The organism is Actinomadura madurae, assembly GCF_047130825.1.
Lineage (GTDB): Bacteria > Actinomycetota > Actinomycetes > Streptosporangiales > Streptosporangiaceae > Spirillospora > Spirillospora madurae.
In genome coordinates this window covers 8,203,346-8,259,327 of sequence record NZ_CP083237.1, presented here as the reverse complement: position 1 = coordinate 8,259,327, position 55,982 = coordinate 8,203,346, and the positions used below count along the sequence as shown (strand labels likewise).

The 55,982-nt window shown below is 68.7% G+C and carries 53 protein-coding genes, 1 tRNA gene and 6 pseudogenes (2 of these 60 running past the window's edge); 10 read left to right on the top strand and 50 right to left on the bottom strand.

The window, feature by feature from the left end:
- The 5 genes from atpB to K8Z49_RS38365 all read right to left on the bottom strand — a co-directional run.
- Positions 1-696, bottom strand: the 5' portion of a protein-coding gene (atpB, locus tag K8Z49_RS38385; protein ID WP_021596455.1) for a F0F1 ATP synthase subunit A. The gene continues 99 nt to the left of window position 1, outside the view; only the first 696 of its 795 coding nucleotides appear in the window; its start codon is at positions 694-696; its stop codon lies off the left edge, out of view.
- Positions 697-757: 61 nt separating this feature from the next.
- Positions 758-982: an AtpZ/AtpI family protein gene (locus K8Z49_RS38380; protein WP_021596456.1), complete on the bottom strand. Its 225-nt coding sequence runs from the start codon at positions 980-982 to the stop codon at positions 758-760.
- 84 nt (positions 983-1,066) lie between these two features.
- On the bottom strand, positions 1,067-1,483 hold the full coding sequence (locus tag K8Z49_RS38375) for a hypothetical protein (protein WP_021596457.1): 417 nt from the start codon (positions 1,481-1,483) through the stop codon (positions 1,067-1,069).
- A gap of 196 nt (positions 1,484-1,679) precedes the next feature.
- Entirely contained in the window at positions 1,680-2,840 is a 1,161-nt protein-coding gene (locus K8Z49_RS38370) for an MraY family glycosyltransferase (protein WP_021596458.1), read from the bottom strand.
- Between the two features lie 495 nt (positions 2,841-3,335).
- Positions 3,336-4,382 carry a DUF2207 domain-containing protein gene (locus K8Z49_RS38365; protein ID WP_412516489.1) on the bottom strand — a complete coding sequence of 349 codons (1,047 nt, stop codon included), beginning with the start codon at positions 4,380-4,382 and terminating at the stop codon, positions 3,336-3,338.
- Between the two features lie 238 nt (positions 4,383-4,620).
- Between K8Z49_RS38365 and K8Z49_RS38360 the strand changes: the two genes are divergently transcribed.
- The gene (locus K8Z49_RS38360; protein WP_021598591.1) at positions 4,621-5,052 is read left to right on the top strand and encodes a hypothetical protein; all 432 of its coding nucleotides are present in this window, start codon (positions 4,621-4,623) and stop codon (positions 5,050-5,052) included.
- Between the two features lie 517 nt (positions 5,053-5,569).
- Here the strand turns inward: K8Z49_RS38360 and K8Z49_RS38355 are convergent.
- The 13 genes and pseudogenes from K8Z49_RS38355 to K8Z49_RS38295 all read right to left on the bottom strand — a co-directional run.
- Positions 5,570-6,337 (bottom strand): annotated as a pseudogene (locus K8Z49_RS38355) (L-threonylcarbamoyladenylate synthase); the annotation flags it as partial.
- 82 nt (positions 6,338-6,419) lie between these two features.
- Complete coding sequence (prmC, locus tag K8Z49_RS38350; protein ID WP_075024644.1) at positions 6,420-7,280, bottom strand: peptide chain release factor N(5)-glutamine methyltransferase; 861 nt, start codon at positions 7,278-7,280, stop codon at positions 6,420-6,422.
- A gap of 214 nt (positions 7,281-7,494) precedes the next feature.
- Positions 7,495-8,559 (bottom strand): peptide chain release factor 1, encoded by a 1,065-nt coding sequence (prfA, locus tag K8Z49_RS38345; RefSeq protein ID WP_111832064.1) that lies wholly within the window; start codon positions 8,557-8,559, stop codon positions 7,495-7,497.
- Positions 8,560-8,714: 155 nt separating this feature from the next.
- Positions 8,715-8,933 carry a 50S ribosomal protein L31 gene (gene rpmE / locus K8Z49_RS38340; RefSeq protein ID WP_021598595.1) on the bottom strand — a complete coding sequence of 73 codons (219 nt, stop codon included), beginning with the start codon at positions 8,931-8,933 and terminating at the stop codon, positions 8,715-8,717.
- A 189-nt stretch (positions 8,934-9,122) separates the two neighbouring features.
- The gene (locus K8Z49_RS38335; protein WP_021598596.1) at positions 9,123-9,776 is read right to left on the bottom strand and encodes a response regulator transcription factor; all 654 of its coding nucleotides are present in this window, start codon (positions 9,774-9,776) and stop codon (positions 9,123-9,125) included.
- A gap of 31 nt (positions 9,777-9,807) precedes the next feature.
- Complete coding sequence (locus K8Z49_RS38330; RefSeq protein ID WP_021598597.1) at positions 9,808-11,190, bottom strand: sensor histidine kinase; 1,383 nt, start codon at positions 11,188-11,190, stop codon at positions 9,808-9,810.
- A 271-nt stretch (positions 11,191-11,461) separates the two neighbouring features.
- Positions 11,462-13,510 carry a transcription termination factor Rho gene (gene rho / locus K8Z49_RS38325; protein WP_412516488.1) on the bottom strand — a complete coding sequence of 683 codons (2,049 nt, stop codon included), beginning with the start codon at positions 13,508-13,510 and terminating at the stop codon, positions 11,462-11,464.
- Between the two features lie 472 nt (positions 13,511-13,982).
- Positions 13,983-14,885, bottom strand: a complete 903-nt coding sequence (gene thrB, locus K8Z49_RS38320; RefSeq protein ID WP_244938716.1) for a homoserine kinase — start codon at positions 14,883-14,885, stop codon at positions 13,983-13,985.
- Positions 14,886-14,907: 22 nt separating this feature from the next.
- On the bottom strand, positions 14,908-15,975 hold the full coding sequence (gene thrC / locus K8Z49_RS38315) for a threonine synthase (protein WP_021592918.1): 1,068 nt from the start codon (positions 15,973-15,975) through the stop codon (positions 14,908-14,910).
- 38 nt (positions 15,976-16,013) lie between these two features.
- Positions 16,014-17,327 carry a homoserine dehydrogenase gene (locus tag K8Z49_RS38310; RefSeq protein WP_021592919.1) on the bottom strand — a complete coding sequence of 438 codons (1,314 nt, stop codon included), beginning with the start codon at positions 17,325-17,327 and terminating at the stop codon, positions 16,014-16,016.
- Positions 17,324-18,715, bottom strand: a complete 1,392-nt coding sequence (gene lysA, locus K8Z49_RS38305; RefSeq protein WP_024935200.1) for a diaminopimelate decarboxylase — start codon at positions 18,713-18,715, stop codon at positions 17,324-17,326. Before lysA ends, K8Z49_RS38310 begins: the two co-directional genes overlap by 4 nt.
- Positions 18,712-19,389 (bottom strand): DALR anticodon-binding domain-containing protein, encoded by a 678-nt coding sequence (locus K8Z49_RS38300; protein ID WP_111832066.1) that lies wholly within the window; start codon positions 19,387-19,389, stop codon positions 18,712-18,714. Before K8Z49_RS38300 ends, lysA begins: the two co-directional genes overlap by 4 nt.
- A 36-nt stretch (positions 19,390-19,425) precedes the next feature.
- On the bottom strand, positions 19,426-19,788 hold the full coding sequence (locus K8Z49_RS38295; protein WP_024935199.1) for a response regulator transcription factor: 363 nt from the start codon (positions 19,786-19,788) through the stop codon (positions 19,426-19,428).
- A 115-nt stretch (positions 19,789-19,903) separates the two neighbouring features.
- On the opposite strand from K8Z49_RS38295, the gene K8Z49_RS38290 reads away from it, so the two are divergent.
- A tRNA-Arg gene (locus K8Z49_RS38290) sits at positions 19,904-19,975 on the top strand.
- A gap of 132 nt (positions 19,976-20,107) precedes the next feature.
- On the opposite strand, the gene K8Z49_RS38285 is transcribed toward K8Z49_RS38290, so the two are convergent.
- From K8Z49_RS38285 to K8Z49_RS38205, 17 genes are all read right to left on the bottom strand, one after another.
- The gene (locus K8Z49_RS38285; protein WP_412516487.1) at positions 20,108-21,475 is read right to left on the bottom strand and encodes a tyrosine-type recombinase/integrase; all 1,368 of its coding nucleotides are present in this window, start codon (positions 21,473-21,475) and stop codon (positions 20,108-20,110) included.
- Entirely contained in the window at positions 21,472-21,666 is a 195-nt protein-coding gene (locus tag K8Z49_RS38280; RefSeq protein ID WP_412516486.1) for a helix-turn-helix transcriptional regulator, read from the bottom strand. Before K8Z49_RS38280 ends, K8Z49_RS38285 begins: the two co-directional genes overlap by 4 nt.
- Positions 21,667-21,868: 202 nt before the next feature.
- On the bottom strand, positions 21,869-23,047 hold the full coding sequence (locus tag K8Z49_RS38275; RefSeq protein ID WP_412516485.1) for a DUF3631 domain-containing protein: 1,179 nt from the start codon (positions 23,045-23,047) through the stop codon (positions 21,869-21,871).
- Positions 23,044-23,994 carry a bifunctional DNA primase/polymerase gene (locus K8Z49_RS38270; RefSeq protein WP_412516484.1) on the bottom strand — a complete coding sequence of 317 codons (951 nt, stop codon included), beginning with the start codon at positions 23,992-23,994 and terminating at the stop codon, positions 23,044-23,046. Before K8Z49_RS38270 ends, K8Z49_RS38275 begins: the two co-directional genes overlap by 4 nt.
- Positions 23,982-24,227, bottom strand: coding sequence for a hypothetical protein (locus K8Z49_RS38265; protein WP_412516483.1), 246 nt, complete (start codon positions 24,225-24,227; stop codon positions 23,982-23,984). The genes K8Z49_RS38270 and K8Z49_RS38265 overlap by 13 nt, the downstream gene beginning before the upstream one ends.
- A gap of 35 nt (positions 24,228-24,262) precedes the next feature.
- Complete coding sequence (locus K8Z49_RS38260) at positions 24,263-25,252, bottom strand: DNA cytosine methyltransferase (protein ID WP_412516482.1); 990 nt, start codon at positions 25,250-25,252, stop codon at positions 24,263-24,265.
- Complete coding sequence (locus tag K8Z49_RS38255; RefSeq protein WP_412516481.1) at positions 25,249-25,602, bottom strand: hypothetical protein; 354 nt, start codon at positions 25,600-25,602, stop codon at positions 25,249-25,251. Before K8Z49_RS38255 ends, K8Z49_RS38260 begins: the two co-directional genes overlap by 4 nt.
- A 148-nt stretch (positions 25,603-25,750) precedes the next feature.
- On the bottom strand, positions 25,751-26,020 hold the full coding sequence (locus tag K8Z49_RS38250; RefSeq protein ID WP_412516480.1) for a hypothetical protein: 270 nt from the start codon (positions 26,018-26,020) through the stop codon (positions 25,751-25,753).
- Positions 26,021-26,162: 142 nt separating this feature from the next.
- The gene (locus K8Z49_RS38245; RefSeq protein ID WP_412516479.1) at positions 26,163-28,418 is read right to left on the bottom strand and encodes a cell division protein FtsK; all 2,256 of its coding nucleotides are present in this window, start codon (positions 28,416-28,418) and stop codon (positions 26,163-26,165) included.
- Positions 28,415-29,707: a DUF2637 domain-containing protein gene (locus tag K8Z49_RS38240; protein WP_412516478.1), complete on the bottom strand. Its 1,293-nt coding sequence runs from the start codon at positions 29,705-29,707 to the stop codon at positions 28,415-28,417. The genes K8Z49_RS38245 and K8Z49_RS38240 overlap by 4 nt, the downstream gene beginning before the upstream one ends.
- The gene (locus tag K8Z49_RS38235; protein ID WP_412516477.1) at positions 29,704-29,961 is read right to left on the bottom strand and encodes a hypothetical protein; all 258 of its coding nucleotides are present in this window, start codon (positions 29,959-29,961) and stop codon (positions 29,704-29,706) included. The genes K8Z49_RS38240 and K8Z49_RS38235 overlap by 4 nt, the downstream gene beginning before the upstream one ends.
- Positions 29,958-30,371: an RRQRL motif-containing zinc-binding protein gene (locus K8Z49_RS38230; RefSeq protein ID WP_412516476.1), complete on the bottom strand. Its 414-nt coding sequence runs from the start codon at positions 30,369-30,371 to the stop codon at positions 29,958-29,960. The genes K8Z49_RS38235 and K8Z49_RS38230 overlap by 4 nt, the downstream gene beginning before the upstream one ends.
- Positions 30,368-30,631 carry a hypothetical protein gene (locus K8Z49_RS38225; protein WP_412516475.1) on the bottom strand — a complete coding sequence of 88 codons (264 nt, stop codon included), beginning with the start codon at positions 30,629-30,631 and terminating at the stop codon, positions 30,368-30,370. Before K8Z49_RS38225 ends, K8Z49_RS38230 begins: the two co-directional genes overlap by 4 nt.
- A complete protein-coding gene (locus K8Z49_RS38220) occupies positions 30,628-31,098 on the bottom strand; it encodes a transcriptional regulator (RefSeq protein WP_412516474.1) in 471 nt (156 codons plus the stop codon). Before K8Z49_RS38220 ends, K8Z49_RS38225 begins: the two co-directional genes overlap by 4 nt.
- Position 31,099: 1 nt before the next feature.
- Entirely contained in the window at positions 31,100-31,765 is a 666-nt protein-coding gene (locus tag K8Z49_RS38215; RefSeq protein ID WP_412516473.1) for an NUDIX domain-containing protein, read from the bottom strand.
- The gene (locus K8Z49_RS38210; protein ID WP_412516472.1) at positions 31,765-32,199 is read right to left on the bottom strand and encodes a WhiB family transcriptional regulator; all 435 of its coding nucleotides are present in this window, start codon (positions 32,197-32,199) and stop codon (positions 31,765-31,767) included. Before K8Z49_RS38210 ends, K8Z49_RS38215 begins: the two co-directional genes overlap by 1 nt.
- A gap of 6 nt (positions 32,200-32,205) precedes the next feature.
- Positions 32,206-32,352: a hypothetical protein gene (locus tag K8Z49_RS38205; RefSeq protein ID WP_021593495.1), complete on the bottom strand. Its 147-nt coding sequence runs from the start codon at positions 32,350-32,352 to the stop codon at positions 32,206-32,208.
- 164 nt (positions 32,353-32,516) lie between these two features.
- Between K8Z49_RS38205 and K8Z49_RS38200 the strand changes: the two genes are divergently transcribed.
- Positions 32,517-33,182 (top strand): GntR family transcriptional regulator, encoded by a 666-nt coding sequence (locus K8Z49_RS38200; RefSeq protein ID WP_412516471.1) that lies wholly within the window; start codon positions 32,517-32,519, stop codon positions 33,180-33,182.
- A 57-nt stretch (positions 33,183-33,239) separates the two neighbouring features.
- On the opposite strand, the gene K8Z49_RS38195 is transcribed toward K8Z49_RS38200, so the two are convergent.
- Positions 33,240-34,073 carry a hypothetical protein gene (locus K8Z49_RS38195; RefSeq protein ID WP_412516470.1) on the bottom strand — a complete coding sequence of 278 codons (834 nt, stop codon included), beginning with the start codon at positions 34,071-34,073 and terminating at the stop codon, positions 33,240-33,242.
- A 286-nt stretch (positions 34,074-34,359) separates the two neighbouring features.
- On the opposite strand from K8Z49_RS38195, the gene K8Z49_RS38190 reads away from it, so the two are divergent.
- Positions 34,360-36,342 carry an ATP-binding protein gene (locus K8Z49_RS38190; RefSeq protein ID WP_412516469.1) on the top strand — a complete coding sequence of 661 codons (1,983 nt, stop codon included), beginning with the start codon at positions 34,360-34,362 and terminating at the stop codon, positions 36,340-36,342.
- 63 nt (positions 36,343-36,405) lie between these two features.
- Here the strand turns inward: K8Z49_RS38190 and K8Z49_RS38185 are convergent, their stop codons facing one another.
- From K8Z49_RS38185 to K8Z49_RS38140, 10 genes and pseudogenes are all read right to left on the bottom strand, one after another.
- Positions 36,406-37,911, bottom strand: coding sequence for a DUF3883 domain-containing protein (locus tag K8Z49_RS38185; protein WP_412516468.1), 1,506 nt, complete (start codon positions 37,909-37,911; stop codon positions 36,406-36,408).
- A gap of 63 nt (positions 37,912-37,974) precedes the next feature.
- A complete protein-coding gene (locus K8Z49_RS38180; RefSeq protein WP_412521346.1) occupies positions 37,975-38,820 on the bottom strand; it encodes a hypothetical protein in 846 nt (281 codons plus the stop codon).
- Positions 38,821-38,951: 131 nt separating this feature from the next.
- Positions 38,952-39,122, bottom strand: a pseudogene (locus K8Z49_RS38175) (recombinase family protein); the annotation flags it as partial.
- Positions 39,123-39,574: 452 nt separating this feature from the next.
- A pseudogene (locus K8Z49_RS38170) lies at positions 39,575-40,030 on the bottom strand (hypothetical protein); the annotation flags it as partial.
- Positions 40,031-40,232: 202 nt separating this feature from the next.
- A complete protein-coding gene (locus K8Z49_RS38165) occupies positions 40,233-41,165 on the bottom strand; it encodes a DNA methyltransferase (RefSeq protein ID WP_412521255.1) in 933 nt (310 codons plus the stop codon).
- A 15-nt stretch (positions 41,166-41,180) separates the two neighbouring features.
- Positions 41,181-42,419, bottom strand: a pseudogene (locus K8Z49_RS38160) (IS3 family transposase).
- A 531-nt stretch (positions 42,420-42,950) separates the two neighbouring features.
- Positions 42,951-44,534: a cytochrome P450 family protein gene (locus tag K8Z49_RS38155; RefSeq protein WP_412516467.1), complete on the bottom strand. Its 1,584-nt coding sequence runs from the start codon at positions 44,532-44,534 to the stop codon at positions 42,951-42,953.
- 96 nt (positions 44,535-44,630) lie between these two features.
- Positions 44,631-45,845 (bottom strand): FAD-dependent oxidoreductase, encoded by a 1,215-nt coding sequence (locus K8Z49_RS38150; protein WP_412516466.1) that lies wholly within the window; start codon positions 45,843-45,845, stop codon positions 44,631-44,633.
- A gap of 29 nt (positions 45,846-45,874) precedes the next feature.
- Positions 45,875-46,753 carry an FAD-dependent monooxygenase gene (locus K8Z49_RS38145; protein WP_412516465.1) on the bottom strand — a complete coding sequence of 293 codons (879 nt, stop codon included), beginning with the start codon at positions 46,751-46,753 and terminating at the stop codon, positions 45,875-45,877.
- A gap of 119 nt (positions 46,754-46,872) precedes the next feature.
- Positions 46,873-47,421, bottom strand: a pseudogene (locus tag K8Z49_RS38140) (FAD-dependent monooxygenase); the annotation flags it as partial.
- Between the two features lie 153 nt (positions 47,422-47,574).
- Here K8Z49_RS38140 and K8Z49_RS38135 point away from each other — a divergent pair.
- From K8Z49_RS38135 to K8Z49_RS38125, 3 genes are all read left to right on the top strand, one after another.
- The gene (locus tag K8Z49_RS38135; RefSeq protein ID WP_412516464.1) at positions 47,575-48,216 is read left to right on the top strand and encodes a TetR family transcriptional regulator; all 642 of its coding nucleotides are present in this window, start codon (positions 47,575-47,577) and stop codon (positions 48,214-48,216) included.
- A gap of 342 nt (positions 48,217-48,558) precedes the next feature.
- Positions 48,559-49,254 carry a hypothetical protein gene (locus K8Z49_RS38130; protein ID WP_412516463.1) on the top strand — a complete coding sequence of 232 codons (696 nt, stop codon included), beginning with the start codon at positions 48,559-48,561 and terminating at the stop codon, positions 49,252-49,254.
- 1,122 nt (positions 49,255-50,376) lie between these two features.
- Positions 50,377-50,766 (top strand): ABC transporter C-terminal domain-containing protein, encoded by a 390-nt coding sequence (locus K8Z49_RS38125; RefSeq protein WP_412516462.1) that lies wholly within the window; start codon positions 50,377-50,379, stop codon positions 50,764-50,766.
- Between the two features lie 9 nt (positions 50,767-50,775).
- Here the strand turns inward: K8Z49_RS38125 and K8Z49_RS38120 are convergent, their stop codons facing one another.
- The 3 genes from K8Z49_RS38120 to K8Z49_RS38110 are packed head-to-tail and all read right to left on the bottom strand — an operon-like array spanning position 50,776 to position 52,546.
- A complete protein-coding gene (locus K8Z49_RS38120; RefSeq protein WP_412516461.1) occupies positions 50,776-51,363 on the bottom strand; it encodes a hypothetical protein in 588 nt (195 codons plus the stop codon).
- 39 nt (positions 51,364-51,402) lie between these two features.
- Positions 51,403-51,897, bottom strand: coding sequence for a hypothetical protein (locus K8Z49_RS38115; protein ID WP_412516460.1), 495 nt, complete (start codon positions 51,895-51,897; stop codon positions 51,403-51,405).
- Between the two features lie 31 nt (positions 51,898-51,928).
- Entirely contained in the window at positions 51,929-52,546 is a 618-nt protein-coding gene (locus tag K8Z49_RS38110; protein ID WP_412516459.1) for a TetR/AcrR family transcriptional regulator, read from the bottom strand.
- Between the two features lie 414 nt (positions 52,547-52,960).
- On the opposite strand from K8Z49_RS38110, the gene K8Z49_RS38105 reads away from it, so the two are divergent.
- The 3 genes and pseudogenes from K8Z49_RS38105 to K8Z49_RS38095 all read left to right on the top strand — a co-directional run bounded on the left by K8Z49_RS38105 (position 52,961) and on the right by K8Z49_RS38095 (position 54,593).
- Positions 52,961-53,107 (top strand): hypothetical protein, encoded by a 147-nt coding sequence (locus K8Z49_RS38105; protein ID WP_412516458.1) that lies wholly within the window; start codon positions 52,961-52,963, stop codon positions 53,105-53,107.
- A gap of 157 nt (positions 53,108-53,264) precedes the next feature.
- Positions 53,265-54,037, top strand: a pseudogene (locus tag K8Z49_RS38100) (transposase family protein).
- 10 nt (positions 54,038-54,047) lie between these two features.
- Complete coding sequence (locus K8Z49_RS38095; protein WP_412516457.1) at positions 54,048-54,593, top strand: hypothetical protein; 546 nt, start codon at positions 54,048-54,050, stop codon at positions 54,591-54,593.
- Between the two features lie 533 nt (positions 54,594-55,126).
- On the opposite strand, the gene K8Z49_RS38090 is transcribed toward K8Z49_RS38095, so the two are convergent.
- A protein-coding gene (locus tag K8Z49_RS38090; protein WP_412516456.1) for a metalloregulator ArsR/SmtB family transcription factor crosses the window boundary here: on the bottom strand, positions 55,127-55,982 show its 3' portion. 278 nt of this gene lie beyond the right edge of the window; the window shows 856 of its 1,134 coding nt (coding positions 279-1,134); the start codon falls outside the window, past its right edge — the gene reads right to left on this strand; it ends in the stop codon at positions 55,127-55,129.

The window sequence follows — 55,982 nt, the reverse complement described above, 5'->3', positions numbered from 1 at the left end:
GACGATGGTGACGAGCACGCCCACGATGCCCACGCCGAAGCCGGCGAGGGTCGGCTTCTCGAACAGGAACCAGAACCCGACGAGGCTGAAGAACGCCAGGATCGTGTGGCCCGCGAACATGTTGGCGAAGAGCCGGACCGCGTGGGTGAAGGGCGCGAGGATGAAGGTCGAGAGGTACTCGATGGGCACGAGCAGGAAGTAGACCGGCAGCGGCAGGCCCTTGGGGATCATGTTCGTGAAGTACTTCACCGGGCCCTGCTTGCGCAGGCCCAGGTACACCTTGACGACGTAGACGAACAGCGCCAGGACCACCGGGAACGCGATGTGCGACGCGATCGGGAACTGGATGACCGGGATGACCGCGAAGATGTTCCAGAACCAGATCAGGAAGAACAGCGACATCAGCATCGGCATCCACCGGTCGGTGTTCTTGCCGAGGAAGGGGCGGGCGATCTCGTCCCGGACGAACATGTAGCCGATCTCGCCGATGTTCTGCATGCCGCGCGGCACGAGCTTCGGGTTGGCGAACGCCATCCAGAACAGGCCGCAGACGAGCAGGGCACCCACGACGGCGAAGAGGACGGGCTTGGTGAGCCACTCGGGGCCGCCGGCGAACAGGGGCGGGAAGTCGAACAGCTCCGGGCCGGGGGCTTTGAACTCTTCTCCCCCGGAGGCGAGGACCGTCTGCGCGTTCACGCGGCGTTCCCTTCATCAATGTGGTGACGTTTCACGAAGGCTTCCTCGGCGGCGGGGCCGCTCAGGAGGAGTGGCGCCCGTACTTCACGTAGACCAGGTACACGGCGAGCCCGGCACCGATGACCAGGCCGATCGGGATCAGCCAGGTCTGGTGCGTCCATTCGGACAGCAGCCACCCGATGCCGCCCCAGATGATCATCCCGGAGAGAAGGTAGCTGGGCACGGACCAGGCGACGTCGGCGAATTCCCGCTGGCCGTCCTCCGGCCGACGTTTCTGCTCGCTCATCGCGCTCCGGACGATAGCAGGCCACCCATGCGGTGGTCATATTGGAGTAGTCCCTGGGGATCCGTACCGTCCGCGGAGCCGTCATCACGGACTCCGGTCCAGCACGTTCTCGGGCTCGTCAATGTAGGGCCTGCGCTGCATGACCACGCGGAACTCCGCCGCGATCCACACCAGCGCGAGGCCGATGACCGTCCAGCCGAAGACCTTGGTGTTCCAGATCGTGACCCGGTCCATGGAGGTGACCAGCACCATCACCGCGAGGATCTTCACCATGTAGCTCGCGAGCGCGGCCAGCATCATCGTCTGCGCGGAGTACTTGGCGGCCCAGGAGACCACCAGCGCGCTCACCGAGAAGAAGGCGATCACCACGACGGAGGCCAGCGCCGCCGCCAGGGCGCCCTTGGCGCCGGCGGCCGGCAGGCCGATCAAAACGGCGCCCACCCCGGCCACCGAGGTCGGGATCGCGGCGCCGCGGAACATCCGGGCGTCGGAGGTTTGCATGAGGGCTCCGGCTGGTCACGGTAAGTGTTCGTTCCTTGTTCGTGAAAGGTATCACAAGCGTCCGGATTGTCCACAATTACCCTAGAGGTAATGCCCTGTCGGGTCTGCCGGACTCGCTGGGGCACGCTCGCACCACGGACTTTAACCCAGGTCAGGCAGTGCGCGGGCGCTATCGGACGGCGGGGCCGTGATCGGGTCAGACGCGCGCCGGCGGGCGTTCGGCGGGCTGCTCGCCGGAGCCGGGGCCGGCCGTCCGGGCCGACCTGCGGCGGCCGGGGATGCGCAGCATCAGCAGGACGCCGGCGATCGCCACCGCCAGCGTGACGCCGAGGGTGATCCACGCGGCGTCGAACAGGGCGAGCCCGACCAGCCCGGAGGCCAGCAGCCCGACCCAGAAGTACATGATCAGCACGGCGCGGCGGGTGGAGTGGCCGAGCTCCAGCAGCCGGTGGTGCAGGTGCTGCTTGTCCGGGGAGAACGGCGACCGGCCCTGGTTGGTGCGCCGCCACACCGCGAGCAGCATGTCGATGAACGGGACCGCGGCCACCGCCGGGATCAGCAGGATCGGGACGAAGAACGGGAACAGCCCGTTGGCGAGGATGGCCGGGTCGAACTGGCCGGTCAGCATGATCGTGGACGCGCTGAGCAGCAGGCCGATCAGCATCGAGCCGGTGTCGCCCATGAAGATCTTGGCGGGGCTGAAGTTGTGCGGCAGGAAGCCCAGGCACATCCCGAACAGGATCGCGGCGATGAGCGTCGCGCCGGTCAGCGTGGTCAGCCCGATCGTCCGCGACAGCAGGTAGGCGTAGGAGAACAGCGCCAGCGCGGCGATCCCGACGACGCCCGCGGCCAGCCCGTCCAGCCCGTCGATGAAGTTCACCGCGTTGATCGTGGCGACCACGACGAGGACGGTGAGCGGCACCCCGTAGGCCGGCGGCAGCGACAGCGACTCGCCCGTCGGCAGCGGGATCACGTAGATCTGGATCCCCTGCATGATGAAGATCCCGGCCGCCGCGACCTGCCCGGCGAACTTGGTGAGCGCGTCCACCTCCCAGCGGTCGTCGGCGATGCCGATCAGCACGATCAGCCCGCCCGACAGCAGCAGCGCCCTCGCGACGCTGATCCCGCCGTCGTCGAGGACCTTGCGCATCTCCGGCAGCCCGGTCGCGACCGTCAGCGCCGCCACCATCCCGCCGAACATGGCGAGCCCGCCCAGCCGGGGCGTCGGGATGACGTGCACGTCGCGGTCGCGCGGGACGGCCTGCGCGCCGAACCAGATGGCGAACCGGCGTACCGACGGGGTGAGCAGGTAGGCGACGAGGGCGGCGACCAGGATCGTGAGCAGGTACTCCCGCACTCCCCTGCGCCTCCCTTCGCCGATCATCGGCCCCGTGCCCGCGCCGCGCGGGGGCCTCCCTCGCCGGGGCGGGCCGCACCGCGCCCTCACCTTGGTAGACGGTCCGCCGGGACGATCTGTTCACCTTCGCGACCGACCAACTCTAAACCTCCCGGCGGCCGCGCGCCCCGAATTCCGCCCGCCCGCCCCCGGTTCAGACAACCCGGCCCTGGTTCAGACAACCCGGCCCTGGCTCAGACAGCCCGGCCCTGGCTCAGACAGCCCGGCCCTGGCTCAGACAACCCGGCCCTGGCTCAGACAACCCGGCCCTGGCTCAGACAACCCGGCCCTGGCTCAGACAACCCGGCCCTGGCTCAGACAGCCCGGCCCTGGCTCAGACAGCCCGGCCTCGGTTCAAGCAACCCGGCCGTGGGTTCAGACAGCCTGGCCGTGGGTTCAGAGAGCCCGGCCGTGGGTTCAGGTAGCCCGCCGTGGTTCAGACGGTCCAGCCTCGGTTCAGACTGCCCGGCCTCGGTTTCGGTAGGCCACCGCCGTTCCGACGATCACGAGCGCGATCCCGGCGACGCAGCGGTCGCCCAGCGAGAACGCCCACGGGCCGCGGGCCGCGATGTCGTCCCCGGCGTCCGCGACGACGAGCAGCAGCCCCGCGGCGGCCATGGCGGTCCCGGCCCGCGCGCGCGGCACAGGGCGGCGGGCGACCAGCGGCACGGCGGCGAGCGCGAGGGCCAGCACCGCGGTGCCGGGCCAGTGGCCCGTCCAGCGCGGCGGCACGTACCGCGGCGGCTGGACGGCGATCGCGTGCTCGGGCAGCCGGACCCGGATCTTCATGCCCTCGTGCGGGGCGAGGTGGTTCTGGATGAAGTCGACGGCGTACGGGCCGTCGCGGTCGCGCAGGCACCGCGTCGTCGCGCCGTGCCTCCCCGCCCGGCAGCTCGCGTACCGCAGCGGCACCGGCGCCACCACCCGGACCGCCGCGTTCCCGATGGGCACGTCCCAGCTCCGCCCGATCGCGTCCCAGACCAGCTCGACGCGGCCGGCGCGCCGGGTGAACGCCCGCCCCACCTCGTACTCGATCACGTAGGCCTGGCGGCCGCGGACCTCCCGGTGCCGGTCGCCGACGCTGATCTGCACGTCGTGCAGGAACCGCGTCGTCCGCACCCGGGCCGGGGCGCCGGTGGAGGAACTGCTGCTGACGTTCCGCACCTCGTAGAGCCGGTCGCCGATGCGGAACGGCACGTGCCGGACGATGCCGTGCTCGCCGGTCCGGTCGAAGTCGTAGGTGATCGTCTCGCGGACGTACAGCACGCCGTCGGCGCCGATGGTGAGCACGACGTCGTAGGCCGGGATGCTCTCGCCGCGGTAGATGAGCTCGCCCGGCCGCCCCGCTCCGGGGACGTCAGCTCCGGGGAAGTCAGCTCCTGGGGCGCCGGGGGCGGGCTCGGCGGGACCGGCGGCACGGGCGGGCAGCCCGAGCACGGCGGTCAGCAGCAGCACGCCCGCGGCGATCGCGGACCCCCGGACACGGCCACGCACGTCAGGCATGCTGTCACCGTTGCCGCGATCGTGTCGGCCTAACAAGGCCGATGTCCCCGCCGCGCCACACCTGCGGCCCCCGCGCGAACGCCTTCCGGACCATTAGACGCGCCCAGCGGCACCCCGGTTCACAGAACCATCGTTTTAGTCCGTCCCTGGTCAGCCGGAATAACCAATTGATCGTGAACGTCCGGAGACTGCTAAGTTATCGCTCGCTAACCCCCCGAATCTGAGCCTGGAGGGACCTATGCGGCGAATCGCTGCAGTCGCCCTGACCGCCGGCACCCTGATGGCCGGCATGGCCGCCGTGAGCGCCCCCGCCGAAGCCGCCGCCACCGGCAACTGGAAGCCGTACGACTCCTACGGCGGCATCTACACCTGGGGCAAGTACTCCCGCAGCGGTGGCAGCACCGCCGTGACGGGCTACCTGCGCGACACCAAGAAGAACGGCTGGACCGCCTGCGTGCGGTTCCTGTTCACCGAGGGCAGCAAGAAGTACTACTCACGCTTCAAGATCGTCGGCGTGACCTCGGGCGGCACCAAGTACAACTTCGACGGCAAGGCCACCGTCAAGATCAGCGTGAAGTCGAGCTACGGCAGCCACATGTGGGTGCAGGAGTGCGGCCGCAACAAGAAGACCGGCAAGTACTACTACGGCAAGGGCCGCAAGATCTTCTGATCGCGCCCCCGACGGCCTGACGCGAACAGGCCCCGCCCGGCCCGGCGGGGCCTTACTGCTTTTCCGGGTCGGGCTCCTCTGTGGCGGCCTGCTCGGGGGTTCTCTGCTCAGGGGTGCTCTGCGCGGGGGTGCTCTGCGCGGGGGTGCTCTGCGCGGGGGTGCTCTGCTCGGCGGCGGCCTGCTCGGGGTCGGCCTGCTCGGGGTCGGCCTGCTCAGCGGCGGCCTGCTCGCGGGTGCTCTGCTCGGCGGCGGTCTGCTCGGGAGCGCTCTGCTCGGCGGGCGTCTGCCCGGAGGTGCTCGGCTCGGGGGCGGTCTGCTTGGAGGCGGTCTGCTCGGCGGCGGCCTGCTCAGGGGTGCTCTGCGCGGGAGCGGCCTGCTCGGCGGGCGTCTGCTCCACGGGCGTCTGCTCGGGGGGATTGGAGAGCGACTGCGCGGGGGGCTTGGAGAGCGACGGGCCCGTGGCGGAGGACGTTTCGTCCGCTTCTCCGGTCCGCTCAGCGCCCGTTGCAGGGGCCTCAGCCGCACCATCGGGCGCCTGCGCGGGCTCCCTCTTGCTCAGGGAAGGCCCGCCTTCCCGCGGGGCGGACGAGACATCTACGGGCTCTCCGGCTTCGTCCCGGACGTCCTGTTCGGCGGGCTCGTCCGGCTCGGTCTTCTCGTCCTGTTCGTCCTCGTCGGTGAGCAGGACGCCGACCACGGAACGGATCTTGTCCGCGGGGATCGCGCCGACCCGCAGCAGCCGCGGCACCGGCCCGGTCAGATCGATGATCGTCGAGGGGTCGGCGTGCCCGGACGTGCCACCGTCCAGGTAGACCGAGACGGAGTCGCCGAGCATCTTCTCCGCCTCGTCCGCCGTCCTGGCGGCGGGCTGCCCGCTGAGGTTCGCGCTGCTCACCGCGAGCGGGCCGGTCTCCTTGAGCAGCTCGACCGCGAGCTCGTGCATCGGCATCCGGACGGCCACCGTGCCCTTGGTCTCGCCGAGGTCCCACATCAGGTTCGTGTTCGCCCGGCACACCAGCGTCAGCGCGCCGGGCCAGAACTCATCGATGAGGTCCTGCCCGTAGGTGCCGAGATCCTCCACCAGCGCCGCCGCGGCCCGCACGGACCCGACCAGCACCGGCGGCGGCATCTCCCGCCCGCGGCCCTTGGCGTCCAGCAGCGCCGTCACGGCGGGCGGCACGAACGCGTCCGCACCGACCCCGTACACCGTGTCGGTCGGCAGGACGACCAGCTCACCGCGCCGCACCGCCGACACCGCCTCCGCGATCCCGCGCGTGCGCTCCATCGGCTCGGTGCAGTCATAACGTCGGCTCACGCCCGCCATTTTCCCACGCCGCACGGCGCGCTCACGCCGTCTCCCCCGGGTGTCAGTCCGCGGCGAGGCGGGCGGTGACGAACCGGTCCCGGTTGGCGAGGTCGCGGCGGTTGCGGACGTCCCGCCAGCCGTGCTCCTCCGCGAAGATCCAGTAGACGCCGTTGCCCTGCAGGTCGCTGTGCTCCACGGCCGCGTAGCCGCCGGGACGCAGCAGCCGGCGGGCCGTCCGCTCGACCACCCGGATCGCGTCCAGCCCGTCGTCGCCGCCGCCCCACAGCGCGTCGGCCGGGTCGTGGTCGCGGACGTCGGGCGGGACGTACTCCCACTCGCTCATCGGGATGTACGGGGGGTTGCTGACGACCAGGTCGACGGTGCCGTCCAGCTCGGGCAGGGCGGCGGCGAAGTCGTCCAGGTGCAGCCGGACGCGGCCGCGCTCGTCCAGCTCCTCGATGTTGCGGGTCGCGTGCACGAACGCGGTCGGGTCCTTCTCCACAGCGTGGACGCGGGCGCGCGGCGCCTCCAGCGCGATCGACAGCGCGATCGCGGCCGAGCCGGTGCCGAGGTCGACCACCAGGGGGTCGCGGACGTCCATGTCGCGCAGCGTTTCCAGCGCCCAGCCGACCATCACCTCGGTCTCCGGCCGCGGGACGAACACCCCCGGCCCGACCTTGAGCTCCAGGTAGCGGAAGAACGCGCGCCCGGTGATGTGCTGGAGCGGCTCCCCAGCCTCGCGGCGCGCGACGAACTCCCAGAACCGGGCGTCGAACGCGCTGTCGGGGACGCCGTGCAGCTCCGAGCGCCGCACCCGGTGCACCGCCGCCGCCAGCTCCTCGGCGTCGGCGCGGGGCGAGGCGGCACCCGCGTCCGCGAGCCGCGCCGTGGCCCTGGCGATCTCGTCCAGCAGCAGGTTCATGACTCTGCCTTCCGAGGGGGGACGACCCCCCACACCCCCCGAACCGCCGCGCTCACGGGCTGTTCCTTCCGAGGGGGGACGACCCCCCACACCCCCCGAACCGCCGCGCTCACGGGCTGTTCCTTCCGAGGGGGGACGACCCCCCACACCCCCCGATTCGCTGCGCTCATGGGCTGTGCCCTTCGAGGGGGGACGACCCCCCGAATCGCTGCGCTCATGGTTTCTGGGCTTCGGCCAGGCGGCGTTCCATTTCGGCGTCGACGAGCGCCTGCGTGACGTTGTGGAGGTCGCCGTCCAGGACCTGGTCGAGGTTGTAGGCCTTGTAGCCGACCCGGTGGTCGGAGATCCGGTTCTCCGGATAGTTGTAGGTGCGCACCCGCTCGGACCGGTCGACCGTCCGGACCTGGCTCTTGCGCTCGGCGGCCGCGGCGGCGTCCGCCTCCTCCTGCGCCATCGCCAGCAGCCGGGACCGCAGGATGCGCAGCGCCTGCTCCTTGTTCTGCAGCTGGCTCTTCTCGTTCTGGCAGGAGACGACGACGCCGGTCGGCAGGTGCGTGATGCGGACCGCGGAGTCGGTGGTGTTGACGCTCTGCCCGCCCGGCCCGGACGAGCGGTACACGTCGATGCGCAGGTCGTTCGGGTCGATCTGGACGTCGACGTCCTCGGCCTCGGGCGTCACCAGCACGCCGACCGCGCTGGTGTGGATGCGTCCCTGCGACTCGGTCGCGGGCACCCGCTGCACGCGGTGCACGCCGCCCTCGTACTTCAGCCGCGTCCAGACGCCCTCCTCCGCGGAGCCCTTGGCCTTCACGGCGACGGTGACGTCCTTGTACCCGCCGAGGTCGGACGGGTGCGAGTCGAGGATCTCGGTCTTCCAGCCGGCCCGCTCGGCGTAGCGCAGGTACATCCGCAGCAGGTCGCCGGCGAACAGCGCCGACTCCTCGCCGCCCTCGCCGGCCTTCACCTCGAGGATGACGTCCTTGGCGTCGTTGGGGTCGCGCGGGACGAGCAGGTGCCGCAGCCGCTCCTCGAGCTCGGCGCGGCGGGTCTCCAGCTCCTCGGCCTCCGCGGCGAACGCGGCGTCCTCCCCGGACAGCTCGCGGGCCGCGGCGAGGTCGTCCTCGGTCGCGGACAGCTCGCGGTGCGTCTCGACGATCGGCCGCAGCTCCGCGTAGCGCTTGCCGAGCTTGCGCGCCAGGCCCTGGTCGGCATGGACGGACGGGTCGGCGAGCCGTTCCTCGATGCCCGCGTATTCGCTGATCAGATCGTCGAGATTCACGCTGTGTCCTGGCCGTTTCTAGGTGGGGGACGGCCCCCCGCGCCGCACCGGTTCCGGCCCGGAGGCGGAGATCGTCCCCGGATACCGGCTCCGGAAGGCCCGGGGACCTGGAAGCGTCCCCGGGCCGTCCCTGGTATGTGTGTGCGGCGGTCGCCCTACTTGCCGGCCTTCTTCTTGCCGAAGCGCTGCTCGAAGCGCGCCACCCGGCCACCGGTGTCGAGGATCTTCTGCTTGCCCGTGTAGAACGGGTGGCAGTTCGAGCAGACGTCCGCGTGGATCACGCCGTTCTCGGCGGTGCTGCGGGTCTCGAAGGTGTTGCCGCACGTGCACGTCACGGTCGTGACGACGTAGTTCGGGTGAATGTCGGGCTTCATGGTTCTCCTCGCCTCAGGCGGTCGCCGGGCGCCTCCAGGCTCGCATGGGGAAGCCCATGGGAGTTGTGGGAGACGTGAACCGGTACCGCAGCGGTTGCACACCAAGTGTGCCAGATACCCGAACGTGGCGAGGTCACCGGGCATTCCCGATCTTGCCCGTCCGGTGCCGGCGGCGGGCGGGGGCGGCGGTCAGCCGGTGTTGCGGCCCAGGTAGGCCAGCACGGCCATGACCCGGCGATGCCCGCCCTGCGCCGGCTGCAGGTCCAGCTTCATGAAGATGTTGGAGATGTGCTTCTCCACGGCGCCCTCGGTGACGACGAGGTCCTCGGCGATCGCCCCGTTCGACCGCCCCTGCGCCATCAGCCCGAGCACCTCGCGCTCCCGCGGGGTCAGCGCCTCCAGCGGGTCGCCGGTGCGGCGCCGGCCGAGCAGCTGGCCGATCACCTCCGGGTCGATGACCGTCCCGCCGGCGGCGATGCGGCGGACCGCGTCGATGAACTCGGCGACGTCCGACACCCGCTCCTTCAGCAGGTAGCCGACGCCCTCGGCGCCACCGCCGATCAGGTCCGTCGCGTACCGCTCCTCCACGTACTGGGACAGCACGAGGATCGGCGTGCCCGGACGCCGCGCCCGCACCGCGAGGGCCGCGCGCAGCCCCTCGTCGGTGAACGACGGCGGCATCCGGACGTCGACGATCGCGAGGTCGGGGGCGTGCTCGTCGACGATGCCGAGCAGGCCGGGCCCGTCCCCCACCGTCGCCACCGTCTCGATCCCCGCGTCGTCGAGCAGCCGGACGAGCCCTTCCCGCAACAGCACCGAATCCTCGGCGATCACAACCCGCATCCGCCCATTATCGGGGCCGCGGGGGCCTCGATCACCAGGTACAGGGCAGATCCGCGCGAATGATCGTGGGGCCGCCGGCCGGGCTGTCCACGATGAGTATGCCGTCGATCGTCGCCGCCCGGTCGGCCAGCCCGGCCAGCCCGCCGTTCGGCCGCGCCTGCGCGCCGCCCATCCCGTTGTCGATCACCTCGACGACCACCCAGCGGTCCTCGCGGACGACGCGGACGGTCGCGCGGGTCGCACGGGCGTACTTCGCGATGTTCGCCAGCGACTCGGCGACGATGAAGTAGGCGATGCTCTCGACCGCCGCCGGAGGACGCTCCGGCAGGTCGACGGTCACCTCGACCGGGACCGGCGCGCGCCCGGCGAGACCGGACAGCGCCGGGTCCAGCCCGCGGTCGGTGAGGATCGCCGGGTAGATGCCGCGGGCCAGGTCGCGCAGCTCGGAGATCGCCTCCTTGGTGCCCGAGTGGGCCTGCTCGATCAGCGTGCGCGCACCCTCGGGGTCGTCGTCGAGCTTGGCGCGGGCGCGCCCGATGTCCATCGCCACGGCCAGCAGCCGCTGCTGCGCCCCGTCGTGCAGGTCGCGCTCGATGCGGCGCCGCTCGAACTCGGCCGCGTCCACCCCGCGGGCGCGGCTGGCCTGGAGGTGCTCGGTCCGCTTCCGCAGCTCGGCGTTCTCCGCCTGCGAGGGGCTCGGGCCGAGCATCAGCGCGGCCCATGCGGCGTGCCCGATCGCCATGACGCGCGTGACGTACATGGCGGCGACGAGGAACACCAGCCCGATGAGCGAGAGCGGCAGCGCCTCCACCGGGTTGCCCGCCCAGTACGAGACGCCCACGTTGATCTCGGCGCCCCCGTCCACGGCCACGAGCACGGGCAGGAACAGCAGCGAACCGGTGGCCGCCCAGACCGTCACCGACACGACGAACTCGACCAGCGTGACCGGGAACAGCACGAGGAGGTACAGCAGGTCCTTCCAGGTGCCCGGGTCCGCCGCCATGCCCTTCAGCCGGACCAGCGGATTGCGGCCCTCCGGGGGCTTGCGGTACGGGTTCGGGATCCGGACGCCGAACGCGGCCCGGACGAGCTGCCGCTCCAGCATCGCGCCGAACCGCCACGCGACCATCATCAGCGCGAGCATCGGGAACCCGACCCAGATGATCAGCAGGCCGACCGACAGGGACAGCCCGACGACGAGGGCGATGAACCAGCCGAGCCCGAACGCCGCACTCACCCCCAGGTACAGCGCCGAGCGCCAGGTCAGGGACGACTTCGCCATCGCGACCGGATGCCAGGACCGGTTCATGACGGACGCGTCCCCGCCGGCCCCGGTCGCCGCGGCCCACCGCGTGGCCGCCCACCCGATGGCGGCCTCGCCCCTGCCGCCGGACTCTCTGCTCAGCTCGCCCACGTCGTCCCTCCGTACCCGTTCCAACGTACGGTCCAAGCGTGCCGGGCGGCAGAGGGGGCGACCATGACGTCCGCCGCCGGATCGAGGGTGGGGTTATCCCCACCTCTTTTATGGAGTCTTGTTCATGGAGTCCCGGCCCGCGGCCCTCGCCTTCGGCTTCGCCTCACCGGTCAGGTCACGCGCTCGCGCGGTGGCCGGGGCCTGATCGAGGCATGTCCCCCAAGACGGCGACGCCCCCGCCCGGTGGTCGGGCGGGGGCGTGCGTGTGTTCCTAGCGGTCGTCGGAGACCGTGGTCTTCTGGACCTGGAGCAGGAACTCGGCGTTGGACTTGGTCTCCTTCATCTTCTCGATGAGGAGTTCCAGCGCCTGCTGCGTGTCGAGCGCGTGCAGCACCCGGCGCAGCTGCCAGACCACCCGCAGTTCCTCCGGAGCCATGAGGATCTCCTCCTTGCGGGTGCTGGACGCGTCCACGTCCACCGCCGGGAAGATCCGCTTGTCGGCGAGGCTCCGGTTGAGCTTGAGCTCCATGTTGCCGGTGCCCTTGAACTCCTCGAAGATGACCTCGTCCATGCGGGACCCGGTCTCCACCAGCGCGGTGGCGAGGATCGTCAGCGAGCCGCCGTTCTCGATGTTGCGGGCGGCGCCGAAGAACCGCTTCGGCGGGTACAGCGCCGTGGAGTCGACACCGCCGGACAGGATCCGGCCGGACGCGGGCGCCGCCAGGTTGTAGGCCCGGCCCAGGCGGGTGATCGAGTCGAGCAGCACGACGACGTCGTGGCCCAGCTCGACGAGCCGCTTGGCGCGCTCGATCGCCAGCTCGGCGACCGTGGTGTGGTCCTCGGCGGGACGGTCGAAGGTCGAGTGGATGACCTCGCCCTTCACCGTCCGCTGCATGTCGGTGACCTCTTCCGGACGCTCGTCCACGAGGACGACCATCAGGTGGCACTCCGGGTTGTTCTTGGTGATCGCGTTGGCGATCGCCTGGAGCACCATGGTCTTGCCGGCCTTCGGCGGCGACACGATCAGGCCGCGCTGCCCCTTGCCGATCGGCGACACCAGGTCGATGATCCGGGTCGTCAGGATGCCGGGGTCGGACTCCAGGCGCAGCCGCTCCTGCGGGTACAGCGGCGTCAGCTTCGTGAAGTCGACGCGGCCCTTGGCCTGGTCGGGCTCCATCCCGTTGACGGTGTCGAGGCGGACCAGCGCGTTGAACTTCTCGCGCCGCTCGCCCTCGCGCGCCTGCCGGACGGCGCCGGTGATGACGTCGCCCTTGCGCAGCCCGTTCTTGCGGACCTGCGCGAGCGACACGTACACGTCGTTCGGGCCGGGCAGGTAGCCGGTCGTGCGGACGAACGCGTAGTTGTCGAGGATGTCGAGGATGCCCGCGACCGGGATGAGGACGTCGTCCTCGGTGATCACCGGCTCCTCGTAGCGGTCGCGGCCGCGGCCCCGGTTGCGCTCCCGGAACCGGCGCCCGCGCCGGCCCCGGCCGCCGCCGTCGTCATCGTCGTGCTGGCCGCCGCCGCCCTGGTTCTGGCCGCGCTGCCGGCCGCCGCCGCCCTGGTCCCCGCGGTCGCCCCGGTCGCCGCGGTCGCCCCGGTCGCCGCGGTCGCCGCGGTCGCCCCGGTCGCCCCGGCCCTCGCCGCGCTCCCGGCCGCCGCGCTGCCGCTGGCGTCCGCCGCCCTCGCGGCCCTCGCGCCCGTCGCGGTTGCCGTCCCGGCCGCCGTCGCGCCCGCCCTGGGATTCGCCGTCCTCGGCGTTCTGCTCGCGTCCCTGGTCGCGGCCCTGCCGGTCGCCGCGTCCCTCGGAAGCCCCCCGGTCCTGCTTGTCGCCCCGCTGCCGGCCGCCCTGCCGCTCGCCCCGGTCGGCCTTCTCCGCCTTCTCCGGGGACTTGTCGGCCTTCTCGGCGACCTTCTCGGCGACGCCGCCCTGCCCCTCGGACGGGCCCTGCTCGGCCGCCGGCGCCTCGGCGATGGCGACCTGGTCGTCGGACACCTCGCGCTTGGCGGCGGTGGTGCGGCTCCGCCGCGGACGCTCGGCCTTCGCCGGGGCAGCGGCTCCCTGCTCGCCCCCCGCCGAGCCCTGCTCCTGGCCGCCCTGCTTCTCCTGGATGGCGGCGATGAGCTGGCTCTTGCGCATCCCGGTCGTGCCGGTGATGCCGAGGCTGGACGCGAGCGCCTTGAGCTCGGGCAGCACCATGGCCGACAGGCCGGTTCCCGAGCGGCGGCGCCGGGGGGCGGCCGGCTCCGCGCCGGACGCGGCGGCGTCGGCGGGTTCCGTGCTGGTTGCGTCCGTAAGGAGTTCGCTGGATTCGCTCACTAAGGGTCCTTCCCAGGGAGCGGGCGTTGGCCGGCGTTCGGCCAGTCGACCCGGTGGTGCGGCCCGGCGGGGGCGCCGGGACGGGCTCCGCTGATCACGATGGAACCGGGATCTGCGTGTTCTGGGCACAGCCAGATGGTGGACGGGACGTTCCGCTCGTGCGTGTCCCCGGTACCGCCACGTCCGAAGTTTCGCTGGAATGCCTGACAACGGAATGTCACGGTGTCGGGGAGCCTAGTACGCGGGACCGACACGACCGGAGGGTCGAACAGGCGACGCGCGGCTGACGAGCACGCTGCCCCGAACGGGGCATCTGGTGCGGCATTCAGCCTAACATCACCAGGGCACACTGCTATTCCCCAGAGGTCGATGTGTTCGCATTTTACCTAGCGGGATCGTGCCGGACCCTGCACCGGCCGGAGCGGCGCGAATGCCCCCGCCCCCGGCGCCGCCGCCAGGACCGTACCGCAGATCAGCCGGCCATGACGCGGGCGCCGCGGGTCGCGACGTCCAACGGGTGTTCGTGCCACCCTTTACCCACTTCGCGCTCCATCGAATCAACTTGTGATGCTGTTGTGAAGGCCAGGACAGTAGGCCCGGCCCCGGAGATCACCGCGGGCACCCCGGCGTCCCGCAGCCTCGTGACCAGCGCCGCGGACTCGGGCATGGCCGGGGCGCGGTAGTCCTGGTGCAGCCGGTCCTCGGTCGCGTCCAGCAGGACGCCGGTGTCCAGGCCGCCGGTGAGCGCGGCGACGAGCAGCGCGGCACGTCCCGCGTTGGCGGCGGCGTCCCCGTGCGGGACGGTCTCGGGCAGCAGCCCGCGGGCCCGCTCGGTCGCCAGCCGCTGCTCGGGGACGAACGCCACGACCTGCGTGACCTTCGATTCCAGGCGGACCGACTTCGGGCCGCACGGCGTCGTCCAGGCGACGGTCAGGCCGCCGGCGAGGCACGGCGCCACGTTGTCGGGATGCCCCTCGATCTCGGTCGCGAGACGCAGCGCCGCGTCGTCGCCGAGGAGCTTCCCGGCGGGGTGCAGCGCGCGCGCCGCGACGATCCCCGCGACGATCGCGGCGGACGACGAGCCGAGACCGCGGCTGTGCGGGATGCGGTTGCGGCAGCGCAGCCGCAGCCCGCCCGGGCGCGCGGGACCGGTTCCGGCCAGGTCGTCGAGGACGCCGAACGTGCGGCGCAGCACCTTGACGATGAGGTGGCGCTCGCCGCGGTCGGCGACCTCGGCGCCCTCGCCGTCCACCTCGATGGTCAGGCCGCCGCCGGTGACCTGCACCTCGACGTCGTCGTACAGCGCGAGCGCGAGGCCGAGCGAGTCGAATCCGGGGCCCAGGTTGGCGCTGGTCGCGGGGGTCCGCACCAGCACCGGGCCTTCCGTCCAGCCCACCTCAGGTGAGACCGAGCTCGGACGCGGCCGAGTGCGCGTCCACCTTGATGGTGGTGGGCGCGGGCGCACCGGAGATGGCCCAGTCGGGGTCCTTGAGGCCGTTGCCCGTCACCGTGCAGACCACCTTGGCTCCGGACGCGACCACACCCCGCTCGCTCGCCTGCAGGAGGCCGGCGACGCTCGCCGCGGAGGCGGGCTCCACGAAGACGCCCTCTTCCCTGGCCAGGAGCCGGTAGGCGGCGAGGATCTGCCGGTCGGTGACGGAGTCGATGGCGCCACCGGACTCGTCCCGGGCGGCGACCGCCAGGTCCCAGGACGCGGGGTTGCCGATCCGGATCGCCGTGGCGATGGTCTGCGGATTCAGGACGGGCGCGCCCTTCACGAACGGCGCCGCCCCGCTCGCCTGGAAGCCCAGCATGCGGGGGGTGCGCGTCGCGACCTCGTCGGCGGCGTACTCCTTGTATCCCATCCAGTACGCGGAGATGTTCCCCGCGTTCCCGACGGGGAGGCAGTGGACGTCGGGGGCGTCGCCCAGCGCGTCCACGATCTCGAAGGCGGCCGTCTTCTGCCCGAGCAGCCGGTACTTGTTGACCGAGTTGACCAGCGCGACCGGGTAGTCGACCGACAGCTTGCGGGCCAGTTCGAGGCAGTCGTCGAAGTTCCCGTCCACCTGGAGCAGCCGGGCGCCGTGCACGAGCGCCTGCGCCAGCTTCCCCATCGCGATCTTGCCGTTGGGGACGAGGACCGCGCAGGTCATCCCGGCCCGCACCGCGTACGCGGCGGCGGACGCGGAGGTGTTGCCGGTCGAGGCGCAGATGACCGCCTTCGCGCCCTCCTCGGCGGCCTTGCTGATCGCCATCGTCATGCCGCGGTCCTTGAACGAACCGGTCGGGTTGGCGCCCTCGACCTTGAGGAACACCTCGCAGCCGGTCAGCTGGGACAGCCGGCGGGCGGGCACCAGCGGGGTACCGCCCTCCAGGAGCGTGACGACCGGTGTCGCGTCCGTCACCGGAAGCCGGTCGCGGTACTCCTCGATAAGGCCGCGCCACGCGCGGACGTTCGCGTTCACGTCGGTCTCCCTGTATGACCTGCGATGTTGCCCGGAGTCTATCGGGACGGCTCTTCGCCCTCGACGCGCATCACGCTCGCCACCTCGCGCACGCTGTCGAGGCCGCGGAGCCCCTCCACCGTCGCCGAGAGGGCCGCGTCGGGCGCGCGGTGGGTCACGACCACGAGCTGCGCCTCCTCGCCCAGCCCGTCCTGCCGGACGGCCTGTATCGAGACGCCGTGCCTGGCGAACTCCTCGGCGACCGTGGCGAGGACACCGGCCTCGTCGGTCACGTCCACCTGGATGTAGTAGCGCGTGACCGTCTCCCCCATGGGAAGCACCGGAAGCTTCGCGTACGTCACTTCCACGGGGCCGGGAGTACCGCCGGCCACGTTGCGGGCCACCGCGACGAGGTCGCCGAGGATCGCGGACGCCGTCGGCGCACCACCGGCACCGGCGCCGTAGAACATCAGGGAGCCCGCGGACTCCGCCTCCACGAACACCGCGTTGTACGCCTCACGGACGCTCGCCAGCGGGTGCGACCTCGGGATCATCGCCGGATAGACGCGCGCGGACACGCCGCGTCCGTTCCGTCCGTCCTCTGAGGGGATGCGCTCGCAGATGGCCAGGAGCTTGACGACGCAGTCCATTCCCTGGGCGCCCGCGACATCGGCGGCGCTCACTTCCGTGATGCCCTCGCGGTGGACGTCCGCGGCCGTCACCGGTGTGTGGAAGGCGAGCTGCGCGAGGATCGCCGCCTTGGCCGCGGCGTCGAAACCCTCCACGTCGGCGGTCGGGTCGGCCTCCGCGTAGCCGAGCGCCTGCGCCTCCTCCAGCGCGTCGTTGAACCCGGCGCCGTGCGTGTCCATCTGGTCGAGGATGTAGTTCGTGGTGCCGTTCACGATGCCGAGCACCCGGTGCACATGGTCGCCGACCAGGGACTCCCTGAGCGGCCTCAGCAGCGGGATCGCTCCAGCGACCGACGCCTCGTAGTACAGGTCGGCGCCGTACTCCCGGGCGGCGGCGAACAGCGTCGCGCCGTCCTCGGCCAGCAGCGCCTTGTTCGCGGTGATGACCGACTTGCCGGACTTCATCGCTTCGAGCATCAGCGTCCTGGCCGGCTCGATCCCGCCGATCACCTCGATGACGATGTCGACGTCGTCCCTGGTCACCAGCGTCTGCGCGTCCGTCGTCAGCAGCTCCCGGTCGACGCCGGCGCGCACCCTGTCCGGCCGGCGCACCGCGATCCCGGCCAGCTCCAGCGGCGCCCCGACGCGCGCGGCCAGATCGTCGGCCTGCTCGTTCAGCAGCCGGACGACCTCCGTGCCGACCACGCCGCATCCGAGCAGCGCCACGCGCAGTCCGGGTTTCACGCTTCGACCTCCGCATCGAGCCGCAGCAGGTCCTCCGCGCTCTCCCGGCGGACGATCACGCGCGACCTGCCGTCCCTCACCGCCACCACGGCCGGCTTCGGGACATGGTTGTAGTTGCTGGCCATCGACCGGCAGTACGCCCCGGTCGCCGCGACGGCCACCAGGTCTCCGGCCGCAAGATCTTCGGGGAACCACAGGTCTCGCACCACGATGTCGCCGCTCTCGCAGTGCTTGCCGACAAGCCTACTGAGCATGGGCGATGCGTCGGACGACCGGCTCGCCAGCACCCCGGTGTACTCCGCGCCGTACAGGGCGGTGCGCAGGTTGTCGCTCATGCCGCCGTCCACGGACACATACGTGCGCAGGCCCTCGACGTCCTTCACCGTCCCGACCTCGTACACCGTGACGCCGCCCGGACCGATGATCGCCCTCCCCGGCTCCACCGTCAGCCGCGGCATGGCCAGGTCGTACGCCTTGCACTCGCGCGCCACGATGTCCCGCAGCCCGTCCGCGATCGACTTCGGGTCGTGCGGCTCCTCCCCCGGCACGTAGGCGATGCCGTAGCCGCCGCCGAGGTCCAGCTCGGGAAGCTCGATGCCGTGCTCGTCCCGGATCGCGACCAGCAACTCGGCCAGCCGGTGCGCGGCCACCTCGAACCCGTCCACGTCGAAGATCTGCGACCCGATGTGGCTGTGCAGCCCCACCAGCCGAAGCTGCTTCAGGTCCAGCACCCGCCGGACGGCCTCCAGCGCGGCCCCGGAACTCCTGGAGAACCCGAACTTCTGGTCGTCATGGGCCGTCGCGATGAACTCATGGGTGTGCGCCTCGACCCCCGTAGTGACGCGCACCATCACCTTGGGCGTCGCACCCATCTCCTGGGCCAGATAACCGACCCGCGCTATCTCCTCGAACGAATCGAGCACGATCCGTCCGACACCCACCTCAAGAGCCCTCTCAAGCTCCCAGGACGCCTTGTTACTCCCATGCAGCGTGATGCGCTCGGTAGGGAAGCCCGCCGCCAAAGCCACCGCGAGCTCACCGCCACTGCACACGTCCAGCCCGAGACCCTCTTCCTTCAGCCACCTCGCGACGGCCGTACAGAGAAACGCCTTCCCCGCGTAGTGGACGTCCCCGTCATGGAACGCGGCCGCATACTCCCTGGCGCGACTCCGCACGTCCTCCTCGTCATAGACGTAGAGGGGCGTCCCGTACTCCTTCGCCAGCTCCCGCACATCGACCCCGCCGACGGTGAGCACGCCGTCGTCCCGCTTGGCGCTCCGCGGCCACACGGTCGGCTCCAGCGCGTTCAGATCGTCCGCCGGCGCGGCCGGATGGTCCTCGGGAAGGACGTCGGCGTGCCGCGGCCCGGCAGGATGTACTCGACTCATATCCGCTCTCTAGGGGTCTCACCGATCATGTTCAGCCCGTTGCCGAGAACGATCTCGACGGCCTCCGCCAGGGCGACCCGCCCCGCGTGCACGGCCCCGGGCTCCTCGTCACCCACGGGCAACGCGGAACAACGCTCATGCGCCTCGTGATACGCGAGCGCCACTTTCTCCAAACAGAACATCAGCGGCCGGGCATCCCGTTCCCGCTCCGCCTGCTCCACCCGCCCCGGCACGTCCCCCAGCGCCCCCACGACCTCCGCCTCGACCGGCCCGGCCTCCAGCCGCCCGGCCTCCAGCCCCAGGCTCGCTGCCCACCGCCCCACCCAGCAGGCCCGCGCATAGGCGTAACGCACCGAGAACCCGGGATTGTCGAACGTCCGGGGCCACTCTTCCCACGTCCCCCGCGGCACCTCGGCCATCCCGTAACCGCGATCACACCGGATCCCGTCCACCAGATCCCCCGGCGCCACCTCGACCCGCACGAACCCGGGCCCGCTGACGACACCCCCGACCCGCCGCGCGATCACCCGCGGATCAACGCCCAGCCGCAGCGCCACGGGACTCTCGAAGACCCCGCCGCCCCGGCTGAAGACAACGACCCCACCAGGCACATCGACATCGAGCTCACCCTCCGCCACGGCGTCCCGCACCGCGCGCACGAGGGCCTCACCCACACCGGCTGGAGTCACCCTGGCGAGACTAGCCGACCACTATCTGGACACCGCCGCGAGCTTCCGCACCGTCTGGATCAGCTGGTTGGGGTCGAACGGCTTGGTCACGTAGGCGTCCACGCCGATCTCGTCCCCCCGCCGCACATCATGCTCCTGCGCCCGCGCCGTGATCATCACGACCCTGATGTGCGCCGTCCCGGGATCCTCCCTGAGCCGGACCGCCGTCACCCACCCGTCCAGCCGCGGCATCATCACGTCCAGCGTGATCACGTCCGGCCGGACCTCGCCCACCTTCTCCAGGCAGTCCTGACCGTCCACCGCGGTCGACACCTCGAACCCCTCCAGTTGCAGGTTCACGGCGATGAGCTGGCGGATCACCTCGTCATCATCGACGACCAGCACGCGTCCCAGTGGCTCGGTCACGGCCTCGAAGTTAGCCCACTCCACCCCCCTGACGCACGGCGAACCTCCCCGTGCGCGTCACCCCGCCAACCCTGGTAGCCTCATACCGCGTCGCGCCCCCTTAGCTCAGGGGATAGAGCAACGGCCTCCGGAGCCGTGTGCGCAGGTTCGAATCCTGCAGGGGGCACCTACAAACGATCAGCCGGTTCCCGCCCTTGACCAGCGGAAACCGGCTCTTGTCGTTCATGGACCATGTGACATCAGATGCCACCACGGGACGCCGTATGCCACGGCGCGTGTTCCATTTGTGTTCCAGCGCCTAGCCGCCGAGGGCATCGTCTATGCGCGCCTCCCATACATGGTCGTGACCGGCGATGACCTTGGCGTAGATCTTCAACAGCACCTCCACACTGTGGCCAGCCCACTCGGCAACCTGGGTGGGCGGGACGCCGGCGTTGAGCCGCAGGGAGACGCCAGCGTGCCGTAGGTCATACGGGCGCCGGGCGAGGTCCGAAGCTTCCTCGGCGGGCGTCAGGGCGAGCGTGCGCGCCTTGTGCCACGTGCGCCCGTAGCCGGACGGGAGCAGCACTCCCCCGCGCTCCGTGCGGAACAGGCGACCGTCCGGGGCAACGCCATACCGGTGGATATGGTCGCGCAGGATCCGGACGAGTTCCGGCGGGATCGGCACCGGCCGCTTGGCCTTGCGGTTCCGTCCTTTGAGCCCGCGGTCATCGTGGTATTGCCCCGAATCGGTCCACTCGGTTCCGACTGAGGGCTTGGAACCAGCGAGCATCAGCCGCCCCCATCCCGTCGCAGGCAACTCGCAATCGGATTCGCGCAGAGAGACGACCTCGCCGGGCCGCATCATCGCGTAGTAGACGCACGCGAAGAACCCGACCATTCGAGGGCCTCGCCGAGGTCCGGCGTAGCTAACCGCCGTGAGGAGTTCCGTCATTTGGCGCGGCGAAGGGACGGCGGTCGGGTCTACTTCTTCCCACACGTCGTCTTCTTCGGTCGGCTTCCAGTCGAGACCGTCGATTGGGTTCGATACGAGGCGCTTCCGTTGAACGGCGTACTTGAGCACGTTGTAGAGAACGCGGCGGCGCCGGGCGTAGTAACTCGCCGCGGCCGGGGTCCCGTCGAGCTTTCGAGCGCAGGCGCCGAGGGCAAGTGTGATGCCCTCGAACTCGGCGAAGTCCGCCAGCGGTACGGATGCCTTGCGGACCCAGTTGAGCGCGGCGGCCACCTCGGCGGACTGCTTGGCCTCACGCCGATTCTTGTTGTACTCCCAGCGGCGAAGCGCATTCCGCAGCGTCTCCGTGTCGGGCGCTCCCTTGTGGTTGGCCGTGAGTCCTACCGTCACGGCAGTGAGCGTTTCGGCGATCGAAATGCGTTGTTTGGCGGACACTTTGTCCCATCGGTCGTCTACGTAGTCCCGCGCATGCTGATACCAGCTCACAGACAGGGCCGCGCGAACCATGGACTCGGGTAGACCGCTCTCGATGTCGAATGCCTCGCCTCGCCTCGCGGCTTGGATGAGTTCCGATTTGTAGCTGTTGGCGAGTTCCTGGGTAGTGAACGGCTTGGTTTGAACCTTGCCGCCCACTCGCCAGCGCAGGACGTAGGGCCGTTTCCTGCCCTTCTTTACCGTGACGTTCCAGAACCGGACGTCGTAACTCTTGTTCACGCGGCCCTCTCTTCAAGGCTGGAAAGCCAGTTCTCGAAGTCGACTCGGCGGATTCGGAGCTTGCGGTTGGGCAGGACGGTGCAGGGCGGCGTTTTTCCGAGGGCGCGCCACCGTTGCCACGTCCGACGTGTGATGTCGAGTTCTTCGAGAATTTCGGGGACCGTGATCCACGTGCCTGACCTCTTGGCCATAGCGGGAATGCACCTCCGCGAAGCGGCGTGAGTGGGTGGGGTGGCCTCCGCCGGCGGCGGGCTTGGTGGCTTGTGCGCCGGCGTAGGCGTGACGGTGGTGGGAGGGGTAGCCGTACCAGCCGTACCAGCCTCGTTTTTCCTGGTCAGGTGCGGTACGGCTTGGTGGGGTGGTACGGCTTGAGCCGTACCAGGCGGGTAAGCCTCATTGGGTCTGACCTGCGAAATTGAGGCTGGTACGGCTGGTACGGCCTACCCCCGGCAAGGGCAGGACGGTGGCCGGTCCGGCATCGCCGGACGGGGTGTCGTCGGCGGGGCAGTAGCGCGCCCATGCGTCGGTGAAGTCGGCGCGTCGATAGCCCTTGGCTTGTCCGGTCTGGAAACGGATGGTGTCGGATCTGATCTCGTATTCGCGCAGGATGGTGCCGAGTTTCATTGCGGTGAGCCCGTTGGGGCCGTAGTCGTCCCATGGCGCTTCGGGCTCGGCTTTGAGCCGGTCGAGGAGGACGGCGGTGGGTAGGGCGGTGTCGGTGCCGAATGCGGTCCGGCAGTCGGTGAGCAGACGGAGCCGGGTGGACATCTCGCCGTTGTCGTCGGCTTCGGCGGTAAGGGCGAGAACGGCGGCGCGGGCGCGTTCGGGCCAATGTCCGCCAGCATGGTCGGCGACGGCCACGAGAGGTTCCCAGGTGTCGGCGGCGCGGTCTTCGACCGGCATTGCGGGTTCGGCGGCTTCGAGGCTGGCAAGGTCGGCGCGCAACCATGCGGCGAGGTCGGTAGCCAGTTGGCGGAGCGGGGGGCGGTCGCGCTTGTACCGGAATGGCGCGACGGTTTCGCCAGGTGCGCGGCGGCGCATTCGGATGATTACGGCGCGGTCTTCGATGGTGTCGGGCATGGCGCCGATTCCGGCGAGCGCGGCCATAGCGAAGGTGGGGATGGACTCGACTCGGTTGGCGTTGGCGTCGTACCGCTTGGCGGGCCGGTTGCGTTGATGTCCGGCGTTCAGCAGTCCGCGTAGATCCTCGTTGCCCTCGGCTTTAGGGCCGAAAATGGTGTCGGCTTCGTCCACGAGCAGGGTGGGCGGATCGTCGGTGATGGACCGGTAGACCGCGGCCGGCGAGGAATTTACGGTTATGAACGGGACGTGACACGTCGCCTCTGTCACGTCCAACAGTCGGGATTTGCCGCACCGTTTCTCCGGACCCCGGATCACCAGCCGTGGCGCGTGCGGCCACGCCGGTTGAGCGTGGGTCGCGGCGATCCACAGCGTGACGGCGTCGGCGGCTTGCGGACTCGGCAGGACGACGTAGCGCGTCAACGCCTCGCGGACGGCGTCAAGTAGCTCGGCGCCGTTGATCGGCGGACGGTCGTCGGGTGCGTTGGTCATGCGGCGTTCCCCCTAGTGATGGTGCGCGGGTTGCGGGCGCCGGCGGTGAGCGCGGAACGGATGGTGGCGCGGGCGTCTGCGGGTGTGAAGGCGTTGGGGCCGGTGCAGAAGTGGACGGCGGCGGCCTCGTACAGCACCGATCCGGCGAGGTCGGCGTCAAGGACGTCGGCGCCGGCAAGGCGGCCGAGGTTGTAGGCGGCTTTGTTAAGGGCGTGGTTGCGGCCACCGGTCACGGCCGAGGTGACCCGTTCGGCCTCCCCCTTGAGTGCCGCTTGAACGTAGGCGGGCAAGTCGGCGACCATCCCGGCAACGCTTGGGGCACTCAAGAGGAGAGCGGGCGGCGTGGTGAGCAGGTGGGCCAGCCATGCCGGAAGCGGGGCGGGCGGTACCTCGTTGGCGATGCGGTAGGCACCGGTGCCGTCGGGCAGGTCCACATAGCTGCCGGGCGCCACGACATAGCCGCCGGCGGCGCGGGTGTCGATCAGCCATCCCAGACCAGTGCGGTACCGGCCGGAGGTGTTGCGCAATTCGGCACCGGGCGGCGCGGTGAAGTACAGGTGCATCCCGCCACGGCGGGTGGTCACGGTGAAGGTGTCGAGCGGAAACGCTTGGCCGTGCCGCTCGGCCAGGACGGCGAGCACGTCGGCGCCCTCGTTGACCCCCGGCATGGCCCACTCGTCCGGCGGGATCTCGCCAGGCTTGGGCCTGTCGAGGTCGATCACGAGGAGCCCGGACGGGCCGCACGCAACCGCGACGTTGAACGCCGGGCCGCGGCTCCAGAACGCCCGGATCCGGACGGGGTCGATAGTGGCGTTGGCCTCCCAGTCGGTGAACCCCGGCAGCGGTTGCTTGTCGCCAGGGCGTAGCGGGAAGACGTGCCAGCCGCGCGCGGCGCACGCCAGCGCCGCCTCGGCGAGGCTGGCCGGGTTGGTCCTCAGAGTCGGCATGTGCGGCCCACCCCTCGGCAGGTTGAGCAGAAGGTGACGCGGGCGAGGAACTCCACCGGCGCATCGGGGCAGAGCGCTTCCCACTCGGCGGCCGGGGTGCTGATCACGGCGAGGTCGTCACGGGCCAGCATGATGAGCACCTGACCGCGCGGGAGCGGCAGCACGCCGACGACCGGCACGGTGCCGATGCCGCGTACGTAGATCGCATCCCCTCGGCACAACTCAGCGGTCATCCGGGTCACGGGTGTGGCGGGCCTGGCCGGGCGAGTCATGCGGCGTTCCTCCCATCGGCCGGCTGGTGGGCGGCGAGGCGGTCGGCGAGCACGGCCAGGGCGGCGGTGCCCTGGCGAGGAACGGCGCCGTTGCCCAACAGGGTGAGTTGGCGGGTGTGGGACAGTCCGGGGACGTCGGTGACCCATCCGTCCGGCAGTCCCATGAGCCACTCGACAAAGCGGGGGCTCAGTCGGTGGGCTCCGTCGCGTCCGGTGGGTTCAGTGGGATGAGGAGCTGTTCGGCCGGTGATGTGCTCCCACCGCGCGATGGCGGGGGCGTAGCGGCCCCACACAGCAGGGTCGGAAGGGACGGGCCACCCCTTCGCGAGGGCAGGTCGGTGCCCTTGCCATCCCGCGCGGCCGGGGTCGGTAGCAGCGCCACGGCGGTGCGCAGGTCCAAGCCGCCAGCCCCACGGATTCCGGGACCGTTGGTGTCGGAGGTGCGCGGGGTCGGCAACAGCGCCGGCTGCATCGGCTGCGGGGTCGGCGGCAAGCAGGAACCAGCGGGCGCGCTCATGGGGGGCGCCGACGTCGGACGCGCGTACACACGCCCATTCAGCAGCGAACCCGAGTCGGGCAAGGTCAGCGAGCACGACGTCGAGTCCGGGACGCCGGGCAACGATGGCTGCGACGTTCTCCAGGATGAGGTAGCGGGGTCGTAGGACGCCCACGGCGTCGGCGATGGCATACCAGAGTCCACTACGGGTCCCTTCGCGGATACCGGCACCACCGCCGGCGTAGGACAGGTCTTGGCAGGGGAACCCGGCGCACAGAACGTCCACGCGCGGCGCCTGGCCGAAGTCGGCGGCGGTCAGGTCGCCGAGGTTGGGCACGCCGGGGAACCGGTGGGCCAGCACAGCGGCGGCGCCGGGCGCCGAATCGGCGACCCACACCGCGGCGACGTCGAGCACCTCGGCGACGGCCAGTTCCAGCCCGCCGTAACCCGAACACAGCGAACCGAGGGCCAATGGTGGCGGGGCATTCATGGGACGTCCTGGGGAGGGATGACGAGCCCCTCGGGGGTCAGGACGAACTCGTGCCCGTGCTCGCAGGTCCACAGGTCGCCGAGGGCGTCGGGGGCGAGCGCGGCCCAGCAGGTGACCGGGGTTAGGCAGAACGGGCACTCAGGGCCGTCCAGCACCGGCCAGTGGATGACGGGGATGGCCCAGTCGGCGGGGCAGGCGCGGCAGTGCCAGACGTTGACCTCGGCGCCGTTGGCCATGGTGGCGGGCCCGATCCATGCCGTGCCGGTGGGACGTTGGCAGGTGGGGCAGTCGGGCGGGGTGAGCAGGGGCCATTGCTCGACGGGCGGGACGCCGGCCGGGTTGTGCGTCATGATGGATGGACCTCCATTTCGCGGGTCCTCGTTGGGGCACGTGAGCGGTTGGGGTAGGGCGGTCCGGCGGCGTGCTTGGTGGCTTGTGCGCCGGGCCGCCCGTCTTGCTGTCGGGCGGTCGGCGGCGCCGCCGGGGCCGGTCGGGTGTTCAGCGGCGGTTGCGGTCGATGTTCTTGAGGTGGGTCCAGATGCGGCGGCCGGTGCGGAGTTGAGCGCCGCGGCCGCCGCAGCGGTTGCAGTAGCGCCAGGCGCGGCCGGACGGGGAGCGGAACCGTCCGGCGCCGTCGCATTTACGGCAGGCCCGATACGGCCAGATCACGCAGTGGAGCAGGTAGCCGACGGCGGCGAGGATGGCGAAGAGCAGCCAGGCGCCAGACGGGTGGGTTGTGTGGCTAGCGGTGGCGAGGAGGGGGCTCACAGGTGCCTCCCAGGGCGGTTTCTGGGGTTGTCGCAGGTGAGGGGTCTAGGCGCTAGATCACTGGTCAGCGTGGGATTGGGTGTCTAGAGGGGCCTCTAGGTCTAGAGGTGGTGGCCTCTAGACCTAGAGGCGCGGCGGCGGTCTACCGGCCGGTGCGGCGGGTGGCGTTGAGGGCGTCGATGACGTGTTCGCGGTGTACGCCCTTGAGGTTGCGGCCCTTGCCGGTTTCGTCCTGTCCCCAAACCTGCGGGGTGCCGATGCCGTACGGCTTGAGCGCAGCAGCGAGTTGCCGGGCCTTGCCGGTGGGGTCGAGGTCGGCCCACGGCCCGTAGGCGGCCGGGCGTAGCTCGGCGAGGCGGTCAACGAGCACTTGGGAGTGCGCCTTGTCCTCACCGGGGGCCATGACGGCGGCGAGGTCTTCCAGCAGTGACGCGCCGTCGTCGGCGGCCGGGGTGGGGTCTTCCCCGGCCGCGATGCCGGTCAGGGTGCCAGCGGCCTTGCGCAGTGCGCGGGCGCGGTCGGCGATGCGGTCGGCGGCCGGGTTGTCGATGTAGTAGCCGCGGACGATCTGCGGGTCGTCGGCCTCGCCGGCGAGGTAGCCGATGCCCTTGTCCTTCTTGGTGAAGGTGGTGGCGCGGATCCCGTTCTTGTACATCGAGGTGCCGAGGATCATGTCGTTCTCGGTCTGGCCCATGACCTTCAGGCAGAACCGCAGCCCCACGTTCGCCGAGACACCGGTCGGGAGCGAGTCCTTGTCCGGCCGCTGGGTGGCCAGCAGCAGAATCACGCCGAGGGCGCGGCCGAGTTTGATGATGTCGACGGCCAGCCGGGCGGCCTCATCCCCGAAGTCGGGGTGCGCGAACAGGTTCTGGCACTCGTCCAGGATGAACACCGACGGGAACAGCCCCAGCGACCGCTTGCCGGCCAACTCGGGGGTGACCTTGTTCTCGGGGCAGATGTCCTTGGGCAGCTTGCGAATCGCCTTGGCGCGGCGTTCCAGGTCCTTGCGGACCTCCCGCAGCGCCTCCAGGCACGCGGCGAGAGTCTCGTCATCCTGCCCGGATCCGTACTGGTGGGCGACCTTCTCCATAGCCGACAGGTCACCGGTGCCCTTGAGTTCGTAGACCCGCAGTTCGGCGGTCGGGTCGAGGGCGGCGGCCAGGGCGAGCACGCGCAGGGCGAAGGTCTTGCCCATGCCGGGCATCGCGCCGAACAGCGCGTTGGCGTACATCAGTTCGACGGTGACGGGGCGTCCGCGCTGGTCGGTGCCGAACGGGACCGGTGTGAACAGGTCCACGCGGGCGCCCTTGACCAGTGGACCGGCGGTCGGCTTGACCTGGTTCATGTCCTGGTCACCGACCCAAAGCACCAGCCGTCCGGCGTGCTGGTCGTGGGCGGGTTCGGGCCACACGCACCCCAGCGGCCGGCGCAGCCCGGACGCCAGGCGGTCCCGGCGTTCCATGATGTCGGTCGCGGTGACGCCGTACGGGAGGTCGACCTCGGCGCGCCAGCCGGGGCCGTCGCGGGTGATCGGTGCGGGGAAGGTGATGCCGGATCCGCCCTTGCCGACGGCCTTGTTGATCTCGGCGTTGCCGAGGGAGGCCAGCGCTCGCACCACGATTTCCGAGGTGAGTTTGGGTGCCTTGGTCGACACGACGGCGGTGTCGAGGATGCGGCGGTCGGTGGGGGTACCGATCCAGCCCAGCAGGAACACCAGCGCGGCCAGCACGGCGGTTTGGGTGACGCCACCGGCGGCGGCCACCGACGCGGCGGCCAGCCCGGTCCCGACGACACCGGCGCCGGTGACGAACAGGCGGGCGCGTACCCGGTCGTTGCGTTCGCTCATCAGCTTGAGGTAGGCGTCATCGTTGCGGCGGTCGATGGCGTGCGTGCGCAGCGGACGCGACTCCAGATCGAACGTCCACCGGCCGGTCCCAGCGATGACCCGGTACAGCCCGCGCGGTGACCGCATGGCCAGCCGCAGCGAGTACAGCGGGATCCGGGCGGCGTGGTAGCCGGTGACGTGCCCGGCGTATCCGACCGCCCACCGCACGGTGGCCTTGGCCTCGCTGCGGTCGCGCATCCATGGCGCGATGATCGGGCGGCGCTGCGCACGCTCGCTGGACGTCCGGCGGGCGCGCACGTCCGGCCGGAAGGTGTCGGGGCGGTCGACGAGCACGCGGCCCTCGATCGCCTCGCCGTCGTCCCCGTCCGCGTCGTGGTCGTCGGGGTCGCCGAACGGCATGGGGCGCGGCGGGTCGGTCGGCGGGTTACCGGCGCCAGCGTCGCCGGGCCCGGCGGCCGGGGCATCGAGGTCGGGCGCCGGGTCGGCGGCGGTGTGGTCGGCGTGCGGGACGGGAAGGCGGACGACTTCGCCCATGGCCTTGGCGTGGTTCATGATGCGTTCTCTCCCTCGGCGGCCGGGGCGGCGTTGATCGCGGTGTCGGTGGGTGCTTCGGTCTTGAGGCGGGCCAGCAGGGCGCCGACGCGGGCGTTGCCGGCGGTCTGTCCAGCGGCACGCAGCCGCGCGGCGAGGCTGTTGCGGGTCAGGGGTTCACCGGCGGCGGCCAGGTCGGCGGCGATGCGCCAGCCCAGCGGCATGAGGTCGTCCACGTCCGGCGGCGCGGTCTTGGCCGCTTTGCGGGTGCGGGACGGTCGCGCGGACCGTCCAGCGGGACCGCCTCCCCCCTTGGGTGCCCCCGTCCGCTTGCGCGGCGCGGACCGGGTGCCGGACGGTCCACCGGTCGACGTAGCGGACGGTCCGGACTGCAGAGCCGGACGGTCCACCTCGGCGACGCCCGGCCGGTCCATAACCAGTCCGGCGGACGGAGCCGCGGTCACCTCGGCGGCCGACCCACCAGGCAGAGGGGCGGGGGCGAGGTCACCAAGTCGGTACAGGGCGCGGACGCGGCGGGGTGCGCGGCGGCGCCATGCCCACCGGCCGTAGGTGTCCTGTAGGTCGGTCAGGGCGAGCACGCGGGCGCGTTCGCGGCTCAGGGCGTCGGGGTAGGAGCGGATCTCCCACAGCACCATCCGGCGCCACAGCTTGAGCGTGGGCCAGGGCGCCAGGATCCACCGTGAGGCGCGGATACCGTCCATGCGGGTTCCGGCGGCGATGCCGGCGCGGATCCGGATCACGTGCGCGGCGATCTCCACCGCGCACACCCACAGCGCCGGGAGCACGGCGTGCGCGATGCGGCCGAACACCGTCGCTTCCTCGGCGACGTTGAGGTAGACGGTCGCGGCGGTCAGCGCCCACGGGATGAACCGCAGCCACCGAACGCGCATGTCGAGTCGGGCTAGGACGATGTCGAGGGCGGCGAAGATCGCAATGCCCAGGTCGATACCGAGGGGCACCGACCATGCCAGGCGCCCGAACGACGGGCGGGCGGCATCGGCGACCGCGGCGAAGCTGTTGACGAAACCCAACAGCCCCAGCACGGTCACCAGCGCGGCGACCACGGCAACCGCGGTGAACTCGTTACTGGTGAGCGCACGCCCCTGCGACGGGCCGTCCTTCGCGGTCACGGCGTGGTCGGGCACGGTCGGCGGCGAGGCGGGCAGGTCAGTCGGTGCCTCGTTGGGAGGCGTCAGCGGTCGGAGCGGGATGGCGACGTGTTCGGCGGCGTGCGGGTTGGTGGCCTGTGCGCCGAGGTTCGCCGGGACGTGGAACGGTGTGGCGGTCATGCGGGGTGCCTCCCAACGCGGACGGTCCGGACCGGGTCGGAGTCGACGCCGGGACGGTCGCTGGCCGCGCGAAATTCGGTGTCGAGGTCGGCGGCCATCACCGGCTGTCCGCACGGCTCACAGCGGAACCGGACCGGGCCGCCGTCCAACGGCACGCAGCAGACCGGGCAGCGCTTGACCGGACCGGCGAGCAGCGGCCGCCGCGGCGCGGCGTAGACGGGGGCGGACACGGTCGTGGGCGAGGGCGTGATCATGCCGCGGTCACCTCCGCCTCGCCGAGGTCGGCGACCTCGGCGCACTCAAGGCAAGTGCCAAGGTGGCGGGGCAGGACGTAACCGGCGTCGCGTCGGCAGGTCGGGCAGTGCCGCCGGGCGGCCAGCGCCTTGCCGAGGGCGACGCGCTGATTCTCGGACGGGACGCGCTTGGGCAGCGCCAGGCGCACGTCGTACAGGTAGGCCGCACGCACCCCACCGGGCGCGTTGTAGCGGCGCGAGTTCCACAGCACCTGACCGGCGATCTCCTGACCGCCGGGCCGGAGCCCCTCGGCGGCAAGCTGGCGGCGGGTGCGCAGATGCTCGGGCGCCATCTGCCACGGCCACGTGGGGATCCCGTATCGGGCGCCGGGCGGGTCGAAGAACCGGGCGGGGCTACGGCGGCGGGTCATGCGGCCACACCTCCCGCACGGCTCACAGCGAACGCGGGCCGCTGGACGGTGACCAGACACCAGCCGTCCTCACGCAGCGACCGGTACGCCATCCGAGCGGCGGCCACCGTCAACGCGACGGTCACCACGGCGGTGAGGGCGAACGTCGGAACCGGGTGCGTGATCAGCAGCACCACACCGGCGCCGGCGAGGCGGACGGGCGACAGGGTCAGCCAGCACAGACCGGCGAGCACGGCCAGCGACAGAATCAGGGCGGTCATGCCGACACCCCCAGCGAGGCCAGCAGCGCGGCGGCGAACAGCCAGCCGATGTGCCAGGACTGATCGAGGGCGTAGGCGCCGGTACCGGTCGGGGCGGCGGCGCCGTCCCCGAGCCGGGCGAACTCGCCCTTGCCGGGCAGGATGGTGCGGCCCAGCCAGTCCGCCAGCGCCAGCAGCGTGGAACGCCGGTCGGCCCAGTAGTGCGAGACCGCGTCCACCGCCAGCGCGGCCGCGGCGGCGTAGGGGTTGACCGGCAATCCCAGCACCACGGCCGTGAGGGCGAGCGCGGCGGCCTTGACGGCGGTCAGGGTGGCGACGTGCCGGGCGCACAGGATCCGGCCGCGCCAGCCGCGGGCACCCTTGCCGCACGCTTGCCCGTGCGTCTGCAACCAGTGGTCCCCCACCTCGTGCGCGGCGTACAGCGCGGCGAACACGGCGGGGAACACGATCGGGTCAGCGCCGAACATCTCAGGCCACCCCCAGCGCCGTGCGGAGCATGCCGACATGCGCGGGGAACACCTGGCCGTCGTAGACCTCGTCGAGCACGGCGACAAGGACGTTGTAGGAGGAGGCCGGTACCCACTCGGCGCGGTGGGCGTCGTCGGCGCCGGCCACCCGCGGGAAGTCCAGGCGGTCGAAGCGTCCCAGGTGGGCCGTGCACATCACGGTGACCATCCACGCCTCATCCGAGGCGCGGGGGTCGGGCACGTACCGCGGCGCGGTGGCCGTGAAGTACGAGGCGGGCAGCGCGAAGCCGGTCTCTTCCTCCAGCTCCCGCGCGGCGGCGGCGGTCGGGGTCTCGCCGGGGTCGACAAACCCGCCGGGCAGTGCCCAGCCGTGCCCGTCGCCGCGCTCCACCATGAGGATCCACCGGCGGGCGCCCGGGGCGGACAGCGACACCAGCGCGTCGGCGGCCAGCGCCTCGCCCCAGTGCCCCAGCTCGTTGCGGCCGTAGCGCACCGAGGTCTTCTCACACGGGTTGACCGGGCGCCCGTCGATCACCTCAAACGGGATCGCGGCGGATGCCTGACGCGCCGTCCAGTCGATCCGTGTCGGGTCGGTCTCAGGGTCGGCCCAGCCGTCGCGGACGCCGATGGTGAACACGTCGGGGTGGGTGTAGGTGCGGGTCGTCATCACGCCACCTCGTTCAGGTCGAGGGCGGCCGGGTGGGGGTCGGCGGTGTCGAGGTCGGCGAGGGTGGCGAGTTCGGCGGCGGTGAAGCCGGCCCACACCCCGTGCTCGGGGCGGATCCGCAGCGCCAGGTCAAGGCACGCGGCGCGCAGCGGGCAGGACTCGCACACCTCGGCGGCGACCAGTTCGCGGGCCGCGCGCTCGTCCGGCGACTCCTCGGCGTCCGGGCCGGTGTGCAGGTCGGGGTCAAACCGGCACTGCGCGCCGGTAACTGGCTCGCCACGCAGGTCGGCACCGGCCAGCGCAGCGAACGGGGACACAGAACGGGACACGGGCACCTCGTGAGCGTTGGTGAGAGATCGGGGTGAGCGGCCCTCGGCGGCGTGCTTGGTGGCTTGTGCGCCGAGGGCGAGCGTCTGCGTGTGGCGGACGGTCATCGCTGGTCAGCCCAGCGAGCCCGAGAACGTCGTGATCGCGTGAATCACCTGGTTGACCAGCGCGGCGGCCTTCTCCGGGTTGTTGATCGCGAAGATCGCGACCGCGATGCCGGCGAGCCACTGCGGGATGCTGCTGGACTTCTGCGGGAACACCGAAACCTCCTGGTCACCTGCCGGGTACTGCGGCGACTTGCCGTGTGAAGCAGGTCACTAGGTAGTAGCGTATACGTAGCTTCGTATACGCACAAGCCCTAGGCATACGATGATGCGTATACGCTGAAAAGGAGTCACCGAAGACGCGAGGGGTTGATCACGCAGTGGCAGAACCGGCCTACGTCCGCATCGCAGGCGAGTACGCCCGACGCATCCGACGGGGTGAGCTCGCACCCCGCACCCAGCTACCGAGCTACGCCGAGATCGCCCAGGAGCACGGAGTCTCGGACATCGTGGTTCGGAAGGCCCTCGAACTCCTCCAGAGCCAGGGCCTCGTTCGCTCCGTACGGCGGCGAGGCAACTTCGTCGCCGATCGCCCGAACCTCGTTCGCGTGTCTCCTGAACGCCAGATGGAGAGCGCCGAACGGTCCTTCGAGAACGAGTCTGATCAACAGATCCAGGTAGAGCGAGAGACTCAGCAAATCCCCGCCACAACGGACCTCGCAGAGGCCCTTGGCGTACCGGCGGGGCAGGAGATCAACCACATCATCACCCGAGCCACCGAGAACGGGCGCCCGATCTCGATCTCAGACACCTACCAGCCGTTGGACGTCGCCGGCATCTCGGAGGCTGCCTACCTGGAAGAGACGATCTCCGACCAGCTACCGACGGAGGGGCACGCCGAGTGGCTACGGACTACGCCCGGCGACCTCGTCAAGACGGTTCACCAGCGGTTCCTGTCCACCGACGACCGCATCATCATGCTCTCCGACATCTCATATCCCCGTGACCGCTACGACGCGTTCGTGTTCCGCATGGCCCTCAAGTAGGGGCTCACATAACAAAGGGGTGCCGGCTCGTTCGGCACCCCTTTGTTATGCACTAGATTAGGTTCGAACCCAGCCCTGAGCCACGTCTGCGTCTGTCCACCACGATACGAAGTGTGGATCTACAGAGTCCAGCATCCAGCGAGCAGACAGCGCGTCGAAGAAGGCATCGTTGCCCGTCTTACCGCCCTTCGGCTCCCCGATGTAGACGAGCCGCTCGCCTCCGGCGTCCTCGAACAACGTAAGCGCCTCTGACGACATTGTGTCTCCCCAGCCAGGCGGCCAGCAGAGAAAGAGCGCGTAATTCGCCGGTCGCACGCGATTCGCGAACTCAGTCAGGTTCCCTACAGGATGCCAGATGTCTGCCAGGCCTACCGCTCCGGGGAATGAGGCGTTCCTAGTCATGTCCGGCGGCTCTGAGTCATACGCGTCAACAATCACTCCCGAGTGAGCCAACTGTCCCGCCCAATAGCCCCGCCCGGCTCCGAGTTCCACGATCGGGAGGTTCGCACAGAAACCCGCCATCCATTCGATGGTCTGCGGGGCGGGTATTGCATACGCGTAAGTTGCCTGCAAAAGCATCTGCGCGAAAGCAAGTCGCGCGCTTCCTGCCGGCTGGCCACCATTGACTACACGACGGCCGTCGCACTCAACGACGAACGGTTCAACGATGTCCCAATATGGGTTGGAGCTAACGGATTTGCCGCCAGTCATATAATGCACGAACCGCAAGTCGAACTGTGCGTCGGCATGCTCGTCACCAGTGCCCGTCAGCCCAATGGCCGTGTCTAGGTACTCGGCCACCTTGGGGTACTTGGCCCGAAGCGTCTGCTCATCCTTCAGCAGTGCAGTGAGTTCGTCCCAACGACTTGATGTCAAGGTCAGCTTGGCCATGCTGCAAGTTTCTCGCAGTGGGCACGAACGGTCTAGGTCTTGCCCCAGACCAAGGTGGTGAGTGACGCCTCCAGACTGCGGCGCCTCCTCGGCGTCCAGACCGCTGTTAGCGTCGCGTCTGCGCAGGGCCGTCCTCCCACACTGCTCCGCCGCTCCGCGCCGACATCCGACTCATGGCTACCACCACGCGTGCCGCTGGCGACCCCATCTGGACCATCCCCTTGATCACCTTGCCCGTCCACGGCACCTTCTAGCCTCAAGAGACACAGGGCACTACCCTGGACTGATGCAGCAGAGTCCCGATCCATACGAGATGACCGTTAGCCTCAATGTATTGAATCATCTCGGCTTGAACCTGTATAGCAACATACCTGCCGTTCTGTCCGAAGTTGTGGCGAACGCATATGACGCCGATGCCAGTACAGTGCATATCGATATCGACCGCCAGAAGAGCACTGTTTCCATCTTTGACGATGGCATGGGCATGACACGGGACGACATTAATGAGCGATTTCTCAATGTCGGCTTCGAGAGAAGAAATGAACCTGGCGGGGCACTCACGGTCAAATACAGACGCCCCGTAATGGGTCGAAAAGGAATTGGCAAGCTTTCTCTTTTTTCCGTGGCTCAGACTATAGATATCTACACAACCAAAGATGGCGAGAAAAATGCCCTCCGAATGAGGCTGAATGATGTACGCGAGGCGATCAAGGCGGGCAATACCTACCACCCTGAGCCACTCGACTCGTCAGCCATCGACTTCTCGCAAGGCACCCGCATCATCCTCAGCAACCTGAAGAAAGAATTGATTAAAACAGAATTCGGACTAAGGCAAAGACTGGCACGCAGATTCTCCGTAATCGGCGCCGAGCACGGCTTTCGCCTCTTCGTAAATCAGAAGGAGGTGCAGATAACCGATCGTGGCTACTTCAATAAGCTTCAGTACGTCTGGATTTTTGATCAGGATGAAGCGCGCGCCCAGGAATCAAAACGCCGCTTTACGCGAGCAGAGAGGGCCACCATAGCCCAGCCGTCCTTGGACAACCCTGACAACAAGATATGGGGATGGATAGGGACTACAGCCACCCCTGTTGATCTCCGCGAACCCGAGACGGGCGACAACCTCAACAAAGTCATATTGATGGTGCGTGGCAAGCTGGCGCACGAGGATGTCCTTGAAGAGCTGAGCGAAAGCAGCCATTACCGATCCTATCTGATCGGAGAGCTTCACTGCGACTTCCTAGATCTAGATAATGAAGCGGACATTGCCACAAGTAGTCGGCAGCGCATCATTGAGGATGACCCTCGATATCGACAGCTGATTGTATGGTTGAGCAGCGAGCTTTCTAGGATAAAGACCGACTGGGGAAAGCTGCGCGACCGAGCCGGTACAAGTGTTGCGCGCCGAGACCCTGCCATCGATGAATGGTTTGAAACGCTGGGAACCGGAACTCAGAAGAAGGCTCGAAAACTGTTCGGAAAAATCAACCAGGTATCAGTAGGAGATGAGAAGGAGCGCCGCGAGCTCTTCGCTCACTCAGTGCTAGCTTTCGAGTCACTCAGGGTCAAAGACGCTCTAGAGGCCCTGGATGAAGTATCGCCCGAAGACCTCGCCGCCATCTCTCAAGTTTTTACCGATGTCGAGCATATTGAGGCATTGCTGTACCACCAGATTGTTTCGCAGAGGCTGGGTGTAATCAAGAAGCTCGACGACTACATCGATGAAGATGCACTTGAACGAATTCTTCAGGAGCATCTTTATGAAAATCTTTGGTTGCTCGATCCGTCATGGGAACGGGCAACTGATCGACACATGGAAGAGAAGGTGGGAAAGGCATTCCAGAAGATCAACGCTAAACTCACCAAGGAGGAGCAAGCATCTCGTATCGATATCCGCTATAAGCGAGTTACCGGCGTCCATGTGATCGTTGAACTCAAGCGCTATTCAGTTACCGTGAGCAGCTATCAGCTCGCAGAGCAGGTGGACAAATATAAGAATGCCCTAGAGTTGTATCTGAGCGATTCTGGGATTGAAGAGCCAGTGGAAGTCATTTGCGTTGTGGGTCGCGACTTGAGGGACTGGAATAGGGTCACTGGCAAAAATCAATCGAGGAAAATGCTGGAAGCAGCGAACATACGAGTACTTAAGTACGATGAATTGCTACGAAATTCGAGCGCAGCTTATCGCGAATACCTGGAAAAGCAAGGGGAACTCGACAACATCCGCCGTCTCCTGAACGAGATTGCAAAAGAAGCCGATTCCACATAGGCGAGCCGAGCCGCCCTCACACCACTGGAGGTTAGGCGATGGCAGTGGCGACTTCTTAGGCCACTATCGGGGAATTGTGTAGCGATAGCGAGTGGGTTGAAGGTCGTGTTCGTTCGGCTTCCAGGCTGTCCAATGGCGGCAGCGTCCTCCACTGGTGTGGATACTGCCGTCGGATTGACGCAGCCAGGTAATCTGATCCACAACGACCAAGTCAGTAAGCGCACTTCGCGCATGTGTGACCTCATTGGTGGTCAGTTCAACGGTCTCCGCGGTTCCGGTAGAGCCTTTGACCTCAATGTGCCTCTCTTCATCGCCTTTGACAGCCAGCAGGTCGTAGGAGCAGATAGCGCCCACGTCGGTGATGTCATGTTCGGGGTAGAGGTCACGGGCACGGCGAACGGCATGTTCCTCGATGGCCTTGCGCAGAATCGGGTCGGCTACGTAACCGGCACCCGTGCTTGAGCGTGGCCGCGACTGCGCAGCCAACGTACGCCTCAGCCCGCCGGTAGTTGGCGTGGAGCGGGTGAGACCAGCCAGATCGGGAAGCAGGTCAAGGACTGCGCCGGGGACCTTGACCAGGTATGCCTGTGCGGTGCGCAGCGGCCGGTTCGGAGAGAAGACGAACGGGAAGTACAACGGACCGTCGATACGTGCTTCCAGATCGCTCTTGATGGCACGAAGCTGTGCTTCGAGCGGGCGGAGGCTCTGTTGACCGATCGGAGCGGCCAACGGGGTGTAGCCGGTCAGCTCATACCGCCAGGCCGGTTGGGGTTCGGTGTTGGCGGGGCGCTGCTGGCCGTAGCTGCAACGCGCGTCCCAGACCAATTGGTCGTCGTAGGGACCGTCTGCGGCGGTGGAGTAGCCGACGATGCCTGGCTGGTCATGCAAAGTCTTGTGCCAGTGCAGCACCAGGTCACCGGGCTTGATCTCGGTGACAAGGGAGTAGGACCAGAACTCCCCACCGGTGCCGTTGCGCTGCAAAGCTCGCACGTTGCTGCCCAGGTCGGGACGGTCAGTGATCTCCATCCAGAACCGCTCCGTTGGGTCTTCCTCCCACCACCGGTTCAGCGCGCCAGTCGGCGGCGTAAACACGGTCCGGACTTTCTTCAATGTGGGCGTAGCCAAGTCGGTGGTTAAGCGTGCGGCGTCCGCCGAGGTGTAGCCGGGGACCGTCAGCCGCAACCGGATGCGCTTCGTTGAATTACCACCCTTGGTGGCGCTCGGAGCCTGGCCTACGGTCATCTGTGTGGTACACAGACGCCGGCGCAGCGCCTCCACATCGTGCACGTCGGCCAGCCGAATCCGTTCGGTGAACAGGCGACGCTCGGTTTCGGGTAGCGAACGGGTCACCCGTGAGTCCACCAACCCATCCTCCAGCGCGGCTCCCCGAGCTTTGAGCCGCTCCAGCAGCAGTCGCAACGTCGGCCGGTAGTCCACGTTCCGCGGAGCACGCTTGGTCGAGGCGCCCGAGCCGCTCTCCAACACCAACGACAGCAGCCCACGATCGGGCTCCGTCTCGATCGTGTACACGGCATCAAGCACTCGACCGTCATCATCTACGGCTCGCATGGGGCACACCTTGCCACGGGGAGGGGACATCTGGGTGGCTAAGGGCAATGCTCGCGATTGCCTTCAGCGGCGCAGCGTGTTCCATTTGCGTCCGATCGTTGTCTCACGGAGGGTATTTGTGCAGGTAGACGCGCCGATCGGTGGTGGTCTCCGGAGCCGTGTGCGCAGGTTCGAATCCTGCAGGGGGCACCTAGAAGATGGGAACGACCGGCTGGCTTGTTGGTCGTCGTCCCTCTGCATGTCAGGCCCTCGCTCAGTGACGCTCTCGGTGGCTCTGATGAGCATCTTCACCGTATCTGCTCGCACGGTCACTCGGAATGTGGCCTCGTGGCGGGTCCGGTTGTAGCGGATCTGCAGCTGGAAGGCATCGAAGAGCCGACGCTCTAGATCCTCAGACAGCTCGGACAGGTTGAGCGGCAAGTGCGGGATGAGATCGAGAAGATCGGCATCGTCGCCGCCCGGGGACGTATCGGCGTTGAGTTGATCTAGCTCGGCCTGTTTGGCCCGTCGGGTGGCCGTCAGCTCCGCGAAGCGCCGTTGGACGGACTGGCGGTAGTCACGGTCGGCATCGGCGTCGCCCGTCGACTCGAAGGTCTCCAGTTGGGTGATCAGGTTGTCTTGCCGACGCTGGAGGTCGGTTAGTTCCCGCTTGAGCTGCTTGCCACGCTTGATCGTGACGGAATCCGCGCGTGCCGAGGCTGAGCGTCGGAGCTGGTCGCGAAGGTGTGTTTGCCGGCGGGGTCCGAAGATCCGCTCGGCGAAGAAGTGACGTGCGCCGTCCAGCAGGACATCCTCGCGGACCCAGAGGCTTTTGGGATGCTCGCTGTACCAGTCGGCGCGGTCCTTGTGATGCTGCCGTTCGGGTTGGCAGGCGAAGTAGGCGATGCCGTGGCGGGTCTTGCCGAACATCCTCCGGCCGCACAGGTCGCAGGAGACATAGGAGCGAAGCCTGTAGGACCGCTTGGTCTGGGGGTGTGTGCTGGCGGCGTTGGTGGGCGCGATCCCTGACGGTGGTGTGCCACGGGAGAGGCGGCTTCGAACAGGTCCTTGGTGACCAGCGGCTCGTGGGTGGGGCGAGGTGACCAGATCCACTCGGTTGCCGGGTTGTGGCGTCCGCCCTTCTTGGTGGCGCGGCGGTTCCAGACCATGTAGCCGGTGTACTTGGGGTTGGTGAGGACGCCGCGGATGGCCGAGCCGGTCCAGCGGCCCACTGCACGACGGGATCGACCGGCTCGGGAGGCGGATGGCTGTTGACGTCGGCGTTGAGCCGGTCGGCGATGTCGTCGTATCCGAGGCGCTGCAATGCCCGTAGTTGGAAGATCGTTGTGACAGTGGGGCCCTTGGCCGGATCGGGGATCAGCCGTGTCTTGGTCTTGCCTTCCGAGCGTCTGGCCGGCACCGGGTGAGGACACTTGTCGGCCAGGTATCCATAGGGTGGCCGTCCGATGTTCCAGCCTTGCTCGGTGTGCTCACAAAAACCATCCCATGACAGTTCGAGCATCTGCAGAACATACCATTCGGCAATGGCTTGATTGATCCGTCTTGTAAGAATAGGAGCTGCACGCTTACGAGACCGATGCCCCTTCCCGGAATCAGGAAGCATGGGTTCGTTCGCAGCCAGCAGGGGAACTCCATGCTGTTCGAGCTCATATTCGATTTTTGTGCCGAAGTAGGTACGGCGGGCTACGCGATCGATTCCTTCACAGATAACCGCTACGAACCGCCGGTCCGCCTGCGCCGCCTCTGCCAGTAGGTCCTGAATTCCGCCGTCGCGGGGAATTGCGATGGCGAACTGCTCGTGGGCACGACCATAGCCGCGTTCGTCAAGATCCTTGCGGCCGGACTCCACGTCATAGAAGTGCGCGACGATGACGTAGCCGCTGGGCAACGCCTCCCGGGACTTGCGTAGCTGCCGCGGCAGCGACAGCGATGGATCCTGCTGATCATCGGTGGACGTGCGCCCCAGCCAGGCGACGGGTACGGACAGTCCGGCCTGGGACGCACCGTCAAGAGGGTTAGCCTCATCGTCCGGACCGAGCCAGGGCAGCACCACGTCTCCAGTGCCGCGTTCTCGGTGTTGACCGTCTACCTCTTGAGATCGGCGTGCCGATGTAGCCATTGAAGAATCTCTCGGATGACTGCGAGCTGAGTGGCTTCCAGCGCCTCACCCTCGCCGCCGCCTACAGCGACAAACTCAATGCGCGTCGAGATGGAACGCACATGATCTTGGTCAGCGCTGAGAACATCCTGGGACTGGGCAGAATATTGGCTGTTCAACTCAGGACACCTAGCCGAAAGGTTAGGTTTCTGTGCCCGGCGGGTCATTGGGGCTCATCATGTCCGCGGCCACCGGATTCCCGGAGTCTGCGTTTGGCGGCGCGGCATAGCTCCTTGCTCTGTTCCACGCCGGTGAAGGAGCGGCCGAGTTGCTGGGCGGCGGTCCCAGTGGTGGCGTCTGCCGCGAACATGTCCAGGACGGTGCCGTCTGGGTGGCATCCGGCGGCAATGCAGGCGAGCGGCGCCTCGATCGGTAGGGTGTGCCGTTGCGGTCGTGGCGGCAGCGACCAGACGTCGCCTATGGGTTCGAGCGGCAACGTTCCAGGTTCTTGCCGCTTCAGCGGGTGTCGTGCCGCACGGCGTCGGTTGCGGCAATTGCTGCTTCCTCTGCAGCTCATGGCGCTGCTGTGCCGGTCAGCATGCCGCCGGTTGTGCTGCCGGCCGGAGTGACGCGCAAACCCCTCGCGGTCGTGTTCGGTGGCCGGATTGTGGTCGAGTTCGGCGGACGGGCGGTCCAGGGGGTGACGGAAGGTGTCACGGTCGAAGTGGTACCGGTCCGATTTGACCAGCAGGAAGATCAGCTCGTAGGAGAGCGTGAACCGGTCGGCTGGCAAGGTCTGGCCGAGGGTGGGCTGGTGCCAGACGATGGCGTTGCGGATGATCCATCCATCGTCTTGGAGGGTGAACGCCAGGCGCCAGGGCAGGCCGATCAGGGAAGTGGCAGGCACGCCGGTCATCGCGTGGTCGCGGATCCGGCGACGGTGCCTGCCTTCGGGCGGGCCGTCCCAACCGGTCTGGCCGGCGTAGCGGTCGCTGGTGATCAACCAGGCGGTCCCTTGCTCGCTCAGTACGCGGTGGACTTGGGCGAAGAGGCGGCGGAGGGCGGCGAGGTAGAGAGCCGGTGTGGGCTCGCGGCCGTAGAGGGTCGGCGTACCTGCGGCCGTATCGCGTGGCTGCGGGTCTGGAGTCGACCGGATTCGGTGAAGTCCGGTTTACCTGGCGCTGGTCGGCGCTGGTGTGTTGATGGAACGGTAGTAGGCGGTCTCGTAGTCGATGGGTGGGACGTCGCCGATGGCGGTGTGCAGTCGGCGGTGGTTGTACCAGCCGACCCGTTCGACGATGGCGTAGTCGACCTGGTCGCGGGTGCGCCAGGTGCGGCGGTGGATCAGCTCGGTCTTGAACGTGGCGTTCAGCGACTCGGCCATCGCGTTGTCATATGAATCGCCCGACCGAGCCGACCGAGCCGACCGAGGCGACCGAGGCGGTCGCGCCCAGGTCGGACGGCCGGGTGGTGTAACGGAGGCTGACGTATTGGCAGCCCCTGTCGGAATGATGGATCAGGGTGCCGGGCTGGACGGGCCGTTTGCGGCCGCGTTGCCTCAGCGCCATCTCCAGCGCGTCCAGCGGCAGGTCGGTGCGCAGGTGGTCGGCCAGTTGCCATCCCACGATGCGGCGGGTGAAGGCGTCCAGGACGAACGCTACGTACACCCGCCCCTCCCAGGTGCGCACATAGGTGATGTCGGCCAGCCACAACCGGTCTGGCCGGTCGGCGGTGAACTGCCGGTTGACCAGGTCCGGGGGTTGTGGTGCCGTCTGGTCGGGTGTGGTGGTGCGCTGGCGGTCGTGGCGGTGTACGCCCTGCGGGCTGCGGGCGCGCATCAGCCGTTCCACCGTGCACCGCGCCACCTGCACGCCCTGGCGACGCAGCTGCTTGTGCACGCGGTAGGCGCGGTAGGTGCCGTAGGTGCCGTAGGTGGCCTGATGGACGTCGGTGATCTGCTCGATCAGCACCGCGTCGCGCTGGGCGCGAGCGGACGGCGGGCGGACGGCGGGCGGCGTTTGCGGCCGTAGTAGGTGCCCGGGCACAGGTCCAAGACCCGGCACACCGGCTCGGCCCCGAAGCGGACGCAGGTGGTCGACCACCATGACTACTTCGTCCGGGGCTGGCCGAGCTCGGCGGCGAAAGGCGCAGAGGTCGCTTTGCGGATCTCATTGGCGCGCTTGAGCTCGTTGTTCTGCTTGCGCAGTCGCTTGAGCTCCTCACGCTCAGCACTGGTGAGCTGCTCAGGGCGCTGGCCGGCGTCGGCCTGGGCCTGCCGCACCCAAGTGCGCAAAGCTTCGCGGTGGATGCCCAGATCGGCCGTGATCTGCGCGATCGGACGGTCGGACTCCAGCGCCAGCCGCACCGCCCGGTCCCGGAGCTCCTGGGGGTATTTGCGTGGTGCAGCCATCGCGATGATTCTCCTCCCTGCCAGCAAAGATCATGACTGGCTTGAAGGACTTCACCGAACCCGGTGGAGTCCACCCCCGATCGGCTACGGCGAAGACCGGCTGGGCAGCCCGCACGAGGGAAGGATCCAGCCGGCCTACGCTAGGGGCTCGGTCATCGACACGCCGTCCCCCTGCTGCACCGGACACACCGGACGCCTCACCGCCCGCGACCTCAACAGCGGCGCCGCCACAACCGGTTTTGGACGCAGATGCGCCGGCTGCCGCCGCCCCTACCTGCTGCACCTGGTGGGGTCCAGGCAAAGGCCGCAGGGCGTCCGCTGGGAACCACGATGACCGCGCCAGCGACCAGAGCCGACAGTGAGCCGCCGGTGATCGGCGTGGGCTACCAGAACCTGCGCGAGGGCGGGCTCGACGGCGCTGACGACGGCCGCTGCTCCGGCCGTGAACATCAACTGGCGCCTGCTGACGGGCTGGGGGCAAAAGTGCATGTTGGTTTCCCTGTTGGGGGCAATGACGTTCGGCGGACGGGGTCAGGTTGTGGTGACGGGTGTGAAGGTGATGGGGAGCTCGGCCATTCCGCGGAACAGGGGCAGTGCTCCCGGGCGCTGACGCAGTTGTTCGGGTGGGCACCCGAGGGCCAGGTCCGGGAGGCGTTCGAGTAGTCCGCGGAACGCGATGTGTCCCTCCAGCCGCGCCAGAGGTGCTCCGAGGCAGAAATGCAGGCCGTGTCCGAAGGCGAGGTGGGCGTTGTCCCGGCGGCTGATGTCGAAGTGGTCTGGTTCGGGAAAGCGCGCCGGGTCGCGGTCGGCGGCCCCCAGCGCTACCGTGACGAGGCTGCCGGCAGGAATGGTCACGCCGCCGATCTCGGCGTCCTCGATGGCCGTGCGGAGGGTTCCTTGTTCGACGGGGCCGTCGTAGCGGAGCATCTCCTCGATCGCCGGGGCGAGCAGTTCCGGGTCGCCGCGGAGTGCGCGCAGTTGCTCAGGGTTGCGGAGCAGGGCTGCGGTTCCGTTGCCGATGAGGTTGGCGGTCGTCTCGTGGCCGGCGACCAGCAGCAGGTTGAGGGTTCCGATCAGCTCGCGCTCGTCGAGACGTCCCTCGTCGGCGTCGGCGTGCGCCAGCAGTGCTCTGAGGAGGTCAGGTTGCTCGTCGGGGGGGACGGAGGCGTCGGTCTCGCGGCGCCGGCGCTCCACCAGCTCGGCCAGGTAGCCGTTCATTCCTTCGCCCCCGCGGTCGTGTTCCTCGCGTCGCTCTTCATCCAGGGGCGACAGCACCATCGCCGCGGCCCACGACCGGAAACGCGCCCGATCGGCTTCGGGTACGCCGATCAGCTCGCAGATCACCGTGATCGGCAGAGGATAGGCGAACGTCTCGATGAGGTCGGCGCGTCCGAGCGACGCGATCGCGTTCAGCAGCCCGTCGGTGATCTCCTGGATCCTGGGCCGCAGGGCCTCGACCCGGCGCGGCGTGAACCCCTTGCTGACCAGCCGCCTGAGCCGGGTGTGGTCAGGTGGGTCGGTGTTGAGCATGTTCGCGCCGGTGGGCCCCTCACCTTCGCTGATGACACCCAGGTCGCGCAGCCACTGCGGGGCGAATCTCGGGTGCTTGGAGAACCGCGGGTCGTTCAACGCGGCCCGCGCCTGGTCGTATCCGGTGATCAGCCATGCGGTGGTTCCCATCGGGCCGGGCATCGGCTGAACGGGACCCTGTCGGCGTTTGCGGGCGTAGAAGGGGTAGGGGTCGTCGCGGGTCTCCGGCGACTCCAGACCGGGTTCCGCCTCCCCTGTGTTCTCGGGCTCGGCCTCTGGCTCGGTACGCTCGGTGGAACGCACGCCGCGGGCGGAGAACGCGCCCAGCATCCCGACCCTGACCTTCCCGGTCAGCTCGTCACCGGCCACGCTTCCGGTGAAGCGCAAGGTCATCCCCATCACCGCGCGAGACACCGACCAGGTGACCTCGTCGCCCTGCACGGTGCCCTTGGCGATCTCCAACCGTCCCTGGGGGCCGGTCAGCGTCCCGGTCAGCCGTTCACCCTCGGCAACCAGCCGCGCCGTGAACTGCTGCTCTCCGACCGGAGACTCTGCGGTCATCGCCCATTCGCCATCGATGGTCATCGTCGGCTCTCCTCTGCTCGAAATATCGGGTTTCATCGATCGGGGAAGTATGGTTCCGAGCCGACGCCTCGTCGCTCGCGACGGAGGGCGCCCAGGTCAGTCACGGAGAAGGAACTCCCCGAGGCCGTCCACTGAGGCGCGTACCGAGGCGAACCCATCGCGTCTCATCCCGGCCTCATACTTCGCGACGGCCTCGACCGTCGCCATCTCGCCCCCGTTGGCCGCGGCCAAGGCGCGGGTGAGCCCTTCGGCGTCTTGGAGGGCAGTGTTGGCGCCGGAGCCGCGGTTGGGAGGCATGGCGTGGATGGCGTCGCCTAGCAAGGTCACCGCGCTGGAGGGCCAGGCCTGCACGGGTTCGGCGGTTCCCATCTCCAGGGCGTAGGTCTGCCGGGTCCAGGCTCGTTCCACGATCGTCCGCAGGCCGGGGTGCGCTCGGCCCGCCAGGTCGCGGGCCAGCCGGTGCAGATGTCTGGCGGCAGCATCATCGGACCGTGCGCGCGTGACGCCGTTCAACTGCTCCGGCGAAATGATCAGAGCCCACATGACGAAGTCGTCGTCCTCGGACGGCCGCAGGCCGGGCCAGTGGGCCGCCGCTGCCTGGCGCGGTGATGTCCGGAACCGCATCACGGCCGCCACCATGCCGGCGCCGTCGAGTTCGGTGAGCGCGAAGGCTCCCCGGAGCATGTCGGGCACCCCGGTGCCGAGGACCTCGCCGTCGAGGGGAGTCTTCCCGCCGAGCCAGCGCACGCCGGTGTCGACCACCCGTGCGTGCGGCAGGTATTGGCGGCGGATCGCCGAGCCGATGCCATCGGCCCCCACCAGGACATCGCCGTCGGCATGGTCGCCATCGGCGAAATGCGCGCGCACGCGACCGTCCAGAAGTTCGTAGCCGACGCATCGTTTGCCGAGCGACACACGCTCCTCCAGGCCGGCTCTGAGGATGTCCCTCAGCAGTCGGCGGCTCACCGGCCGCCCCGGCCGGGTTTCCCCGGGATTGTCGTCAGAACCGGTGAACGGATGGCCTCCCACAATCTGGAGCACGCCATCGACGTCCGCCATCACGCAGATGCTCTCGTCGGGCTCCCCCACGGTCGCCTCGAACATCTCGAACAACGCCGCCGGCAGGACCCTGCGGAGTGCCCGCGTCCCTCTGTCGTCGATGTGGATGCGGGCACCCTGCGCACGGCTCACCCATGAGTCGTCGGCCTCGAAGACCCGCACCTGCACCCCGGCCGCGTGCAGGCCCTGTCCGAGTGCCAATCCACCCAGGCCCGCGCCGATGACGAGTACCAGTGACAAGGTCGTCTCCATTTCTCTCTCGGCTGTGTGTCGGCCGCTGGTCAGAAGGCCCCTCTGGGGAGCGCGCCCGCGGATGGCCCGGCACTGTCCAGGAGGCGCGACATCAGCCGCCGGAAAGTGTGCTCCATCTGCTGTTCTGGTGAGGCGGCCGCCATCCGAGCCCGCCAGGCGACGATCGAGTCCGGCCGGACCATGGCCGCGCCGTCGCGGCCGATCCCATACCTGCGCAACCACGACTGATCGGCGCTGAAGTCCGTACCTGCGCGCAGGACGGCGACCCGCGCGCCGGCGCGGGCCGCCGCTCGCTCAGCGCCCCGCGCCCATCCGGCGGCCTCGGGCCCGGTCAGCACGACCGGCCGGACGCCGAACAGGTCCCCAATAGGCTGTGCGACTCCGCCCAGCTCGATCTCGACGTGCGGAGCTCTCGTCCCCGGCAAGCCCATGGCCGTCCGCGGGTCGGCGAACGCTCCCTCACCCGCCCCAGCCCCGCGCAACTCGGCCTCGCCGTCCCCTCGTTCGGGCGAACCCGACTGCGCGTGGGCCGAGTCCGGCAGAACGGCGGCGGAGCGGTAGACGGCGCCGAGTTCGAAGGTGAGCCGGTCAGGCAGGTCCTCCGCGGCGGGCGTGACGCCCACCCTCGCCAGCCCGTCGGCCAGGGCCAGCAGCGCCAGCCACCTGCGTTCGGTGTCGTAGCTGTCGAGCAGGCCCGGAACGGGCGGCATCGAGCAGGCAGCGTCGCCGACCAACCGAAACCGTCCCTGCCCGAACCGGGTGGCCTGCCGCAAAGTGATCGGCCAGGTGAACGTTCCCTGGACATCGACAGCGAGGTCCTGCCGCCCGACGGCCGAACTGACCAAGTCGATCGCGGCACGATCGTCGGCCGGGGCGCCCCCACCGGCGCACCGCGCACCAGCGTCCACGTCCCAGGATCCGGCTCCTTGAGCAGAATCCCGTTCACGTTCTCGATCTGAGCGGCGCCGAAACACCTGCCACCCAGAACCTCATCGAGGTCGGCGCGGAAGATCACGCCGCTCTGCCGCGCGACCGTGCCCGGCCCTTCGGTCTCGATACGGGCAAGCTCACGGACCAGGCTCGCTGGACCATCGGCACCGACGACGAAGGCGGCGCGCACCGCCTGGGCCACGGCGGGGGCCCCGGTCCCGACCCGCCGCACGGTGGCGGTGACACCGTCGGCATCGCATTCCAACGCGGCCAGTTCCGTCCCGCTCTGCACCCTGCCCCCCAGAGAGACGGCTCGCTCCCTCAGCGCTCTCAGCAGTGCCAAGTGCTCGCAGCACACCGGCTCCACGGGACTGATCTCCGGCGGCACCGCCACCCACGGCTGCGCGTACCGGGCGAGCTCGCCTCCCGCGAGAACGTCGAACGCGAGCGTGTCGCCGATCTGATCCGGATGAAACCCGGCTTCCCGAACCGCCCGTTCCAGCTCGTGGGAGCGCAGCAGTTCCATCGTCCGTACGTTGAGCCGATGATTGCGCGAGCTGGTCCCTCGCGCCCTGCCGCCCGCCACCTGTGCCCGCCGCTCGATCAGCAGGCACTCGACTCCGTGACCGGCCAGGAACGCTGCCATGGCCAGGCCGCCGAGGCCCCCGCCGACGACCAGGACTGGTGTGCTGTCGTCCATGATTGCTTCCCCGTCCGCATAAACTTCAGCGCTTGCTGAATATCAGTAATACCATGAGCCGCGATGAATCTTCAACGCATGCTGAGGTATGCTCGGGAAATGGCCGATCAGCACAAGGAGCGGCGCGGAACCCCAGGCAGATGGCGGACCGGGACCCAGAACCGGCAGCGGATCGTGGACGCCGCGCGCACGCTCTTCGCCCGCAACGGCTACGACCGGACGACGGTCCGGGCCATCGCGGCCGAAGCCGGCGTCGACCAGGCGATGATCAACTACTTCTTCGGCGGCAAGCAGAAACTCTTCGCCGAGCTGATGCGCCTGCCAGGCAGCCCGCGAGAAGCGGTCGCCGAACTACTGGCCCAAGGCCTCGACGGGTTCGGTGCCGCCTTCCTGCGCAACTTCCTTCAGGTCTGGGACGACACCGACAACGTCGAGGCCTTCGCCGCCCTCGTCCGCTCCGCCTCCAGCCAGGAGGCCGACTCGGCCGCACAGATGCGCGAGTTCGTCGAGGGCGAGATCACCGAACAACTCGTCCAGGCGCTTCCCGGCACCGACGCCAGCCTGCGCGCATCCCTGTTCCAGACACAGATCCTCGGCCTGGCCATGGCCCGATACGTCATGCGCGTCGACGCGATCGTCTCGGCCAGCCAAGACGAACTCGTCACCCGGCTCGGCCCGCACCTGCAGCGACTGCTTACCGCACCCCTCGACAACCCCACCACCGAAGACCCCACCGCCTGAACTCCCACCAGCCACAGGCCAGCGAAACAGACACGCTGCGCCAACCTCGGCCACTTCCCAAACGAGACCGCATCCACATGGCACCAATGAGCCTGGCCCCCACCGGCAAGGACCGCAAACGCCGGACCATGCGCTGGAAAGCACGCCCTGAACGCCTTCCAAAGGCCGACTCAGCCCGACCATCCACTGACCACTCAACCAACCAAGATCAGCCGTTAAGTTGACGCACCCGACCCCCGGCGTTGCCAGCGGCGGAACAGGGCGTAGACCGCCTGCCAGGAGCCGTAGCATGCTGGCCGCTGCTCAGCCCACTTCGAGGCACGCCCGAGTTCTAGGAGAACGATGAACGACTTCTCCCCGTTCCAGGAACGTTACGTCGGCGTCGTCGAGCAGTTGCTGGCAAGCCCGCTCGTCTCCGTCAAACATCAGGAGTCAGGCCAGGACGTGCGGGGCGGCGCGGGGGCTGACCTCATGTTCGCGGAGTTGGCAGAGGAGTTCGACCTTCACTTGGACGACGCCTTCCGCAGCCTGTACTTCCCCTCCAGGCAACTTCACGTCGTGTGGCGGCTGACGGCCGACGGCACGCGTGGCGGCGAGTTCTGCCTGCAGAACATCATCGAATGGGCAGTGAACGGATGGCGTCCCGACGACTGGACGCTGCCTCCCGAGGACTACGCCAGACTGACCGGCCTCAACACCATCGACTACGAGCCGCACGCCGGGTCGGGGTCGGTCACCGCGATCTCCGTACCGGACGCGCGCCCGCTGCCCATCGGGATGGACACGAAGATCTGGTATTACGATGCCGGTGAGCACCGGCTCCAACAATTGGACGTCGACTACGCCGACTACCTCGACTCGGTACTGCTCACCGTGGGCGTCCATGGTTGGCAATACCTCTTCGCCGACGTCAACCTGACGCGCGAGGTACCACCCAGCATCGTCGCGGGTCTGGAGTGCTGCCTCACCGTCCTGCCGGAGATCCTGCCCGGAAACAATTACGAGCCGCTCCGCCGGCGCTTCGACGCCCGCTCGTGAGCGTGCGGCCTGGCGGCGGGTCTCGCTCGGAAACTGGTGCTGCCGTGAGTTGAGGTGCTGATCCGCTCTGATCTTTGCTAGCGGTGGTTTGTTGAATCAAGGTGGGAGGTAAAGGTGTAGGCCGTGGCCTGCGGAGACTGTGCTGACTAGGTTCTGGAGTTCGGTGGGCGGGGGCGCCTTCGACCATGCCGTCCACCAGCGATTGAGGGTGATCGCGGGTGTCAGCCAGAATCGGACGGCACACAGTGTGTGGGGCCAGGTTGGTGTTGATGGGGTGCGCCGGCAGGCTCGGGTCTGCTGGTCTTGGAGGGTGGTACCCCCTCTCTGACGCGGTGGCGGGTGCGGCTCGGGTGAGGGAAACCGGGTGTTGCTGGTCGGTGAACCAGGTGTCCCAGCAGAAGCTGAAGGCGCAGTTGACCAGGGTCTGGTGGCGGCGGATCGCGGTGTCGGAGCGGACTTGGAAGTCGGCCCAGCCGAACTCGTCCTTGATCTGTTTGTAGGACTGCTCGATCCAGTGGCGGATGCCGTAGATCCGGACGAGTTCGGCCAGGTCGGCGGCCGGGTGCGGGCTGTCGCCCGGGCTGTCAACGCCGAGTGCGGGGTCATGTGGTCCGCCGCGGCGGGGCAGGTTGGTGGCCAGGTACCAGGTGGCCTTGGCCGGCAGGGTGCCCGGGTCGGTGGTGGCCACCACCGGGCGGGTGTGCCCGTCGGGGCCCCACGCGCCGAGCGTGGCGTCGGCGGCCCACCAGCGCTCGGTGTGCCCGTCACCGAAGCGGTCGCTCGACCGGCCGCCAGTCTCCCCGGACGTCGGGCCCGCGCCAGTCCAGGGCGCGGGCCGCGTCCACCGGGGTGCGGGCGTCGGTGCCGTAGGCCCATACGCCGTGGGGAGTAGTTCCTTCTGAGGGACCGAGGTGATCACGCGGTGAGGTCGTATTCATCTTGGTCGCGGGCGTGCTGGACCTGGTCGTGTTCTTGGTTGAGGTGGTAGCGCCAGTGTGTGGAAGGGTTCTTCCGGCCCCCGTCGCGGTCGCGATTTGCCCGACCCGCATCGGCTGTCATGGCTAGCCTGATCTTGGGCACGAAGGACAGGCTCTCGGTGTGCCCAGAAAGCACGGATGCGAAATGGATGCCTGGCCTGCGCCTCCCGTGAACCAGTATCGGAAGGCGTGCGCGGAACTCGATCGGCTGGAGCAGCTGGTGGAGGAGCTCATCGGGCGGCAAACCGAGTTGCACGACGCACGAACTGTGCGTGGTACCGATGCCGAGGATCTGCTGGAGATCAACGCCGAGTTGGATTCGCTGCGGATCGCGCGAGAGCAGGCCGAAGAGCAGTGGCTGCTCCTCGCTTACGCTCTCCCCAAGCCATGTGATCGTTGCTCGGGCGGGGGCGGTCGAGTTGATTCCCTGATGTTCGGCAACGGCGGCTGGTCTGGGCTGACAACGGCGAAGAATCCTACGGTTTGGGTGCCGTGCAGACAGTGCGAAGGACGCGGGAGTCGTTTTTCTGAATGATCGAGCCGATCACGCGGTGAGGTGGTCGTCGTGGTTGCGGGCGTGGTGGACGCGGTGGTGTTCGCGTGCGAGGTGGAAACGCCAATACTCGCCGAAGCTGCCGTTGGCGACCATGGTGCGCAGTTTAAGGATGGTCTCGGCTCCGGCCAGGCCCCATCTGGCGCCGCCGATGTCGAGTCGGTCGGCCACGATGTGGCGGACTGCTCCTTCGATGACACCGGTGGCGATTGGCCACCCGGCTTTCAAAGCCTGGTCGTAGCGCAGGAACGCGGCGTGGCCGGTCAGGTACCGGATCGCCGCGTCGATCCGGTCGTGGCAACGGATGGGGAGCGCGGCGGCCTGGGCGGCCAGGGCGGGGATGACCTGGTCGGTGTGTCCGGCCAGCAGTGCCAGGACGTGGGTGGCGACCCAATCTTCGGCCGCGCTGTCGCCGGGCTGGTGCAGGTCCCAGGCTCCTGCCCAGATCTTCTCGATGATGTGAATGAAGTCGATGACGATGTGGATGGTCACCTCGCGGCGGGCGGCCTCGGCGCGGATAAGGTCGAGTTGGTGCTGAGCACCGTCGGGCGCACCTGAGGCCAAGGCGCGGCCCACCACAAACCTATCCACACAGAGCCTTGATTCAACAAACCACCGCTAGGCGAGATCGCTTCGCGAGTCGTGGGTGGCGCGGATCGAGGTCGGGGATGCCGGTGGGATTGGGCCGACAGGTTTGGTGAACCAGCCGGCGTAGGTCAGCAGCAGGCCGGCCACGGCCAGTGCGCCGAAGAAGATGCGCGCCAGGGTCGTTGCGGTCGGTGAGAGCATGGTGGCGTCGACGCCCGACTGGATCGCGGTGGGATCGGCGATCAAGAGGAATCCGCGCAGGGCGACGAACCAGCCGAACAGTGACACGGTGACCGCGAGTGGGCCGCGCCAGTTGCGGTGTCCACCGATGATGACCAGACCCGCGCCGAGCATCAGGGCGCCGAGCATCAAGATCAGGACGGGTTGGGCGAACAGGTCCTTGGTTTGCCCTTGCAAGTCGGGCAGTCGGATCGCGTAGACCGTGGTGAAGGTGGCGACGTAGGGGCCGATGACGCGGGCGAACGCGCGGGTGCGCAACTGCGCCTCGATGCTGGCGGGTGACATGTGTTGTGTGCTCCTTGTCCCTCGTTGGGGTCTACTGGCTCTGCTCGGCGGGCTGTTGCTGTTGACCACCGGGCCGGTAGCCGACCTGGTGGAGCACGGCGCGCAGGAACCGCTGGACGTCGTCGGCCGTGCAGCTGTCGGAGTAGGCGGCCAGGTGCTGCCAGACCGCGCCGGTGAGCAGGTCCAGCAGGACGTCCAGATCGGTGTCTGCGGGCAACTGCCCGCAGTCGAGGGCCCGCTTGAGCATGTCCCGCCGGGCCTGGTTGCGCTGCTGGCCGGACAGTCTCTGGTAGGCGTGAGCGAGCTCGGGGCAGTCCTCGATCGCGCCGTAGAGGCGCCGCAGGAGGCGCCGCAGGCGCGGGTCGGCCAGGACTGATGCCCAACCGGCCAGCAAGTGCTCGACGTCGCGGATCTCCGGCGTTTTCGGAGGGTTGCCGTAGGCGGTCTCGACCGCAGCGATCAGCAGCCGGGTCTTGTCCGGGAAGCGCCGGTACACGGTCGCCCGGGTGACTCCGGCGCGCCGGGCCACCTGCTCAATGCTGGTCGCCTCCACGCCACGCTCGATCAGCGACTCCAACGCGGCGTTGAGAATCGCGGTGTCGGCTTCCCTGCTTCGCGGGCGGCCAGGAGCGCGGTCGGAGATGCTCACAGGGATTATAATACAGTACTGCACTGTATTGTACAGCTTCGGGCCCGTCCGGCCGGCCATAACCTCCTGGTCGTGGTCGCCGAGTTCAGATCTTGACAATGGCAGCCCGGCGGGAGCGTGTCGTGTAATGCGCGCAAAAGGGTCGCGCCAAGAGCCATTGGACAGGTTCGCTGTTCGGCCGGTGAGGCGCTGCTGCGTAGCCGAACGATCAACGACGGCACCCCGCGGCTTTAGAGGTTGCGACGCGTACGGGTACCCCCGCGCGGTCGAGAGCGGCAGAAAGGTGGTCACTCAATCAAACATCCGTGCTCATAAGAGCCTGTTTAGAAGCTCGCCGAGTTCGAGCTGCCCCCAATTTGATCAAGTGCAGATTGTGTGCACATAGTTCCATTCGCCATCAGAGGAGACATTGCCATGGAAGCTCGTTCATCACGTAGCACCATCGTCATCGGCGCCGCCGCAGCAGCGCTTGCCGCTGCCGCCATCGTCACTACCGCAACCGACAGCGGTATTCGGCAGGACTCCGCAACCGCGATCGCGACGCCGGACCACACCGCCTGAGACGGACCGGGCACCGAGGCAGTGACCCTTTTTCATCCGTCTGGGCGGGCACCGATCACAGCATGATCGCGATGGGGACGTTCGGCGGGCGACGTGAAGAAACCCCTGGTAGACGAGTTGATCACCACAACCACCACGTCCGAACCAGGGGCTCCGCATGGTGTTCTATCGCGCCGCCGTCGATGTGTCGCGTCCAACGCTGAACTACCTGACCGTAGTGATCCGGCGGCACCGCAAGGCGATCGGGTCGACCTGGCGGTTGCTCAACCCCGGGCAGCAGGCCCTGCTGGTGCTGGTCCACCTGCGCAAAGGCCAGACGTTCGCCGAGCTCGGGGCCGGGGCCGAGGTGTCGACGAGCACAGCCTGGCGGTATGTCCAGGAGGCGGTGGCGCTGCTGTCGGCGCGGTCACCGAAGCTGGCGGCGGCGCTGCGCAAGGCCAGACAGGACGGCCTGCACCTGCTGGTGCTGGACGGCACGCTCATCGCGTGCGACCGGGGGCGGGCCGACCGGCCGTACTACTCGGCCAAGCACCGCTGCCATGGAATGAACGTGCAGGTCATCGCCGGCCCTGACGGGGCGATCCTGTGGACGTCCGGGGCGCTGCCCGGCCGGACGCACGACCTGACCGCCGCCCGCGTGTGGGGCATCCTGCGCGAGCTGGACAAGACCGGGATCATCACGCCGGCCGACAAGGGTTATCAAGGCGCCGAGGCCTGCGTCGTCTTCACCCCGTACAAGGGACGCGACAAGCCCGAGTCCCAGAAGCAGGCCAACCGCTCGCACGCCAGGCTCCGCGGCCCCGGCGAACGCACAAACGCCCAGCTCAAGAGTGGCGGCTCCTCCGCAGGCTCCGCTGCAGCCCCGGCAAGGCCGGCCACCTCGTCAAGGCCATCGCCGTCCTACAGAACTACGAAGCCACCCGAGGATGAAAAAGGCTCAGTGAACACCGGCTCTGCTCCCTTGAGTGCGGAAGCCGTCATCGGCCAGATCGCCGAGACAGGCCGGCGGCTGGTCGGCTACTGGGAACAACACCGCCACGGAGTGTTCATGCCCGGATGGCATGTGCCGTTCTGCCCGCTCGGCGAACTGTTGCCCGCGCGCGACGTCGAATTCGCCGAGCGGAACCCGCAAATGGTGCCCCTGCTGTGGTATCCGGCCCTCCGCCAGGGGCCGGATACCATGCCGGTCATCGACGTTTTCGACTATCTGCCGGCGGACCACGACGCCGCCTCGGGCGCGGAGCCGCCGTCGGAGGCGCTGCCGGACCGTCGTCCTCCACGTACTTCTTCACCGTGCGCCAGTTCAGCCCGGTCTCCCGCGCGATCTCCGAGATCGACGCGCCCGCGTCCCGCAACGCGCGGAACCGGCGCAGCTCAAGCCACCGCTCGGCCTCCAGCACCACCGCGACCTGCCCCTCACCGTGATGATCACCATCACCCGGCAGGCTTCAAGATCACCACCTCAACATGGCGGCCGACACGCTGATCACCTCTGCACGTTTACCTGTACCTGGGTCTGTACTTGGCCCCGTACACCGACATGGCAGAGAGACGGAGAACATCAACGGCCCAGCTCAGGGCCGAAGTGGCATAGAACCGTCTCCACGCTTTCAGGGGATTGACACCTCCGCGATCGGGCGCCTGCAGACACTCCCCGCACCCTGACCAGCACCCGAGTTGCCCCGTCAACGTTAGGAAAAAAGTCCCGGGCGCCTGGAACCCCGTCCATCCGACGCGACAGTCGGGCACCACGGCTGACTCACCTCTGAAGTTCAAGAGTCGATCGGGTCGCTCCGCGATCCAACCGACTCCACGAAAGATCGAAACTGTCGTGCAGCTCAACGTGAACGTTGGGCCGGGCCGCGGTGCGAATGCAGGCGGCCCGACAGCCGAGCTCGCGCGGCTGTCCTTCGTCGCGACGTTGACGCGCATGGCGGATTAGGTTCTCCGAATGAGGCACGCGGCAACGTCGGCCAGTTTCCCCCGAACCTAACGGCACCTGCGACCGCGATGCGCGGGTCATGTGAGGATGCCGTCCAAAGCATCGGTGAGTTTGCCGTGGGCGTCGCGGATCAGGTGGTAGTAGACGTAGTAACTGTGCCGTTCCGTGCTGACCCACCCGGCCTCCGTCAGGAGCTTCAAGTGTCGGGAGATGGCGGCCTCGGTGAGGCCGATCAGCCCGGCGATCTCGCGGGTCGAGCGGGGTCGTTCGGCCAGCAGACGCAATATCTGGAGCCTGGTGGGGTCGGCGGCCGAGCGCAGGAGTCTGAGGAGGTTCTCTGGGGGTGCCGACGGGCGTGCCTGCCGTTCCATCTCGGCCAGCGCGTAGGTGATATGCACGGTCTGCCGGGTGCGGCCTGCCCGCCGTTCGCGGCGTCCCGCGGCGGCGACCCGTGGCCAGACGAAGTGGGAGGGCACCAGCAGGAGCCGGTCGCTCTCCGTCAGGGTGAGATCCAGTGCGGGGGCGTCGCTACGACGAGGAGACAAGGCGATGACCAGCTCGTCCCCGTCGTGTTCGACATGTAGGCGCGGAGCGAGCCCTTCCAGCATGGCGGCCAGGCCGTGCCGTGCTCTGGTCTGGCCGCGCCGGACAATGTCGGCGAGGAGGGGTTTTTCCAGGTTCGGCCAGTCCTGGGCGAGGCATTGGTCCCAGTAGGACGACAGCAGTTCGGCGAATCGCTTGCGGGACTGCTCGGGGTCGGAGATGAGTTCGCTGAGGACGTGCAGCGACGCGGGATGCGACGACGCGATCCGATGACCCGCTCGTTCTTGTAGAGCGGGGTCATGAAGGAAGTCTTTCAGCCGCACATAGGAGCCATGCCCGTTCTCCTCCAGGGCGCTGGCGATCAACTGCTCGGCGTAATGCGCCACCGGA

Bases quoted from the DNA above. Each gene is read 5' to 3' on its own strand.
- K8Z49_RS38240 (WP_412516478.1), bottom strand. From the start codon at position 29,707: ATGACCGCCACACCGTTCCACGTCCCGGCGAACCTCGGCGCACAGGCC.
- K8Z49_RS38135 (WP_412516464.1), top strand. From the start codon at position 47,575: ATGGCCGATCAGCACAAGGAGCGGCGCGGAACCCCAGGCAGATGGCGG.
- lysA (WP_024935200.1), bottom strand. From the start codon at position 18,715: ATGAGTCGAGTACATCCTGCCGGGCCGCGGCACGCCGACGTCCTTCCC.
- K8Z49_RS38275 (WP_412516485.1), bottom strand. From the start codon at position 23,047: ATGACCAACGCACCCGACGACCGTCCGCCGATCAACGGCGCCGAGCTA.
- K8Z49_RS38155 (WP_412516467.1), bottom strand. From the start codon at position 44,534: ATGACCATCGATGGCGAATGGGCGATGACCGCAGAGTCTCCGGTCGGA.
- K8Z49_RS38150 (WP_412516466.1), bottom strand. From the start codon at position 45,845: ATGGAGACGACCTTGTCACTGGTACTCGTCATCGGCGCGGGCCTGGGT.
- K8Z49_RS38115 (WP_412516460.1), bottom strand. From the start codon at position 51,897: ATGTCACCCGCCAGCATCGAGGCGCAGTTGCGCACCCGCGCGTTCGCC.
- prmC (WP_075024644.1), bottom strand. From the start codon at position 7,280: ATGAACCTGCTGCTGGACGAGATCGCCAGGGCCACGGCGCGGCTCGCG.
- rpmE (WP_021598595.1), bottom strand. From the start codon at position 8,933: ATGAAGCCCGACATTCACCCGAACTACGTCGTCACGACCGTGACGTGC.
- K8Z49_RS38335 (WP_021598596.1), bottom strand. From the start codon at position 9,776: ATGCGGGTTGTGATCGCCGAGGATTCGGTGCTGTTGCGGGAAGGGCTC.
- K8Z49_RS38265 (WP_412516483.1), bottom strand. From the start codon at position 24,227: ATGACCGCTGAGTTGTGCCGAGGGGATGCGATCTACGTACGCGGCATC.
- K8Z49_RS38195 (WP_412516470.1), bottom strand. From the start codon at position 34,073: ATGGCCAAGCTGACCTTGACATCAAGTCGTTGGGACGAACTCACTGCA.
- K8Z49_RS38185 (WP_412516468.1), bottom strand. From the start codon at position 37,911: ATGCGAGCCGTAGATGATGACGGTCGAGTGCTTGATGCCGTGTACACG.
- K8Z49_RS38225 (WP_412516475.1), bottom strand. From the start codon at position 30,631: ATGACCGCCCTGATTCTGTCGCTGGCCGTGCTCGCCGGTCTGTGCTGG.
- K8Z49_RS38220 (WP_412516474.1), bottom strand. From the start codon at position 31,098: ATGTTCGGCGCTGACCCGATCGTGTTCCCCGCCGTGTTCGCCGCGCTG.
- K8Z49_RS38260 (WP_412516482.1), bottom strand. From the start codon at position 25,252: ATGAATGCCCCGCCACCATTGGCCCTCGGTTCGCTGTGTTCGGGTTAC.
- K8Z49_RS38245 (WP_412516479.1), bottom strand. From the start codon at position 28,418: ATGAACCACGCCAAGGCCATGGGCGAAGTCGTCCGCCTTCCCGTCCCG.
- K8Z49_RS38235 (WP_412516477.1), bottom strand. From the start codon at position 29,961: ATGATCACGCCCTCGCCCACGACCGTGTCCGCCCCCGTCTACGCCGCG.
- K8Z49_RS38130 (WP_412516463.1), top strand. From the start codon at position 48,559: ATGAACGACTTCTCCCCGTTCCAGGAACGTTACGTCGGCGTCGTCGAG.
- K8Z49_RS38215 (WP_412516473.1), bottom strand. From the start codon at position 31,765: ATGACGACCCGCACCTACACCCACCCCGACGTGTTCACCATCGGCGTC.
- K8Z49_RS38230 (WP_412516476.1), bottom strand. From the start codon at position 30,371: ATGACCCGCCGCCGTAGCCCCGCCCGGTTCTTCGACCCGCCCGGCGCC.
- K8Z49_RS38270 (WP_412516484.1), bottom strand. From the start codon at position 23,994: ATGCCGACTCTGAGGACCAACCCGGCCAGCCTCGCCGAGGCGGCGCTG.
- K8Z49_RS38360 (WP_021598591.1), top strand. From the start codon at position 4,621: ATGCGGCGAATCGCTGCAGTCGCCCTGACCGCCGGCACCCTGATGGCC.
- K8Z49_RS38180 (WP_412521346.1), bottom strand. From the start codon at position 38,820: ATGTTCGGCAAGACCCGCCACGGCATCGCCTACTTCGCCTGCCAACCC.
- K8Z49_RS38375 (WP_021596457.1), bottom strand. From the start codon at position 1,483: ATGCAAACCTCCGACGCCCGGATGTTCCGCGGCGCCGCGATCCCGACC.
- K8Z49_RS38255 (WP_412516481.1), bottom strand. From the start codon at position 25,602: ATGACGCACAACCCGGCCGGCGTCCCGCCCGTCGAGCAATGGCCCCTG.
- K8Z49_RS38365 (WP_412516489.1), bottom strand. From the start codon at position 4,382: ATGCCTGACGTGCGTGGCCGTGTCCGGGGGTCCGCGATCGCCGCGGGC.
- K8Z49_RS38190 (WP_412516469.1), top strand. From the start codon at position 34,360: ATGCAGCAGAGTCCCGATCCATACGAGATGACCGTTAGCCTCAATGTA.
- K8Z49_RS38280 (WP_412516486.1), bottom strand. From the start codon at position 21,666: ATGGCCAAGAGGTCAGGCACGTGGATCACGGTCCCCGAAATTCTCGAA.
- K8Z49_RS38380 (WP_021596456.1), bottom strand. From the start codon at position 982: ATGAGCGAGCAGAAACGTCGGCCGGAGGACGGCCAGCGGGAATTCGCC.
- K8Z49_RS38105 (WP_412516458.1), top strand. From the start codon at position 52,961: ATGGAAGCTCGTTCATCACGTAGCACCATCGTCATCGGCGCCGCCGCA.
- K8Z49_RS38210 (WP_412516472.1), bottom strand. From the start codon at position 32,199: ATGACCGTCCGCCACACGCAGACGCTCGCCCTCGGCGCACAAGCCACC.
- K8Z49_RS38125 (WP_412516462.1), top strand. From the start codon at position 50,377: ATGGATGCCTGGCCTGCGCCTCCCGTGAACCAGTATCGGAAGGCGTGC.